The 55,464-nt window shown below is 59.0% G+C and carries 56 protein-coding genes and 1 pseudogene (1 of these 57 only partly in view); 26 read left to right on the top strand and 31 right to left on the bottom strand.

Going from position 1 to position 55,464, the window contains the following annotated elements:
* The 7 genes from SM765_RS19430 to SM765_RS19400 all read right to left on the bottom strand — a co-directional run.
* Positions 1-156, bottom strand: the 5' end (the start) of a protein-coding gene (locus SM765_RS19430; RefSeq protein ID WP_082996065.1) for an LptA/OstA family protein. It extends 288 nt beyond the left edge of the window; 156 of the gene's 444 nt are visible here — the first part of the coding sequence; it begins with the start codon at positions 154-156; its stop codon lies beyond the left edge, outside the window.
* Between the two features lie 69 nt (positions 157-225).
* Positions 226-825: an LPS export ABC transporter periplasmic protein LptC gene (lptC, locus tag SM765_RS19425; protein ID WP_065272105.1), complete on the bottom strand. Its 600-nt coding sequence runs from the start codon at positions 823-825 to the stop codon at positions 226-228.
* A gap of 33 nt (positions 826-858) precedes the next feature.
* Positions 859-1,827 (bottom strand): KpsF/GutQ family sugar-phosphate isomerase, encoded by a 969-nt coding sequence (locus SM765_RS19420; RefSeq protein WP_274837888.1) that lies wholly within the window; start codon positions 1,825-1,827, stop codon positions 859-861.
* Positions 1,824-2,438: a ribonuclease D gene (locus SM765_RS19415; RefSeq protein ID WP_274836079.1), complete on the bottom strand. Its 615-nt coding sequence runs from the start codon at positions 2,436-2,438 to the stop codon at positions 1,824-1,826. Before SM765_RS19415 ends, SM765_RS19420 begins: the two co-directional genes overlap by 4 nt.
* 193 nt (positions 2,439-2,631) lie before the next feature.
* The gene (locus tag SM765_RS19410) at positions 2,632-3,327 is read right to left on the bottom strand and encodes a GntR family transcriptional regulator (protein ID WP_274837889.1); all 696 of its coding nucleotides are present in this window, start codon (positions 3,325-3,327) and stop codon (positions 2,632-2,634) included.
* A 62-nt stretch (positions 3,328-3,389) separates the two neighbouring features.
* Positions 3,390-4,547 carry an acetylornithine deacetylase gene (gene argE, locus SM765_RS19405; protein WP_274836080.1) on the bottom strand — a complete coding sequence of 386 codons (1,158 nt, stop codon included), beginning with the start codon at positions 4,545-4,547 and terminating at the stop codon, positions 3,390-3,392.
* A complete protein-coding gene (locus tag SM765_RS19400; RefSeq protein ID WP_368981697.1) occupies positions 4,435-5,739 on the bottom strand; it encodes a M24 family metallopeptidase in 1,305 nt (434 codons plus the stop codon). Before SM765_RS19400 ends, argE begins: the two co-directional genes overlap by 113 nt.
* 321 nt (positions 5,740-6,060) lie before the next feature.
* Here SM765_RS19400 and SM765_RS19395 point away from each other — a divergent pair, with 321 nt between their 5' ends.
* The 14 genes from SM765_RS19395 (at position 6,061) to SM765_RS19330 (ending at position 23,082) form a co-directional block, all read left to right on the top strand.
* Positions 6,061-6,549 (top strand): Lrp/AsnC family transcriptional regulator, encoded by a 489-nt coding sequence (locus SM765_RS19395; protein WP_065273657.1) that lies wholly within the window; start codon positions 6,061-6,063, stop codon positions 6,547-6,549.
* 83 nt (positions 6,550-6,632) lie between these two features.
* Entirely contained in the window at positions 6,633-8,108 is a 1,476-nt protein-coding gene (locus SM765_RS19390) for an NAD-dependent succinate-semialdehyde dehydrogenase (protein ID WP_274829366.1), read from the top strand.
* 80 nt (positions 8,109-8,188) lie between these two features.
* Positions 8,189-9,562, top strand: a complete 1,374-nt coding sequence (locus tag SM765_RS19385; RefSeq protein WP_065272111.1) for an aspartate aminotransferase family protein — start codon at positions 8,189-8,191, stop codon at positions 9,560-9,562.
* 340 nt (positions 9,563-9,902) lie between these two features.
* A complete protein-coding gene (locus SM765_RS19380) occupies positions 9,903-10,892 on the top strand; it encodes a TRAP transporter substrate-binding protein (protein ID WP_274836083.1) in 990 nt (329 codons plus the stop codon).
* Between the two features lie 63 nt (positions 10,893-10,955).
* On the top strand, positions 10,956-11,450 hold the full coding sequence (locus tag SM765_RS19375; RefSeq protein WP_274831695.1) for a TRAP transporter small permease: 495 nt from the start codon (positions 10,956-10,958) through the stop codon (positions 11,448-11,450).
* Entirely contained in the window at positions 11,450-12,721 is a 1,272-nt protein-coding gene (locus SM765_RS19370) for a TRAP transporter large permease (protein WP_274837891.1), read from the top strand. The genes SM765_RS19375 and SM765_RS19370 overlap by 1 nt, the downstream gene beginning before the upstream one ends.
* 5 nt (positions 12,722-12,726) lie before the next feature.
* Entirely contained in the window at positions 12,727-13,620 is an 894-nt protein-coding gene (locus SM765_RS19365; protein ID WP_065272114.1) for an isocitrate lyase/PEP mutase family protein, read from the top strand.
* A 100-nt stretch (positions 13,621-13,720) separates the two neighbouring features.
* Positions 13,721-15,343 carry a GMC family oxidoreductase gene (locus tag SM765_RS19360; protein WP_274837892.1) on the top strand — a complete coding sequence of 541 codons (1,623 nt, stop codon included), beginning with the start codon at positions 13,721-13,723 and terminating at the stop codon, positions 15,341-15,343.
* Positions 15,344-15,364: 21 nt separating this feature from the next.
* Positions 15,365-16,984, top strand: a complete 1,620-nt coding sequence (locus SM765_RS19355; RefSeq protein ID WP_274836088.1) for a long-chain-fatty-acid--CoA ligase — start codon at positions 15,365-15,367, stop codon at positions 16,982-16,984.
* Positions 16,985-17,216: 232 nt separating this feature from the next.
* Positions 17,217-18,053: an OmpA/MotB family protein gene (locus SM765_RS19350; protein WP_274837893.1), complete on the top strand. Its 837-nt coding sequence runs from the start codon at positions 17,217-17,219 to the stop codon at positions 18,051-18,053.
* Between the two features lie 122 nt (positions 18,054-18,175).
* Positions 18,176-19,480, top strand: coding sequence for a flagellar hook protein FlgE (locus SM765_RS19345; RefSeq protein WP_065272118.1), 1,305 nt, complete (start codon positions 18,176-18,178; stop codon positions 19,478-19,480).
* A 45-nt stretch (positions 19,481-19,525) separates the two neighbouring features.
* Positions 19,526-20,971 carry a flagellar hook-associated protein FlgK gene (flgK, locus tag SM765_RS19340; RefSeq protein WP_065272119.1) on the top strand — a complete coding sequence of 482 codons (1,446 nt, stop codon included), beginning with the start codon at positions 19,526-19,528 and terminating at the stop codon, positions 20,969-20,971.
* Between the two features lie 27 nt (positions 20,972-20,998).
* A complete protein-coding gene (locus SM765_RS19335; RefSeq protein ID WP_237028361.1) occupies positions 20,999-21,979 on the top strand; it encodes a flagellin in 981 nt (326 codons plus the stop codon).
* On the top strand, positions 21,979-23,082 hold the full coding sequence (locus SM765_RS19330) for a flagellar basal body P-ring protein FlgI (protein ID WP_274837894.1): 1,104 nt from the start codon (positions 21,979-21,981) through the stop codon (positions 23,080-23,082). Before SM765_RS19335 ends, SM765_RS19330 begins: the two co-directional genes overlap by 1 nt.
* A 138-nt stretch (positions 23,083-23,220) precedes the next feature.
* Here the strand turns inward: SM765_RS19330 and SM765_RS19325 are convergent, their stop codons facing one another.
* Entirely contained in the window at positions 23,221-23,955 is a 735-nt protein-coding gene (locus SM765_RS19325) for a helix-turn-helix transcriptional regulator (RefSeq protein ID WP_274837895.1), read from the bottom strand.
* Between the two features lie 106 nt (positions 23,956-24,061).
* On the opposite strand from SM765_RS19325, the gene SM765_RS19320 reads away from it, so the two are divergent.
* Positions 24,062-24,454, top strand: a complete 393-nt coding sequence (locus SM765_RS19320; RefSeq protein WP_274837896.1) for a GFA family protein — start codon at positions 24,062-24,064, stop codon at positions 24,452-24,454.
* Between the two features lie 274 nt (positions 24,455-24,728).
* On the opposite strand, the gene fliP is transcribed toward SM765_RS19320, so the two are convergent.
* Genes fliP through fliF form a run of 4 tightly spaced genes read right to left on the bottom strand, consistent with a single transcriptional unit; the run spans position 24,729 to position 28,030 of the window.
* Positions 24,729-25,475: a flagellar type III secretion system pore protein FliP gene (gene fliP / locus SM765_RS19315; RefSeq protein ID WP_274837897.1), complete on the bottom strand. Its 747-nt coding sequence runs from the start codon at positions 25,473-25,475 to the stop codon at positions 24,729-24,731.
* Positions 25,472-25,768 carry a FliM/FliN family flagellar motor switch protein gene (locus SM765_RS19310; protein ID WP_065272123.1) on the bottom strand — a complete coding sequence of 99 codons (297 nt, stop codon included), beginning with the start codon at positions 25,766-25,768 and terminating at the stop codon, positions 25,472-25,474. Before SM765_RS19310 ends, fliP begins: the two co-directional genes overlap by 4 nt.
* The gene (locus SM765_RS19305; protein WP_065272124.1) at positions 25,761-26,360 is read right to left on the bottom strand and encodes an ABC transporter ATP-binding protein; all 600 of its coding nucleotides are present in this window, start codon (positions 26,358-26,360) and stop codon (positions 25,761-25,763) included. Before SM765_RS19305 ends, SM765_RS19310 begins: the two co-directional genes overlap by 8 nt.
* The gene (fliF, locus tag SM765_RS19300) at positions 26,360-28,030 is read right to left on the bottom strand and encodes a flagellar basal-body MS-ring/collar protein FliF (protein WP_065273660.1); all 1,671 of its coding nucleotides are present in this window, start codon (positions 28,028-28,030) and stop codon (positions 26,360-26,362) included. Before fliF ends, SM765_RS19305 begins: the two co-directional genes overlap by 1 nt.
* Before the next feature lie 118 nt (positions 28,031-28,148).
* Between fliF and SM765_RS19295 the strand changes: the two genes are divergently transcribed.
* From SM765_RS19295 to SM765_RS19255, 9 genes are all read left to right on the top strand, one after another.
* A complete protein-coding gene (locus tag SM765_RS19295) occupies positions 28,149-28,667 on the top strand; it encodes a flagellar basal body-associated FliL family protein (RefSeq protein WP_065272125.1) in 519 nt (172 codons plus the stop codon).
* A 9-nt stretch (positions 28,668-28,676) separates the two neighbouring features.
* Complete coding sequence (locus SM765_RS19290; protein ID WP_274829376.1) at positions 28,677-29,132, top strand: hypothetical protein; 456 nt, start codon at positions 28,677-28,679, stop codon at positions 29,130-29,132.
* Positions 29,132-29,752, top strand: a complete 621-nt coding sequence (locus tag SM765_RS19285; RefSeq protein WP_065272127.1) for a MotE family protein — start codon at positions 29,132-29,134, stop codon at positions 29,750-29,752. Before SM765_RS19290 ends, SM765_RS19285 begins: the two co-directional genes overlap by 1 nt.
* 91 nt (positions 29,753-29,843) lie before the next feature.
* Entirely contained in the window at positions 29,844-30,713 is an 870-nt protein-coding gene (motA, locus tag SM765_RS19280; RefSeq protein WP_065272128.1) for a flagellar motor stator protein MotA, read from the top strand.
* Positions 30,710-33,241: a tetratricopeptide repeat protein gene (locus SM765_RS19275; RefSeq protein WP_274837898.1), complete on the top strand. Its 2,532-nt coding sequence runs from the start codon at positions 30,710-30,712 to the stop codon at positions 33,239-33,241. Before motA ends, SM765_RS19275 begins: the two co-directional genes overlap by 4 nt.
* A 531-nt stretch (positions 33,242-33,772) precedes the next feature.
* The gene (gene flhA, locus SM765_RS19270; protein ID WP_420480638.1) at positions 33,773-35,806 is read left to right on the top strand and encodes a flagellar biosynthesis protein FlhA; all 2,034 of its coding nucleotides are present in this window, start codon (positions 33,773-33,775) and stop codon (positions 35,804-35,806) included.
* Positions 35,803-36,582: a flagellar biosynthetic protein FliR gene (locus SM765_RS19265; RefSeq protein ID WP_065272130.1), complete on the top strand. Its 780-nt coding sequence runs from the start codon at positions 35,803-35,805 to the stop codon at positions 36,580-36,582. The genes flhA and SM765_RS19265 overlap by 4 nt, the downstream gene beginning before the upstream one ends.
* Entirely contained in the window at positions 36,579-37,664 is a 1,086-nt protein-coding gene (flhB, locus tag SM765_RS19260) for a flagellar type III secretion system protein FlhB (protein ID WP_065272131.1), read from the top strand. Before SM765_RS19265 ends, flhB begins: the two co-directional genes overlap by 4 nt.
* Entirely contained in the window at positions 37,664-38,059 is a 396-nt protein-coding gene (locus SM765_RS19255) for a hypothetical protein (RefSeq protein ID WP_065272132.1), read from the top strand. The genes flhB and SM765_RS19255 overlap by 1 nt, the downstream gene beginning before the upstream one ends.
* A gap of 183 nt (positions 38,060-38,242) precedes the next feature.
* Here the strand turns inward: SM765_RS19255 and SM765_RS19250 are convergent, their stop codons facing one another.
* From SM765_RS19250 to SM765_RS19210, 9 genes are read right to left on the bottom strand one after another with little or no spacing between them, the layout of a single operon-like run.
* Complete coding sequence (locus SM765_RS19250; RefSeq protein WP_065272133.1) at positions 38,243-38,755, bottom strand: flagellar basal body-associated FliL family protein; 513 nt, start codon at positions 38,753-38,755, stop codon at positions 38,243-38,245.
* Positions 38,756-38,763: 8 nt separating this feature from the next.
* On the bottom strand, positions 38,764-39,504 hold the full coding sequence (flgH, locus tag SM765_RS19245; protein ID WP_065272134.1) for a flagellar basal body L-ring protein FlgH: 741 nt from the start codon (positions 39,502-39,504) through the stop codon (positions 38,764-38,766).
* Positions 39,501-39,920: a flagellar basal body P-ring formation chaperone FlgA gene (flgA, locus tag SM765_RS19240; protein ID WP_065272135.1), complete on the bottom strand. Its 420-nt coding sequence runs from the start codon at positions 39,918-39,920 to the stop codon at positions 39,501-39,503. Before flgA ends, flgH begins: the two co-directional genes overlap by 4 nt.
* On the bottom strand, positions 39,920-40,705 hold the full coding sequence (flgG, locus tag SM765_RS19235; protein ID WP_065272136.1) for a flagellar basal-body rod protein FlgG: 786 nt from the start codon (positions 40,703-40,705) through the stop codon (positions 39,920-39,922). Before flgG ends, flgA begins: the two co-directional genes overlap by 1 nt.
* A gap of 10 nt (positions 40,706-40,715) precedes the next feature.
* On the bottom strand, positions 40,716-41,429 hold the full coding sequence (locus tag SM765_RS19230; RefSeq protein ID WP_065272137.1) for a flagellar hook-basal body complex protein: 714 nt from the start codon (positions 41,427-41,429) through the stop codon (positions 40,716-40,718).
* Positions 41,429-41,701: a flagellar biosynthesis protein FliQ gene (gene fliQ / locus SM765_RS19225; protein ID WP_065272138.1), complete on the bottom strand. Its 273-nt coding sequence runs from the start codon at positions 41,699-41,701 to the stop codon at positions 41,429-41,431. Before fliQ ends, SM765_RS19230 begins: the two co-directional genes overlap by 1 nt.
* Before the next feature lie 3 nt (positions 41,702-41,704).
* Positions 41,705-42,001: a flagellar hook-basal body complex protein FliE gene (gene fliE, locus SM765_RS19220; RefSeq protein ID WP_065272139.1), complete on the bottom strand. Its 297-nt coding sequence runs from the start codon at positions 41,999-42,001 to the stop codon at positions 41,705-41,707.
* A 26-nt stretch (positions 42,002-42,027) separates the two neighbouring features.
* On the bottom strand, positions 42,028-42,420 hold the full coding sequence (flgC, locus tag SM765_RS19215; protein WP_065272140.1) for a flagellar basal body rod protein FlgC: 393 nt from the start codon (positions 42,418-42,420) through the stop codon (positions 42,028-42,030).
* 15 nt (positions 42,421-42,435) lie between these two features.
* On the bottom strand, positions 42,436-42,825 hold the full coding sequence (locus tag SM765_RS19210) for a FlgB family protein (protein ID WP_274831686.1): 390 nt from the start codon (positions 42,823-42,825) through the stop codon (positions 42,436-42,438).
* A gap of 87 nt (positions 42,826-42,912) precedes the next feature.
* Between SM765_RS19210 and SM765_RS19205 the strand changes: the two genes are divergently transcribed.
* On the top strand, positions 42,913-44,244 hold the full coding sequence (locus SM765_RS19205) for a FliI/YscN family ATPase (protein ID WP_274829379.1): 1,332 nt from the start codon (positions 42,913-42,915) through the stop codon (positions 44,242-44,244).
* Positions 44,245-44,366: 122 nt separating this feature from the next.
* Here the strand turns inward: SM765_RS19205 and SM765_RS19200 are convergent, their stop codons facing one another.
* The 6 genes from SM765_RS19200 to SM765_RS19175 all read right to left on the bottom strand — a co-directional run bounded on the left by SM765_RS19200 (position 44,367) and on the right by SM765_RS19175 (position 49,403).
* A complete protein-coding gene (locus tag SM765_RS19200) occupies positions 44,367-45,182 on the bottom strand; it encodes a DUF1217 domain-containing protein (RefSeq protein WP_237028363.1) in 816 nt (271 codons plus the stop codon).
* Entirely contained in the window at positions 45,179-45,583 is a 405-nt protein-coding gene (gene flbT, locus SM765_RS19195; protein WP_065272142.1) for a flagellar biosynthesis repressor FlbT, read from the bottom strand. The genes SM765_RS19200 and flbT overlap by 4 nt, the downstream gene beginning before the upstream one ends.
* 3 nt (positions 45,584-45,586) lie before the next feature.
* Entirely contained in the window at positions 45,587-45,958 is a 372-nt protein-coding gene (gene flaF / locus SM765_RS19190; protein WP_274829380.1) for a flagellar biosynthesis regulator FlaF, read from the bottom strand.
* A gap of 82 nt (positions 45,959-46,040) precedes the next feature.
* Complete coding sequence (locus tag SM765_RS19185) at positions 46,041-46,865, bottom strand: flagellin N-terminal helical domain-containing protein (RefSeq protein WP_065272143.1); 825 nt, start codon at positions 46,863-46,865, stop codon at positions 46,041-46,043.
* A 352-nt stretch (positions 46,866-47,217) separates the two neighbouring features.
* The gene (locus tag SM765_RS19180) at positions 47,218-48,042 is read right to left on the bottom strand and encodes a flagellin N-terminal helical domain-containing protein (RefSeq protein ID WP_274837899.1); all 825 of its coding nucleotides are present in this window, start codon (positions 48,040-48,042) and stop codon (positions 47,218-47,220) included.
* Between the two features lie 536 nt (positions 48,043-48,578).
* The gene (locus SM765_RS19175; RefSeq protein ID WP_274829382.1) at positions 48,579-49,403 is read right to left on the bottom strand and encodes a flagellin N-terminal helical domain-containing protein; all 825 of its coding nucleotides are present in this window, start codon (positions 49,401-49,403) and stop codon (positions 48,579-48,581) included.
* Positions 49,404-49,904: 501 nt separating this feature from the next.
* Between SM765_RS19175 and SM765_RS19170 the strand changes: the two are divergent.
* Positions 49,905-50,073: pseudogene (locus SM765_RS19170) on the top strand (integrase core domain-containing protein); the annotation flags it as partial.
* 293 nt (positions 50,074-50,366) lie between these two features.
* Here SM765_RS19170 and SM765_RS19165 read toward each other — a convergent pair.
* From SM765_RS19165 to SM765_RS19150, 4 genes are all read right to left on the bottom strand, one after another.
* The gene (locus tag SM765_RS19165; protein WP_274835472.1) at positions 50,367-51,191 is read right to left on the bottom strand and encodes a flagellin N-terminal helical domain-containing protein; all 825 of its coding nucleotides are present in this window, start codon (positions 51,189-51,191) and stop codon (positions 50,367-50,369) included.
* A gap of 442 nt (positions 51,192-51,633) precedes the next feature.
* A complete protein-coding gene (locus SM765_RS19160) occupies positions 51,634-52,458 on the bottom strand; it encodes a flagellin N-terminal helical domain-containing protein (protein ID WP_274831684.1) in 825 nt (274 codons plus the stop codon).
* A gap of 496 nt (positions 52,459-52,954) precedes the next feature.
* Entirely contained in the window at positions 52,955-53,779 is an 825-nt protein-coding gene (locus SM765_RS19155; RefSeq protein ID WP_274831683.1) for a flagellin N-terminal helical domain-containing protein, read from the bottom strand.
* A 742-nt stretch (positions 53,780-54,521) separates the two neighbouring features.
* Entirely contained in the window at positions 54,522-55,355 is an 834-nt protein-coding gene (locus tag SM765_RS19150; protein ID WP_274831682.1) for a flagellin N-terminal helical domain-containing protein, read from the bottom strand.
* Between the last annotated feature and the right edge of the window lie 109 nt (positions 55,356-55,464).

Below are 55,464 nucleotides of genomic sequence, written 5' to 3'. Positions count from 1 at the left end.
AGACAGTCGCATCACCCCCTGGATGATCAGCACATTGCCAGTGAATTCGGCCGAGCCATCGGCCTGGTTGACCGCCAGCGCATCGGCTGTCACCTCGACAGGCTCCTTGGGGTCGGCCTTAACCTCGCCAAAGGCAATCACGTCCGTCTGGGCCATCGCAACCGGTGCAACCGATGCAAGGGTGCAAGACAGGCAAATCAGCAAGGTGGGCAATCTGAACACGGGCTATCTTTCTTTAGTATTGGGATCGTATACCAGCTTGACTCTGTTTTTGAATACCATTTGCACCGGTCCGCCTTCGGTTTTTGCCGTCACCAGCATCTGCCCCGCAGTCAGAACGCCAAGGGCGCCCGTGGCATGAACCGGTCCGGGACTTTCTGCGCGCACTCCGTCCAGGGCGGTTTCCAGTAGTTCGGTCTCAACCGTCATACCATCCGCAGATGTCAGTTTGACGTTGCCGCTGAACCGCGCGAGACCTTGATCGGGATGCACCGCGCCGCTGTCAGAGACCAACGTCATGCGGCCGCCCTCGGCCATGCGGATTTCGGCCTGCAGATTGGTGGCCGTGGCGCCGCCGCTGTCACTGTTGGGCTGAGCAACCGAGGCCATCACCATGATCTCATCGCCCTGCGCGGTGGTGCCGGAAAAGAAGGGGCGGGTAACCTGCTGCCCGCGCATGCGTTCCTCGATCTCCTTTTGCGCAAAGGGGATGACCGCCTCGGTGTCGACGCCGCGCGAAATCAGGAACAGCGTCGACAGCAGCGCCAGCGCGGCCAGTGGCAGCAGCACCTTGAGATAGGCGACTGTGCGCGAATAGCGGTCCATCCGGTGTCCCCTTTCTCTTTTTGGCGTTGCGGTTCAGCCGAGGCCCGCGCGCAGGCAATCGTGGATGTGGATCAGGCCCAGTGCCTGCGGGCCCTGTGCAGCATCCACCACAAACAGGCAGGTGATCTTGCGGGCATTCATCACCGCAAGCGCCTCTTCGGCGAGGGCGTCGGGGCCGATGGTTGTCGGCGAGGAGGTCATGACATCGGCAGCGGTCTGGCTCAGCAGCCCGTCCATGTGGCGGCGCAGGTCGCCGTCGGTGATGATGCCGGTCAGGGCGTTCTCAGCACCGGTGACACCGGCCACGCCAAATCCCTTCTGGCTGATTTCCAGCAGCGCCTCGGACATCGGGCTGGTTTCAGCGACCAGTGGCAGGGCGTCTCCGCCGTGCATCAGGTCGCGGACCTTGGACAGGCGCGCACCGAGTTTGCCGCCGGGGTGGAAATCGCGGAAGTTCTCGGGGCGGAAATCGCGGTGCTTCATAATGGCAATGGCGAGCGCATCGCCCATGGCCAGCGTCAGCGTGGTCGAAATCGACGGCACGATCCCGTATCCGCAGGCCTCGCCCAGGGCCGGGATTTCCAGCTGCACGTCGGCTTGGGTCATCAGGGTGCTTTTCGGCCTGCTGGAGAGGCCGATCAGCGGAATGTCAAAGCGGCGGGTAAAGACCAGAAGATTGGCCAGCTCCGGCGCTTCGCCCGAGTTGGAGATGGCCAGAACCACATCGCCCTTGGACAGCATGCCAAGGTCGCCGTGGCTGGCCTCGGCCGGATGCACAAAATGGGCAGGTGTGCCGGTGCTGGCCAATGTGGCTGCGATCTTGCGACCGATATGGCCGGATTTGCCGATACCGCTGACGATCACACGCCCTTCGGCCTTCAGGATCAGGCGCACCGCATCGGCGAACCGCTCGTCAAAACCGGCAGCCAGCGCATCCAGTGCGCGGGCTTCGTCGGTCACGACCTGACGCGCCGTGGCGAGGAAGTGTTCCGACCCGCTCATGAGTGCGCAAAGATATCGGTTTCGGGCCAGCCCGCCAGATCAAGGCGCGCGCGCATCGGCAGGAAGTCGAAACAGGCCTGCGCCATGTCGGTGCGGCCTTCACGGGCAAGACGTTTGTCCAGCTCTTCACGCAGGCGGTGCAGGTGCAAAACGTCCGAGGCGGCATAGTCCAGCTGCGCTTCGGTCAGGGTTTCGGCACCCCAGTCGCTCATCTGCTGTTGTTTCGAGATATCGACACCGATCAGCTCCTGACACAGGTTCCGCAATCCGTGGCGGTCGGTATAGGTGCGGATCAGGCGGCTTGCGATCTTGGTGCAGTAGACCGGCGCTGCCAGCGCGCCAAAGGCGTGGTACATGGCGGCGATGTCAAAACGCCCGAAGTGGAACAGCTTCAGCACATTGGGATCTTCCAGCATCCGGCAGAGGTTCGGTGCTTCGCTCTGGCCTTTTTCGACCTGAACGATATGGGCGTTGCCGTCACCGCCGGACATCTGGATCACGCAAAGCCGGTCGCGGTGGGGGTTGAGCCCCATGGTTTCACAATCGATTGCAACAACCGGGCCAAGGTCAAGCCCGTCCGGCAGGTCGTTTTTGTAAAGATGATTGGCCAATGGAGCGGTCCTTTGTCTGGGCAGGGCGCGCGGCCCGCCTTTCTGCCGAAATAGGGGCTAAAGCCTCTGAACTCAACTGTAGCCCAGCCCCGCCCTTGGTGTCGGGCAGCACTGGACGATATTTCTGCTAACATGGGGTTTAAGGCAGGTCAGCCAAATAGGAAACCTGCCAAAGCATTCGGCCCGGCAGTCTTTATCCAGCTCTCATGCGGCTGAAACTCATCGAGATATGAGCCTGTTGCAGCATCGCGGCAGCCTGAAGGTCGCCAGCCTCCAGCGCCGCGGTGACAGTGCTGATCTCGCCATCGAAGATGCGCATTTCATCGCACAGGTCGATGACGGAATCGATCACCGAGGTCAGCCAGATCCGCGAGGTCTGGTAATAGAGCCGCTCGGCCGTGGTGCGCAGCGGCATATTGCCGGTCAGTTTCAGCGTGGCGAGGAAGAAATCGGTGATCAGCCGGGCAAATTCGCGCGGGGCCGGGTCCTGCAACAGGGATTGTGAGCGATCCGACAGGGCGCGAAACTCGGCAAGCAGCGCGTCGCAGGGCGGCAGGGGCATGATGTGGCCCATCATGCCGGCCAGTTCCATCCTGAGCTGGTAGGTTTGCGCTAGTTCCTCAAGGTTGACATCGGTGACGAAGGTGCCTACGCCGTGTACCGATTGCACCAGCCCTTCGTCTTCGAGCCGGGCAAGAACCCGGCGCAGCGGGGTGCGACTGACGCCGAATTCCTCTGCCAGTTCGGTTTCCGACAGGCGGGTTCCGGGCGCATAATCCAGCAGACAGATGCGATCCCGGATTTCCCGGTGCATCAGTTCGAACCGGTCACGGGCACTATAGTCGGCATTGTCGAGATCCAGCGCCATGTTGGGCGAGGATGAGGTCATTGGAGGCCTCCCTTGGTTGGGTGCCTGTGTACCTGTCCCCGCCCGTCGGCGCAAATATCTGTTCAGACCAGTTTGGCAGAGAGCCCTTCGAGCAGCCCGAGGCATTGCGACAGCTGGTCGAGCGAGACGTATTCGTCGGGTTTATGCGCCTGTTCGATCGATCCCGGTCCGCAGACGGCGACATTCATACCAAGCCCTTGAAAGATTCCGGCCTCGGTGCCGAATGCCACCAGATCGGCGCCATTTGCCCCGGTCAGCTCCTGCAGGATCTCGCGGGCCTCGTTGTCGGTCACTGGCTCCAAGCCGTCGACCTCTCCGATGACCTCGGTGACGATGCCTGCCTCGGGGAACACCGCCTGCATCTGCGGGATCAGGGAGTGAGTACATAGCCGGTGCAGGTCTTCTTTGACGAAGTCGGCATCGGATTTCTGCACCGGGCGCATTTCCCAGTCGACCCGCGCCTTGCCGGGGATCACGTTATGCGCGTGGCCGCTGACCAGCGCGCCGGTGTTGATGGTGGTCCAGGGCGGTTCGAACCGGCTGCCTTCGGGCGCGCGGGCGCGCAGGGCGTCCTTCAGCTCCAGCAGGCGGGCGACATAGCGCGCCGCGTATTCCGCAGCATTGACCCCCAGATCCGGCCCGGATCCGTGTCCTTCGAGCCCGGTGAAGTGGGTCGAATATTCATAGCAGCCTTTGTGGCCTTCGATGATGCGCATCATCGTAGGCTCTCCGACGATGCAGACCGAGGGGCGTATCTCCCGTTCTTTCAGCGACTTGGCCAGAGCCTGCGCGCCAAAGCAGCCGACCTCTTCGTCATAGGTGAAGGCGAAGTGGATCGGCCGGGATGGGTTCAGCGCCGCGTAATGCGGCGCCATCGCGGTTGCTGCGGCGATGAAACCCTTCATGTCGCAGGTGCCACGGCCGAACAGTTTGCCGTCGCGCTCCACCATCTGGAAGGGGTCGCTGGACCAGTCCTGATCGGTCACAGGCACCACGTCTGAATGGCCCGAGAGAACGATGCCACCATCGGTATCAGGACCGATGGTGGCGAAAAGATTGGCCTTGCTGCCGGTGTCGTCGGTCCACAGATGAACCTGTGCGCCTGCGCTATCCAGCCGGTCCGCCAATAGCGACATCAATGTCAGGTTGCTGCTCGCGGACACGGTCGGTTGCGCGATGAGTTCTCCCAACAAATCCGTCGTTCGGGGCAGGAAGGTCATTCAGAACCTCGTCTTTCACAAAGATTTTGCGCTCCACATCGCAGAGGGCTTCGGCTGGTCCGTTCTCGCGTATCAGGATCGTCTCGGTGGTCTCAAGCCCCCAGCTGTCCATCCAGAGCGCGGGCATGAAGTGGAAGGTCATCCCCGGCATCAGCACAGTTTCATCGGTGTCCCTCAGCGAAATGGTCCGCTCCCCCCAGTCCGGCGGGTAGCTGAGTCCGATCGGGTAGCCGCAGCGTCCGTTGCGGTCGATTCCGGCCTTTTTCAGGGCGCCATTCAGGGCATTGGCAATGTCGCAGGCGCGGTTGCCGGCCTTTGCAGCCTCGATCCCGGCCTCGATCCCTTCGTTCAGCGCGGAAGAAGCGTCCAGCATCTCCTGCGGCGGTTGGCCCAGGTGCACGGTACGGCACAGCGGCGCGTGGTAACGGCGGTAGCAGCCAGAGAGTTCAAAGAAAGTTGCCTCGCCGGTCTGCATCTCGCGCCCGTCCCAGGTCATATGCGCGGCGGTGGCATCCAGGCCCGAGGGCGTCAGCGGCACGATGGCCGGGTAATCACCCCAGTCTTCGCCAACCCCGTAGGTGCCGGCTTGCAGCAGGTCGCCGACCAGCTCGTTCTTGCGCAGACCGGGGCGCGCGCGTTCGATGGCCAGATTGACGATGTTTTCGGTGATGCGGGCGGCCCGGCGGATGAACATCAGCTCTTCGTCGGACTTCACCGCACGCTGCCAGTTCACCAGCGCGGTGGCGTCATGCAGGCTGGCGTTGGGCAGGTTCTTTTGCAGGACAGCGTGGGCCTTGGCAGAGTAATAGTAGTTTTCCATTTCCACGCCGACGCGGGCCTTGCCATATCCGAGCCGGGTCAGATGCGCGGCCAGATCTTCCATGGGGTGGCAGGTGGTCGATTGGATATAGCGGTCGTCGTAGCCGATGACGCTGCGCTCTTCCATCCAGACGGTGCGCAGGGCGCCAAAGGCGTCCATCGTGCGGCCCCACCAGATTGGATCACCATTCAGCCCCAGGATGACACCCTGATGCACATAGAAGGACCAGCCGTCATAGCCGGTCAGCCAGGCCTGATTGGACGGATCCGTGACGAACAGAACGTCGATCCCGGCAGCCTCCATGGCTTTGCGGGTCTTGGCGATGCGGCGGGCGTATTCGCCCTCAGTAAACGGAGCATGTTCCAGTGGCATGGGGACCTCTGATCAAAGAAGGGGTGTCGGAAATAGGGACTTTAATCTTTGTAGATGAGTACATCATCCGATTCCGATCTATTCGCGGCAAAGGATTTGCTCAAAACGACACGCATAATCGGCAATTGCGACGTCGTGAGCGGCAGGTTGCGTGATTGTTGTGCACAACCGGCGAATCTTTGGACAGTTTTGGTCCAGAGTAGAACCTACGCCGGTATCGCGGTCACCTGTGTTCTCTCCGGCACGGCAGGTGGCGCAGTGTTCACAGATTCGCGGGGCGCTTTTCCAGTGATCACACCCGTGATACAGCCCTGACGCATGATACGTCTTGATGACCGAGATATCGCCATTCTCCGCGTGCTGACGCAGGAGGGGCGCATTACCAAAGCGGCCCTGGCCGAACGCATCGGCCTGTCTCCGACACCGTGCTGGGACCGGCTGCGCAAGCTGGAAAAGGCCGGGCTGATCGAAGGTTACGGCGCCCGCATCAACCTGCGCAAACTGGCACCGCATATAACGGTGTTTGTGGCGGTGGAAATTGCGGATCACACCGCGGCCCGGTTTCAGGCGTTTGAGCTTGCGATCCAGCGCTATGATGAGGTCACGGCCTGCTGGGCGCTGGGCGGCGGCTTCGATTATCTGATGCAGATCGTCACCCATGACATCGATGCTTATCAGCGGCTGATCGATTCGATGCTGGATGCCCGCATCGGCCTGTCGCGCTATTTCACCTATATTGTGACCAAACCGGTCAAAGGTCCGGGCGGTCCGCCGCTGGATATTTTGCTGGGACGGGGGGCTGGCAGCTGAATCTTCTCCTTCATGGGGGAACTTTGGCTACTGTTTCTGGGTCTGGCAGAGGAATGTCCTCCTGAACTTCAGGAGGATTTGCCATGGCCGACACCGCCCTTTCTGCCCGCAGCGATATCGCGGACAAAACGCTAGTCCGTTCATTTTCTTATGTGAATGGCCGGTGGCAGACGGCCGAAGATGGCAATACCTTTGCCGTGAAGGACCCCGGAACCGGAAATGTGGTTGGCCATGTCGCGAGCCTTTCGGCAGAAGAATCCTCTGCTGCGGTCGATGCCGCGCAGAATGCTTTCGCCGCTTGGGCGGGGCTTTTGCCGCAGGAACGTTCGGCCATCCTGCGCCGGTGGTATCAGCTGCAACTCGATCATAAGGAGGATCTGGCCCGGATCATGGTGCTGGAACAGGGTAAACCCCTGTCCGAGGCGATGGGCGAAATCGACTACGGCGCGGGCTTTGTGGAGTTCTACGCCGAAGAGGCCAAGCGTCCGAACATCGAAGGCGTCACCAGCCACCTGCCCGATGCCGAGGTCGAGCTGTGGCGCGAGCCGGTTGGCGTGGTGGCGCTGATCACGCCGTGGAACTTCCCCTCCGCAATGCTGACGCGCAAGGCGGCGGCGGCGCTGGCGGCGGGCTGCACCGTTGTGGCGCACCCTTCGGCGGAAACCCCGTTCAGCGCTCTGGCCCTGGCCGAATTGGCCGAACGCGCGGGCGTGCCTGCCGGGGTGTTCAACGTCGTCACCGGCGATGCGCCCACTGTGGTCAAACCCTGGACCGAAGATACTCGTGTGCGGGCGCTGTCCTTCACCGGCTCTACCGAAGTGGGCAAGCTGTTGTACCGGCAAAGCGCCGATACGGTGAAGCGGCTGGTGATGGAGCTGGGCGGCCACGCACCGGTGATCGTCTTTGAAGATGCCGATCTTGATCAGGCGGTCGAAGAGACCATGAAGGCGAAGTTCGCGACCTCGGGTCAGGATTGCCTCGGCGCTAACCGGATCTTCGTGCAGCGCAGCGTCTACCCGGAGTTTTGCAAACGGCTGACGGCGGCGACCAAGAAACTGACCGTTGGTCTAGGCATGGACGACCCGGACATCGGGCCGCTGATGCACGACCGGGTCGTGGCGAAGCAGGAAGAACACGTGCGCGACGCGATTGAGAAGGGCGCCAAACTGGCCTGCGGCGGCGAACGCCATGCCATGGGGCCGCTGTTCTATCAGCCGACCGTGCTGACCAATGTGCCGCAGGATGCCAAGATCATGCACGAGGAAACCTTTGGTCCGGTGGCGCCGGTGGCCCCCTTTGACAGCGAAGAGGAAATCACCCAGCGTGCCAATGACACCGAATACGGGCTGGTGGCCTATGTGCATACGCAGGATCCGCGCCGTATCTACCGGCTGTCGCGGGCGCTGCAATTCGGCATGGTGGCCGTGAACCGGACCAAGGTGACCGGTGCGCCGATCCCCTTTGGCGGCGCCAAGCAATCCGGTCTGGGTCGCGAAGGTGCGCGTCTGGGCATGGAAGAATTCACCGAGGTCAAATACGTCTGCCGCGACTGGGCATGACGGGCCCCGTGCCGGGCAATTGAATATCAAACGATCACACCCGGGCCGTGCGGGCACCGGGAAACGCAGAAGGACTAGATATGCTGAAAAACGATCAACTGGACCAATGGGACCGCGACAACTTCTTTCACCCCTCGACCCATCTGGCGCAGCACGCGCGCGGTGAAAGCCCGAACCGGGTGATCAAGACCGCCAGCGGCGTGCATATCGAAGACCGCGACGGCACCAAGCTGCTGGACGCCTTTGCCGGGCTGTACTGCGTGAACGTGGGCTATGGCCGTCAGGAAATCGCCGAAGCCATCGCAGATCAGGCGCGCGAACTGGCCTATTACCATTCCTACGTGGGCCATGGCACCGAGGCCTCGATCACCCTGTCGAAGATGATCCTGGACCGGGCGCCTTCGAATATGTCCAAGGTCTATTTTGGCCTCGGCGGCTCGGACGCCAATGAAACCAACGTCAAGCTGATCTGGTATTACAACAACATTCTGGGTCGCCCCGAGAAGAAGAAGATCATCTCGCGCTGGCGCGGCTATCACGGCTCTGGGCTGGTCACCGGCTCGCTGACGGGGCTTGAGCTGTTCCACAAGAAATTCGACCTGCCGCTGGCGCAGGTGGTGCACACCGATGCGCCCTATTATTTCCGCCGCGAGGATCAGAACCAGACCGAAGAACAGTTCGTTGCCCATTGCGTGGCCGAGCTGGAGGCGTTGATCGAGCGCGAAGGTGCCGACACCATCGCCGCCTTCATCGGTGAGCCGGTTCTGGGCACCGGTGGCATCGTGCCGCCCCCCGCCGGTTACTGGGAAGCGATCCAAGCCGTGCTGAAAAAGCACGACATCCTGCTGGTCGTGGATGAGGTCGTCACCGGGTTTGGCCGTCTCGGCACCATGTTCGGCAGCGATCACTACGGGCTGGAAGCGGATATCATCACCATCGCCAAGGGCCTAACCTCGGCCTATGCGCCGCTGTCCGGTTCGATCGTATCCGACAAGGTCTGGAAGGTGCTGGAGCAGGGCACCGATGAGAACGGCCCCATCGGCCACGGCTGGACCTATTCGGCGCACCCCATCGGTGCTGCGGCGGGCGTTGCCAACCTCAAGCTGATCGATGAACTGAATCTGGTTGAAAACGCAGGCAGCGTTGGCGCCTACCTGAACCAGTCGATGAAGGACGCGCTGGGCGATCATGCCCATGTCGGCGACATCCGCGGCGAAGGCATGCTCTGTGCGGTAGAATTCGTGAAGGATCGGGATAGCCGCACCTTCTTTGACGCGGCGGACAAGATCGGTCCGCAGATTTCGGCCAAGCTCCTGGAGCAGGACCGGGTGATTGCCCGCGCCATGCCGCAGGGTGATATCCTGGGCTTTGCGCCGCCCTTCTGCCTGACCCGTGAAGAGGCCGACACCGTGGTTGCGGCAACCGCGCGGGCCGTGAAAGCGGTTCTGGGCTAATACCTTGGGCTGAGGTCCGGATACGCCTCGAGCGGGGCGCTCCCGCCCGGATCGGATCCCCTGCGGGAGGATCCTCTCCCGTTGGGCCCGGCAAAAAGAAAGGCGTCGCGCAATTTGCGCGGCGCCTTTCTTTTTGCTGCAGCCGCTGCGCGTTATCGCCCGGCTGAGGGCGCTTTGGATGCGGCCTTTCCAAAAAAATTTGAGCTGCAAAACCAGTCAAATAATTGAATTGTATTAATTTTTCAAAGTTCGACTATCGCACCCGGCAGGCCCCCGGCATTTTCCTTGACCAAAGGTAAGTCCTTGATGGAACATTCTTTTATTAACGGGAGGAAAATTCATGAAACTGACTTCGACGCTGACCGGCGCCGCGCTGGCGCTGTGCACTGCACTGCCCGCATTTGCTGCGGATGTGACCGCACGTATCTCTTTGCAGCTGCCGCTCAAAAGCCACCTTGGCCAGAACCTCTTGATGTTCAAGGAAGAGGTCGAAAAGACCTCGAACGGTGACATCGCGGTGGAGATTTACGACTCCGCGCAGCTTTACAAGGACAAGGAAGTGCCTGCCGCTGTTGGCTCTGGCGCCATCGAGATGGGCGTGGCCTCCTTGACGCGCTATGTCGGGGATATTCCCGCGGTGGATGTCTTCTATATGCCGTTCCTGTTCAACTCAGAGGAAAAGGTGCGCAAGGCCGTTGCGCCGGACAGCCCGGTGCGCGGACCCATCGATGCGGCCATCGCTGATACCGGGGCCACGGTTCTGTGGTGGCAGGCCTATGGCGGCGCGATCATGCTGTCCCAGGACGGTCCGGTGAAAACGCCTGCTGATATGGAAGGCAAAAAGGCCCGCGTCTTCGGCAAGACGCTGGGTGATTTCGTCACTGCGACCGGCGGCGCGCCGACGCTGATTTCCGGCTCCGAGCAGTATCTGGCCTATCAGCGCGGCACCGTTGATATCGGCATGACCGGTGTTTCGGGCGTGAAATCCCGCAAACTGTGGGAGGTCATGGACACTATCACCGTCACCAACCACGCCGATATCGAATTCATCGTCGTGGCCAACACCGACTGGTGGAATGGTCTGTCGGCTGAGCATCAGAAAATCATGGCCGATGCCGCCCGCAAGGCTGAAATCGCGGTACGGGACGAGATGTCCGCGATCGAGGCTGCCGCCTATGCCGAGGCAGAAAAGGCCGGAATGACGGTGTACCAACCGACCGACGCAGAGATCGCCGCCTGGAAAGAGGCTGCCGCGCCCGTCTATGACGGTTTCCGCGCCAAGGCCGGTGATCTGGGCGCAGAAATCCTGTCTGCTGCCGAGAAGTTCTGAGCCTGACAGTCACGGACCGGCGCCGCATCCGGGGCCGGTCCATCTTATTCTTCGGGAAATTCCATGCACGTTTTTGCCAGGTTCGTGACCGCGCTGGCCCTTGTGGCGGCGGTCCTCTTTGTTCTTGCGGGGGTCATGCTGACCTATGAGGTCATGGCCCGCTATTTCTTTGTCCGCCCCACCATCTGGGCGGCGGAGCTGAGCCAGTTCTGCCTGATCTGGGGATCGCTGATCGCGGCGCCCTGGTGCCTGCGCGAACGGCGCCATATCCGCATCACGGCGGTGATCTCCGGATTGCCGCGTGGTCCCAGGATCGGTGCGGATGTTTTTGCCATGGCGGTGGTGGCGGTGTTCTCCGCTGTCGTGCTGGTCTACGGATATGAGATTTTCCACGACAGTTTCATGCGCGGGCGCACCACCGGCACCATGCTGGACATGCCCATGTGGTACGTCGAACTGTCGCTGCCCTTCGGCTTTGCGGTGCTGCTGCTGCAATCCGTGATCGAGGTCTGGCGCGCGGCGCAGGGGCATATCGCGGCTGAAGGAGAGCATGAATAATGACGGTTTTCCTGATCCTTTTCGCCCTGTTCGCGCTGCTGCTTGTTGGTGTGCCGGTTGCCTTTGCGCTTGGTGGGCTCGGGCTGTCGATGCTGATCCTTGGCGGGTTTTCTCCGCTGATGGCGCCGCAGGCGATCCTCTCCACTCTGGATGGCTTCATTCTGCTGGCGGTGCCGCTGTTCCTGTTGATGTCCAATGTGCTGCTGAAAGGCGGCGTTGGGCGTGATCTATATGCCGCCGTGCAGGCCTGGGTCGGCCACTGGCCTGGTGGGCTGGCCGTGGCGACGGTGATTTCCTGCGGGTTGTTCGCCGCGATCTCCGGCTCTTCGGTGGCGACGGCCGCTACCATTGGCACCGTTGCCATCCCGGAAATGATCAACCGCGGCTACGAGCGGCGCTTTGTCTACGGGTTGTTGGCCGCTGGCGGCACACTGGGGATCCTGATCCCGCCGTCGATCCCGATGATCATCTACGGTTTCGTCACCGAGGAATCGGTGATTGCCCTGTTCCTGGCCGGTGTCGGCCCCGGTCTGGCGCTGCTGGTGCTGTTTGCGGGCTATTCGATGATCTATGCCTCGATGAAGGGCATGGGCCGCAGTGAAAAGGCGACCGGCACCGAACGCCGCCGCGCCACCCTGCGGGCGCTGCCGTCGATTGCGTTGGCCACCGTGGTTGTGGCGGGCATCTATTCCGGTGCCTTTACCCCGACCGAGGCTGCGGCCATCGGATTTGCCTTTGCCGTGGTCATCACCGCTCTGGTCCTGCGTACGCTGACCTGGAAAGCCTTCTGGGAGGCGGCGGTGGACAGCATGGCGACCACGGTCGCGATCCTATTGATCATCGCGGGTGCCAAGGTGTTCGGAAAGGCGATCACCCTGTATCGCATCCCGCAGGAAATCAGCGCCTTCATCTCGGACGCGGTGTCCAGCCCGGTGATGTTCGTGCTACTGGTGGCCGGTATCCTCGTGGTGATGGGGCTGGTACTGGAGGCGCTGTCGATGGTGCTGATCATGACCCCGGTGCTGCTGCCTGCTGCCATGGGGCTGGGCTTTGATCCGATCTGGTTCGGCGTCTTCATGGTGGTCATGGTCGAGGCGGCCCTGATCACGCCGCCGGTGGGACTGAACCTTTACGTGATCCAGGCCGTGGCACGCGCCACACTTGGCGATGTGGCGCGTGGGGCGATCCCCTTCCTGCTCCTGATGTTCTTCTGTGTGGTGCTGCTCTATCTGGTGCCCGACCTTGCCCTTTATATTCCCTTCAAATTGTGAGTGACATGACGACACCTGCTGACCGCCTGCGCGCCCTTCTTGCGCAGCCCCGCCTTCACACCATGCCCTGCGCCTATGATGCGCTGTCTGCCAAGCTGATCGAACAGGCCGGGTTCGACCTGACCTTCATGACTGGCTTTGGCGCCTCTGCCTCGCGGATCGGGGCGCCGGATCTGGGCCTGATGAGCTATGGCGAAGTGCTGGATCAGGCCCGCAATATCGCCGGGGCGATCTCCATGCCGCTGATTGCCGACGGGGACACCGGTTATGGTAATGCGATGAACGTGCGCCGCACGGTACAGGGGATGGCGAATGCGGGCTGCGCCGCCGTGATGATCGAGGATCAGCTGGCACCTAAACGCTGCGGTCACACACCGGGCAAGGCCGTGGTGGGCCGCGAAGAGGCCTATGACCGCATCCGCGCCGCCGTGGATGCACGTGAGGAAGGTCAGGATATCCTGATCCTTGCGCGCACCGATGCCCGTCATGATCACGGGCTGAATGAGGCGCTGACCCGCGCGCAGAAGTTCCGCGAGCTGGGCGCCGATATCATCTTTGTCGAGGCGCCCCGGTCCGAGGCGGAGATGCGCGAGGTCTGCGCGGCAACGGACGCACCCAATATGGCCAATATCGTCGAAGGCGGTGAAACCCCCGACCTGCCGCCCGAGGCGCTGGAGGAGATCGGGTATCGTATCGCAGCCTATCCGCTGTCGCTGATGGCCTCGGCGATGCAGGCAATGATGCAGACGCTGGCCGAGATGAAAGTGGGTCAGCCACGTAGCAACCTGATGGATTTCATGGAGCTGCGCCGCCGGATCGGATTTGACGACTATTACGAAGCCTCGGAGCGCTATGCGACATCGGCCCGCCCGGTGACCGGCGCGCGCGAAGGTAGTTAAGCCAGGATCCGCGCAATCATGGTTTACGCACAGTAAACGTGGACAGGATGCCCCTTCCTGCGCTCACCTTGGAACAGGATGCAGCCTTGGGAGGGGAGCGATGCAGTTCGACTATGTGATTGTGGGGGGCGGTTCAGCAGGGTCAACTCTGGCCTCGAGGCTCAGCGAGGATCCGAACACCAGCGTCTGCCTGCTGGAGGCAGGCGGGCGCGGTGACAGCATTCTGGTACGCGCACCGGCGGCGGTGGTTGCCATGCTGCCGGGTCGTCCCAAGATCAACAACTGGGCGTTTGAGACTGTGCCGCAGCCGGGCCTGAACGGGCGCAAGGGATACCAGCCGCGCGGCAAGGCGCTGGGCGGCTCCAGTGCGATCAACGCCATGCTATATGTGCGCGGTCATGCGGGTGACTATGATGAATGGGCAGCGCTGGGCTGTGATGGTTGGGGCTGGAGTGACGTGCTGCCCTATTTCCAGCGCGCCGAAAACAACGAAGCTGGCAGCGATGCGGTGCATGGCGGTGATGGCCCCCTGCAGGTCAGTCACCAGAAATCCCCGCGCCCCATCACCCGCGCCTTTGTCGAGGCGGGCAAGGCGCTGCAGATCCGCGAGACGGCGGATTTCAATACTGGAGATAATGAAGGCATCGGCCTTTATCAGGTGACGCAGTTCCACGCGGCGGAGAAGAATGGCGAGCGCTGCTCGGCCGCGGCCGCCTATCTGCACCCGGTAATGGATCGCGCGAACCTGACGGTGATCACCGGCGCTCACGCCACCAAGGTGCTGTTTCAGGGCAAGCGTGCCACCGGCGTTGCGTACCGGAAGGGCGGGCAGGATCTTACGGTCAACGCCGGGCGCGAGGTGATCCTCTGCGGTGGCGCCTTCAATTCACCGCAGCTTTTGCAGCTGTCGGGGGTGGGGCGCCCGGAGGATATCACGCCGCATGGGATTGGTATGGTGCACGAGTTGCCCGGCGTCGGGCAGAACCTGCAGGATCATCTCGATTTCACCCTCGCCTACAAAAGCAAGGACCGGGACAATTTCGGGATCTCTTTGCCGGGCAGTGTCAACCTGCTGAAACACATCAACGACTGGCGCAAGACTGGCAAGGGGATGCTGGCGACGCCCTTTGCCGAAGGGGCGGCGTTTCTGAAAACCGATCCGACGCTGGAGCGCGCCGATGTGCAGCTGCATTTCGTCATTTCCATCGTCGATGACCACGCCCGCAAGCTGCATCTGGGGCATGGCTTCAGCTGCCATATCTGCGTGCTGCGGCCTAAATCGCGTGGCTCGGTCGGGCTGACCTCGGGCGATCCGATGGCGCCGCCGCGGATCGATCCGCAGTTCCTGTCCGATCCCGAGGATCTGACCACCCTTATCAGGGGCGTGCGCAAGACCCGGCAGATCATGCAGACGCCGCCCTTGCAGGGCTACATCCATAAGGAGCTGTTCATCGAAGGTGAGCCGGATGACGCAGCGTTGGAGCAGCACATCCGCGCGCGGTCGGATACGATTTATCATCCGGTGGGTACCTGCAGGATGGGGCAGGACGAAATGGCGGTCGTCGATCCGGAATTGAAAGTGCGCGGCATGGAGGGCCTGCGCGTTGTGGATGCATCGGTCATGCCGCGGCTGATCGGGGGCAACACCAACGCACCGACCATCATGATCGCAGAAAAAGCCGCGGATCTGATCCGCAACCGGGCGGCTCTGGCCGCCGAGTGAATTTTGGAGGAGCAAGGCAAAATGCTTGGCAAGATGATGCACAAACCGCTGACGATCAGCTCGTTGATCGAACACGCGGGCCGGTACCACGGCAACACCACCGTGACTTCGGTCGAAACCTCGGGCGAGGTCGTGCATTCCAACTGGGGTGAGATCGAGGCGAATGCCCGCAAACTGTCCGCCGCGCTGAAGCGTCTTGGCATCAAGGCAGGAGAGCGCTGCGGCACCATCGCCTGGAACAACCGCCGCCATCTGGAAATCTATTTCGGTGTCTCCGGTGGCGGGATGATCTGTCACACGATCAACCCGCGCCTGAAGCCGGAACAGCTGATTTACATCATCAACCACGCAGAGGATCAGGTGCTGTTCATCGACGCCACCTTTGTGCCTGCGGTGGGCAAGCTGAAAGAGCACCTGAAAACGCTGAAACACATCGTGCTGATGGGGCCGCGGGATGAGGCGGCCGCCGAGGCCGTGCCAGGCATCCTGTTCTACGACGAACTGCTGGCCGCCGAAGGCGATGACAACAGTTGGCCCGACCTTGATGAAAACACGCCGTCGAGCCTGTGCTATACCTCGGGTACCACGGGCAACCCCAAGGGCGTGCAATATTCCCACCGCACCACAGTGCTGCACTCCATGGGCGGCAACCAGCCGGACGGGCTGGCGATCTCGGCGCGCGACACGGTGATGGCGGTGGTGCCGATGTTCCACGTCAACGCCTGGGGTGTTCCCTATATTGCAGCGGCTGTAGGCGCCAAGCTGGTTCTGCCGGGGCCGCATCTTGATGGGGAAAGCCTGGTCAAGTTGATCGATGGCGAGCGGGTCACCCTTGCGCTGGGCGTGCCGACCATCTGGATGGGGCTGTTGCAGGCGCTGGAGAAGACCGGCAGCAAGGCCGAAAGCCTGAAGCGTACCGTTGTGGGTGGCTCAGCCCTGCCGACGGTTATGATCCCGACCTTCCGCGACAAATACGGGGTGGAGTTGATCCATGCCTGGGGCATGACCGAAACCAGCCCGCTGGGTACGCTCAACAACCTTCTGCAGAAACACGACGACCTGAGCGTCGAGGAAAAGGGCAAGATCCGCGAAGGGCAGGGGCGTCCGCCCTATGGTGTCGAACTGCGCATCGTGGACGAGGCGGGCAAACGCCTGCCCGAGGATGGCGAGACCCAGGGCGAGTTGCAGATCCGCGGTCACTGGATCATCGATACCTACTTTGGCCATGACACCAGCGCGCTGACCATGGATGGCTGGTTCGATACCGGCGATGTCGCCACCATCGATGCCGATGGCTATATGATCATCCGCGACCGGTCCAAGGACATCATCAAGTCGGGTGGTGAGTGGATCTCGACGGTGGAACTGGAAGACATCGCCATGTCCCACCCCAAGATCGCTCAGGCGGCTGCCATCGCGGCTCGGCACCCCAAGTGGGATGAACGTCCGGTGGTCATCGCGGTGCGTTCCGACGAAAGTCTGACCGAAGAAGAGCTGTTGGCGCATTACGAAGGCAAGGTTGCGAGCTGGCAGATTCCGGACCGCGTGGTCTTTACCGATGATCTGCCGCTGGGCGGCACCGGCAAAGTGCTCAAGAACAAGCTGCGCGAATCATTCGGCGACATCCTTTTGGGCGCTTGAAACACCCTTCTGATCCCGCCCTTTTTGTGGCGGGGTCAGACCTCCGCCACACCTTCGCCACAAAGCTGCCACATCGTTGACTTGGGGTCGTCTCGGTTCACCCCTGAAAACCACATTTATGCCCTTAAATCATTTGTTTAGATGTCTTAATAGCAGCCAATTTTAGCTGTTAAGATCTGATTAACACACTGCCTGATACCCCGATTGTGGGTGAAAAAAAGTGGTGGTTGAAATGAGCGCTCAAAGCAATGTAGCTCCGATAATTATCAAGAAGAAAAAGTCAGGTGGTGGCGATGGTCATCACGGCGGTGCATGGAAGGTGGCCTACGCCGACTTCGTGACCGCGATGATGGCATTCTTCCTTCTGATGTGGCTCCTGAATGCGACCACTGAAAAGCAGCGCAAAGGTCTGGCTGACTATTTCTCGCCGTCCATTCCGCTCAGCCGGGTCTCCGGTGGCGGCAACGGCGCGTTCAGCGGGGACAGCATGTTCACCGAGGACGTCAAACCGCAAAGCGGCATTGGCGCGACGGACGAACACCCGACAAATGCGCGGCAGGCTCAAGGCGCGACCGGGCTAATGGATGCAAGCGAGCAGTCCGCCCAAGAGGAGGTTTTCCGGGTCGTCGAAGAGGAGCTGAAAGGGCTTGGCGGTGAAAGCATGGTCTCGACCGACCTGGCGCGCCATATCGTGACACGGGTCACCGACGAAGGTCTGATCATCGAATTGTTCGAAACCGAAGACGCAGCGCTGTTCGAAGATGGTACAGCAGAACCGACGCCCTTGTTCCGCGATCTGGTGCGCATGGTGGCCCGGGTTAGCGGTACGGTGGCCAACGGTATCGCCATTGGGGGGCACATCCGGTCCCAGCCTGTGGTGCTTGCCAAGAACCCGGTGTGGGAGTTGTCGCACGCCCGGGCTGATGCCGCCCGCCAGCTACTCGAATCGGGTGGTCTGAAATCCAACCGAATCCATCGGATCACAGGCTATGCCGATCGTACTCTGGCCGTTGAAAACCCCATGCGGGTTCGCAACAACCGCGTCGAAATCACCCTTTTGCGCAAGTAAAACATGACAATTAACCACCACCGGGCGGCGACAGATAGATTGGATTTTATCTGTTAGCCGCCCGTTAAGTGCTCGTGCGCTAGCTATTGCATCAAGAATTTGAAGCAGCAGAAAGGCGTGCTATGACCATTTCTTCGTCGCTATATGCGGGTGTATCCGGGCTCGGCGCGAATGCCAGCCGACTGGCCTCCATCTCCGATAACATCGCGAACTCCTCTACCGCTGGCTACAAGCGCGTCCAGACGGATTTCCATTCGATCGTGGCGGGGTCCTCTGGCGGTGCCTATAGTGCGGGCGGTGTGCGAACCACCAATGTGCGTCTGATTGATCAGCGCGGCCCCCTGGTGACGACAGATAATCCGACAGACCTGGCAGTGCGCGACGGCGGTGGCTTCCTGCCTGTGACGACCCTTTCGGAAATTGCAGCAGGTAATGGCGCGCCGTCGATGCGGCTGACCACTGCGGGATCCTTCAGCATGAATTCCGATGGCTATCTCGCAACGGAATCGGGGCTGGCACTGCTTGGATGGCCGACAGATGCTGCCGGGAACACCTTGGCCGGCGCTGTGGACTCGAGCGATGGTCTGGAGCCGATATATCTGAATAAGAACCAGCTGGTCGGCGAGCCGACAACCAAAATGCAGATTGGTGCCAACCTGCCTGCGACAGCGACGGAGGCTGGCGCAACCTCAGGGGTTGAATCCCTGTCGATCGAGTATTTCGACAACCTTGGATCCTCGGAAAATCTGGATATCGAGTTCACTCCGACGGTGCCCGCGACCGGTAAATCCAACCAATGGACGATGACCATCAAAGATACCGCCAGCGGCGGCGCGGTTGTGGGTGAATATACTCTGGAATTTGACGACAGTCGCACCGATGGCGGCAATCTGGCTTCGGTAACTGATGTGAGCGGTGGTGCGTATGATGCTGCGACCGGTAGTGTTATCGTTACTGTCGATGGCGGCCCGATCGAAATCAATATCGGCCTGATCGGTGAAAATGATGGTTTCACCCAGGTTTCCGATACCTTTGCCCCCGCGACCATCACCAAGGATGGTGCGACTGCGGGTAACTTGCTTGGGGTTGATGTAGACACGTCTGGCTTTGTGCGGGCCAACTATAGCACTGGCGCAAGCCGCATCCTCTACAAGATCCCGCTGGTCGATATGCCTAACCCCAATGGGATGGTGTCGCTGGACTATCAGACCTTCCTCCCGTCAGCAGATAGCGGTGCGTTCTTCCTGTGGAATGCGGGCGATGGACCCACCGGTGAAATTGCTGGCTTCACGCGTGAGGAATCTTCGACCGATGTGGCGGGTGAGCTGACCAATATGATCCAGACGCAGCGGGCCTATTCCTCGAACGCGAAGGTTATCCAGACCGTCGACGAGATGCTTCAGGAAACCACCAACATCAAGCGTTAACGCGCTGATGCGCAAGGACCCCGGCTTAGAAAGAGCAGGCTGATCATGTCTATCACAAGTGCAATTAACTCCGCGATGAGCGGATTGAATGCTGCGTCGCGATCTTCACAGATCGTGTCCGAGAACCTCGCCAACGCGCTGACCCCGGGTTACACGCGGCGGACACTGGATCTGAATGCGAATGCCTACTCTCCGGGGGTGAGAATCGGTGCGGTCCAGCGCATGGTCGATCCGGGGGTGGTCTCTGCGCGCCGCGATTCTGAGGCTGAATATGCCGTGGCTGAAGTCAACGCGACTTTTTACGCGCGGATGAGTAGCCTTGTCGGCAGCGTTGACGATGAATCTTCGATCGCATCGCAGATGGCCAACTTCGACGGCAGTCTGGTCGAGACGTTGTCTCGGCCCGACTCCACGCCGCGTTTGAATGATCTGGCGGTGAAGGCGGACCTTCTGGTCCGCTCGATCACCGACGCGGCTGACGGGCTCCGCGATATGCGGGTTCAGGCCGATACCTCGATCGGTATTCAGGTCGACAAGGTGAATTCCACCCTGAAGGAGCTTGAAAAGCTGAATGCCCGCGTTGTCGTGGCCAAAGCTGCGGGGGCCGACACCACGACATTGCTTGACCAACGCAGCATGCTGGTTGATGAAATCAACGCGATCATCCCGGTTAATGTTATCAACCGGGATGGTGGCAGGATCGCGCTCTATTCCTCCGGTGGCACTGCGCTCTTGGAGGGTAAAGCTTCTGAGCTCAGCTTCTCTCCCAAAAGTGACATGCTGCCTCATATGACCCAGGACAACGGGCTGTTGTCAGGGCTTGAGGTGAATGGCAAACCGATCAGCACAAGCGCAAACGGCCCCATCCGAGGCGGTACACTGGTTGCTCAGTTCCAGGTCCGTGACGTGCTGGCCGTGAAGGCGCAGGACGATCTTGATGCCTATGCCCGCGATCTGATCGAACGGTTCCAGGATCCGGCACTCGATTCCACGATCGGCGCCACGGATGCGGGTATCTTCACTGATGGTGGCAACTTCTTCGATAGCGCCGACACGGTTGGGATTTCCGGCCGACTGGAGCTGAATGATCTGGTTGCCATGGATGGTCAGGCGGAAACCTGGCGTTTCAGGGACGGGCTTTATGCAGCCACGCAGGGTGATCCCGGTGACGGTAGTCTGATCAATGGCTACGCAGAGGCCCTGAAGGAAAACCGTTCTCTGAGTTCGACAGGTCTTGGCAGTGTCAGTGGCGATGCCTCGACGCTGAGTTCCGTCTTGCTGTCCCGGTTTGCCCGCGACGACAACAGCGCGTCGAACACGCTGACCTTTGCGGCAGCCAGCTATACCGAAATGGCCCAGACCGAGGCGAGCTTTGGTGTCGATACCGATGCCGAGCTGCAGAACCTGATGCTGTATGAAAAAGCCTATGGTGCAAATGCCAAGGTGTTGTCCGTCGTGGATGGCCTGCTGGAAACTATTCTGGGGATCTGATCAATGATTATTAAGTCCTATGGCGACATGGCGCAGCATATGTTCTTGCGTAACCGCAACGCCGAGCTGAAGCAGGATATCGAAAGGCTGGGGCAAGAGCTTGCCAGCGGGAAACTCTCCGATATTACCGCCAGACTGGGTGGTGATTTCACGTATCTTTCCGATATCGAAACCAACCTGACCCGCCTGGAAAGCCATGTGATTGCCACCAACGAGGCAAAGCTTTTTGCAACGGGCATGCAGGGCAGCCTGGAACTCATTCAATCTTCGGCTCAGACCATGCGTGACAATTTGCTGGGCCTGACGCCAACGCTCAAGCCTGACGATGCAGAACGTTTCGGTGCGGAAGGACGGATCCAGCTGGATAATGCCATCAGCAAGCTGAATTCTTGGGCTGGTGGCCGCAGCCTGTTTGCCGGCACCGCCACCTCTACCTCGCCGCTGAATGATGCAGGTACGCTGATGACCGAACTGGTGTCCGAGGTTTCGGGGCTGACAAGCGCAACGGACATCGTGCAGGCGGTAAAGGATTGGTTCGCCGATCCGATGGGGTTTGACGATGCCATGTATGTGGGCTCCACCAAGGATCTGTCACCGGTCGAGGTCGCCGATGGGGAAACCGTATCGCTTGCGTTGCGTGCCGATGATCCTGCTTTGAAGCACCCGCTGCAAAGCTTTGCCATCGCGGCTCTGGTCAACGAAAGCGCGCTGGGGTTGAGCGACACCACCAAGGTTGAGCTTGCCAAGATGACTGGGACTGAACTGCTCAACAGCACCGAACAGCTCATCGATAAACAGGCTAGCATCGGCTTTATTGAAGGGCAGTTGGAGCGCGTGAGTACACGCAACACCGCGACCGAAACCAGTCTGAGCATCGCCAAAAACAACCTGATCAACGCGGACCCCTATGAAACGCATACACGCCTAGAAGAAGCTCAGCTGCAGCTGGAAAGCCTATACTCGGTGACCTCGCGTAGTTCCCAACTGTCGCTGCTGAGGTACATGTAATGTTGAAATTTCTACGTCTCCTCATCGCCTGTCTGCTTCTGCCTGCGATGGCTCAGGCCAGCGCGATCCGGTTGAAGGATCTGGTGGAATTTGATGGGGTGCGCGGCAATGATCTGGTTGGTTACGGCCTGGTTGTGGGGCTGGATGGCACCGGTGATGGTCTGCGCAATTCGCCTTTCACCGAAGAAATCATGTCGAACATTCTGGAGCGCCTGGGCGTTAACGTGACGGGCGAACAATTCCGTCCGAAGAACGTGGCCGCAGTGTTTGTGACGGCAACTTTGCCACCGTTTGCGCGGGTTGGCGGCAACGTCGATGTGACGGTTTCGGCCATTGGCGACTCAAAAAGCCTGATGGGCGGCACCCTGATCATGACGCCGCTAAATGCGGCCGACGGTCAGATCTATGCCGTGGCTCAGGGGACCATCCTGGCCGGTGGCACCGTCGCCGAGGGGGAGGCCGCCAGTGTGACGCAGGGCGTGCCGACCGCTGGTGTGATCCCGGCAGGTGGCCGGGTTGAGCGGGAGATCGATTTCGATCTGTCCTCTCTTTCGTCGATGCGTCTGGCGCTACGTGAACCGGATTTCACCACCGCAGGACGGATCGAACGGGCCATTAACGCTGAATTCGGCCGTAGCGTTGCCCTGATGCGGGACTCTGGCACGGTTGAGGTGGATATCCAGCGTACCCGTGCGCGCTCCACCGCCCACGCGGTTGGCCGTATCGAAAACATCCTTGTCGAGCCGCAGCGCAAGGCGCGGGTGGTCATTGACCAGGCGTCGGGCACCATCGTGATGGGCAGCGACGTGCGGATCTCGCGGGTGGCCGTTGCTCAGGGTAATCTGACCCTCCGGATCGAAGAAGCACCGCTGGTGGTGCAGCCCAACCCGTTCGGCAATGGGGACTCGGTTGTCGTGCCGCGCACCGGAGCTGCCATCGAAGAGGAAGAGGGCATCCAGCTGGCCGAGGTTCCGGAAAGCACGTCTCTGTCCGAAGTCGTCGCTGGCCTCAATGCGCTGGGCGTCTCGCCTCGTGACATGATCGATATTCTCAAAAGCCTGAAAGCAGCGGGAGCTTTGCACGCGGAATTCGTTGTGCGCTGACGCGAAACAGAAACGGCGTGAAAACCCGGTCCGCAGAAGCAGGCCGGGTTTTTCTTTGGCCATGTCTGCAAAACGCGTTTGTCGGCTTTGAGCCCAACTTGCCAAATGCTGCGCAACGCACGAATGTCGGCTTTTGAGTTACTCGGTTTCAAGGCCGCGCTGAAAACCTTGATCCAAAGCCACAAAATTTTCCCGCTCAAGGTCCATCGCACACCGCCACCGGGTCCGCAGCGCCCGTGCATTTTCCGGTATCCGCTGTTCCAATGGCTCCGCCGAAATCATGCGCTCGGTGCGAAAGTAACGAAACCCGCCGCGAAACTCGCACCACGCGGCCAGAATACGGCCCTCATCCCTATAGCCCAGGAGGACAGGCCAAACCACACGGCTGGTATGCGTGCAGTTTCCGTCACGATAGACCAGTGCCAGCTTTCTATGGGCACGGATGGTATTGCGCAGCAGTGCGGCATCCACTGTCTCTGCAGTCGGGCTTACCGGGGCGATGCTGGTTGCAGGTTCCAATACATGCCCGCGCAACCGTTCAGGCACCACCACCTCGATCTTAGCCAACAGGTTGAGCGCAGCTTTTGCCAAGTCTGGCTCCCCCCGGCTGGCAACCCAATGCGCGCCCAATACAGCGGCATCCAACTCGTCCGAGGTCAGCATCAACGGCGGCATGTCAAAGCCTCTTTCAAGAACATATCCGATACCAGCCTCACCACGGATCGGGACATCTTGCGCCATCAAGGCCGCGATATCGCGATATACCGAGCGCTTCGACGACCCCAGTTCCTGCGCGATCTTTTCAGCAGAGACAGGGCCACCCACGCGCCGCAGCAGTTGAACAATCTCAAACAGGCGCTCTGCCTTGCGCATGATCACACCCCTTCGCCTTATGCTGCCACTATGCTGTCAGCATGCCATATTTATCGCGCTCAGAAAACATGACAGGACGGTGCTTTAAACAGAAAGTGAGACCACCATGATTAAAGGAAGTTGCTGCTGCCAAGCCGTTCAATTTGAGCTGGCAAACCCACCTTCATTTGTCGGAACTTGCCACTGCTCGCGGTGCCGAAAAGTTGGCGCAAGTACGATTGCATTTGTCAAAGGCGAAGACGTGAAATGGATCTCAGGCAAAGACTGCGTGCAGGTGTTCGAGCCGGTTGCGCCCTACATCTACTCGCGCTGCTTCTGCAAAATCTGTGGCACGTCCTTGGGTGAGATTTTATCGGCTGAAGACAGTTTTCCAATTGCCGCGAACACTCTGGATGGCGATCTGGACCTTGTGAATCAATTACACGAATTCGTTGGCGAAAAACCCTCATGGTATGAAATCTGCGATGATGCACCCCAGAATGTCGGGCATCCTGAGTAAGTATTTGCGGACACTCAAACCATTGTGATGAATGCCTGCTCTGTCCGCACAGTGGACCCACATGTTTTGTAGATCGTGTCTCGTTGCTTGTGGCTGATGCATGTGGTGAAGAATGCGCATCGTTTCGCAAGCAGACACGGGGCAGTTTTAAGAGACATGAGAATTAAAGGATCTCTTCCAGAAACAAACTCAGCGCCTCACGGAACATAACATAAAAGCCCCCCGAACCGCTGTTCGGAGGGCTGAGATCTGTCTTGATTGTCTGCCGGTCTGGCTAGGATGGATAGTAACTGCGTACCAGGGCGGTTGCGATCAGGCTCCAGCCATCGGCGACGACGAAGAACGCCAGTTTGAAGGGCAGGGAGACCACTGCGGGTGGCACCATCATCATACCCATGGACATCAGGATCGCAGCGACCACCAGGTCGATAACCAGGAAGGGGAGAAAGACCAGAAAGCCAATCTGAAATGCCCGCGCGATTTCCGACAGAAGAAAGCTGGAGACCAGAACAGACAGCGGCGCATCGGCTGTTGGATCGATCCCTTGGGTAGCTGGGCGCAAATCTGCGATGGCATAAAAGGTGTCCGGATCCAGCCGGTTTGCCATGAAGGCTCTGAAGGGTTCCAGCCCCCGGGTAATGCCGGTTTCGACGTCCACCTGTTCTTCGATCAACGGGCTGATCCCGTTCACCCAGGCTTCGTTGAATACCGGCTCCATCACGAAATAGGTCAGGAACAACGCCAGGCTGATCATCAGCATGTTTGGCGGCGCCTGCTGCAGGCCCATGCCCTGGCGCAGGATCGACAGCACCGTTACGAGGAACGGAAAGCAGGTAACCATGATCAAAAGGCCGGGCGCGAGGCTCAGCACGGTGATCAGCAGAATCAGCTGGATGGACCGCGCCGAAATCGACTGTCCATCCGCCAATGATAGGCTCAATTCTTGAGAAACGGCGGCCTGCGGCAGGGCCAGCGCCAGAAAAAGCGCCAGCGCCGCATAGGCGATAGGTTTGTGTGTCATCCCAGCCCGTTTTGCAGATCGGCAATTTCGGTCAGGCGCACGGCAAGCTGGCCAGCCTGATCGCCTTCCATTTCTTCCAGTTGACCGCGGGCGACCAGGCGGTCCCCGACATAAAGGTCGACCGGATCCTCGACCCGTTTGTCCAGAGTCAGGATCGCGTTTTCGCCAAGGTTGACCAGATCGCGGATCAGTGGCCGGGCCTTGCCGACCGAAACAACCACTTCCACTGGAACCGATACGAAGGGGTTGCTTGCATCGGTGGCTTTCATATTGAGTTCGGCTGCATTATCCATACTGGCTGTCCTCTCTGACATGATAGGTAAAGGCGTCGATCGAACCATGAATAGATTCGAGCAGCGCGGAGCTGTTTAGTTCGCGTTCGGAGGCGCCGACACGCAGATAAGCCTGACCTTCGGCCAGGGTATCGTCTTCCTGAACTTTCACCGGAACCGAGATGTTTTCCGCAACAAGGGCACGGACCGCATGGCTTTCGCTGGGCGACACCACGATCTGCATCGCCTGATCGGTCTGGAACCGGGCCATATCGGTCAGTTGATCAACGATGTGGTGGCCAAAGGTGGCTGACATAGCATCCGGCAGGACCGAACTGGTCAGTACCTTGAACATCGGGTCCAGCGATTCGATGAGCTGGGCCTGGGCCTCGTGGTAGGTAAAGTTCAGGTCTTCAAGCGAACTGGCCAGCGTGGCCGAAATCCGCGTTGATTCCTGATCCTTTGCGCTGATGGCGTCTTCCCAGCCAGCGCTGTATCCCTTTTCAAAGGACACCAGCCTTTGTTCTTCGACGGCCTCCTCGGAAAGCCCGGGGTCGGGGGCTTCGACGGCTGAACCGCCGCCGAAGTCTTCCAGAAGGTGCGTGATACTCATCAGACTCGTTCCTCGTTCTCTTCCAGCCAGCCGCGCAGAATCTGGACGGTTTCTTCCTGACGTTCACCGATCATGGAGCGCAGCCTGTCGACGGGGTTTTCGCCGCCACCACCCAGTGCGGGCAGTCCGCCCAGGTCGTCCAGGCCGCTACCCATGCCGGGCATATCGCCAAGTGGAGCGAAATCGCCGCCCATGTTGTCCTGGATTTCTCCGTCCAGGGCGAGATTCGCACCCATGTCCGGGTTCGACATGAAGTCGCCACCTCCGCCCAAGGCGGGCAGATCAGGCAATGCACCGCCGGTAGGTGCGCTCAGCGCGGCGACAGAGGATCCTTTGTTGGACAGAATCGGGCGGACAACGAACAGGCCAAGGATCAGGGTAACCAGTGCCAGGGCCCCCATCTGGATCAGCGACATGGCGTCGAAATACAGATTGTCCATGAAGGAGCTGGTGGCCACCGTGCCCTGCGGCTCGACAGAGGGAAGATCCATCGACTTCAGGGTAATCACATCACCGCGGTCCGCGTTAAATCCGACAGCGGCCGAAATCAGCTCGCGCAGGGCTTGCAGTTCTTCTTCGGGGCGCGGTTCAAAGACGGTTTCACCGGCTTCGTTGGTCGCCATGCCACCGTTGACCAGAACCGCGACGGTGAGACGCTTGATGGCACCGGGGCCGCGGACGATCTCTTTTTCGGTTTCGGAGATTTCGTAGTTTACCCGTTCCCGCGTTGCGCTGGTGTTCGCCTTGGAACCCTGGCCCGATGCAGCATCCCCATCGGGAATATTCGAGGCGACGGTCACCTCTCCGGCCTGGTTCTGAGACGAATCGGCGCGTTCTTCCACATCGGTGCTGATCGCAACACGGCTTTCCGGGTCGACGCGCTTTTCGCGGATGGATTCGGTGTCGGTTACGGTCTCGACACTGACTTCAACCACTGCGTTGCCATGGCCGACTCGGGCCTCAACAAGGCGCATGACCCGATCGCGGATGGATTGCGACCTGTCATCGGAGCCTGCACCCGCTGCTGCTGCAGCCTCGGTGGATCCGATCAGGGCACCATTGGCATCGATGACGGCGACGTTTTCCACCGCAAGGCCTGTGACGGCCGAGGCAACCAGAAAGCGAATCGCGTTGGCCTGCGCCGGTGTAATGGGCGACCCCATCGGCACCACGGATACCGATGCGGTGGCATCTGCGGTCCGCTGGAAGGGATTCGTTCCAGTATTGGCAATATGGACTCGCGCTTGGGTGATATGCGGGCTGCCGACGATGGTCCGGGCCAACTCGCCTTCTTTTGCACGCCAGTAGGCGGCGTCGAACATCTGCGAAGTCGTTCCGAACCCGCTGAGCGAATCGAGCAGTTCGTAACCGCGCCCGCCGTTGGCCGGAAGGCCCTCGCTTGCCAGGGTCATCCGAAGCTCGTCGCGTTTGTCCGAGGGCACATAAATAGAGCCGCCGCGGACTTCATATTGGATGTTGCGCTGCTCAAGCGAGCTCACCACATCTCCGGCCGTGCCGCTTTCCAGCCCGGCGTATAACAATTGCATTGTTGGCTTGGTTGCCAAATTGGACATCGCCAGGATGCTGAGAATCACGGCCAAAGTCGCGCCAATTGCGATCAGGCGCTTCCGCGTATCCAAACCTGCCCAGACATTCTTGATCTGCTGCACATTAACCTCCGTCGCACCGGCGTTCTGTCCGGCGTGCAACCTTTTTGAACGAACGGCCTTAACATTCGGTTAGTTCCTCACGGGTTATGAAGAGGAGCACGACGTTTTAGGGATAGCCATGACAGACGCTGTAGTAGATACAGAAGAACCAGCCAAAAAAAGCAAAATGCCCCTGATTATTGGGGTTGTGCTTGCGGTAGCTGGTGCGGGCGGCGGATTCTTCGCCGTTCAGTCAGGCCTTCTTCCTTTTGGTCACAAAGCAGCGCCCGAATCGGCGCATATGACCGAAGAGGCGCCAGAAGGCGTGGATAGTGGTGAGACGGCAGAGGATATTGCCAATCTCGCCTTCATCGAAATGGAACCGATTGTAATATCGCTGCAAAGTCCCAGCGGCATTCGGCATTTGCGGTTCCGTGCACAACTAGAGGTCGATCTGGCCCATCAGGCCGAGGTCGAAAAAGTCCTCCCACGAGTTGTCGATGTTCTGAACAGCTATCTACGCGCTTTGGAGGTTAAGGATCTTTCCGATCCGATGGCCCTGCCAAAACTGCGCGCACAGATGCTGCGGCGGATCAATATCGCGACCGGACAGGGTCGCGTGAGGGATCTGCTGATCATGGATTTCGTACTAAACTAGGAGGACAGGATGGACCTTATTGCTGATATCCTGCTTGCAGCCGGAGCTCTTGGAGCTGGTTTCTATTGTCTGGTGCTGTCGCGCCGGTTGAAACGGTTCAACGATCTGGAAAAAGGCGTCGGCGGTGCCGTCGCGGTTCTTTCGGCGCAGGTGGATGACCTGAACAAATCTCTCGTATCGGCCCAGAAGGTGTCGGATGGCTCCAGCAAGGCGTTGGAACAGCTCACCGGACGCGCAGAGACGGTTGCCCAGCGGCTGGAGCTGATGATGGCCTCGATGCATGACATGCCCGAAGCCGCAGTGCCCGAAGCGCCGCAGCCCACAGCCCAGGGTACCGAAGAACACGATGCTCTGGCGGAAGCCTACGGATCGCAGGGTGAGCCGGAAAAACCGGCCGAGGATACGTCCAGCTCCTCCGGTCTGATGTTTGTCCGTCACGCTCGTGGTCAGAATCGGGTGGCGTGATGAGCGAGAAGAAAAAGAAATCAAAGAAGGGCGCTCGCGCAAAAAGCGGCACCCTGATGATGATTGCATTGCTGCTGATGGGGTCAGCGATTCTTCGCCTCGGTCTCGACGCAGGTCCGGCGATTGCTCGTGAAGTTGCCAGCCTTCAAAAGGAAGGCAACGAAGATCACGCGGATAAAGGCGAGATGCGCAGCGAATCGATGCCGTCTTCGGCAGAGCTGCAGGCGATGCTGGCTGCGTTCAAGGAACGCGAAGCGGCTCTTGCAGCCCGCGAGGCTGAAATCGAGGACCGTATGAAGGCGCTGGAGATCGCGGACCAGGCGATCGACACCAAACTCGCAGCGCTTCAGGATGCCGAGGAGAAGCTGAAATCCACTCTGGCCCTGGCCGATGGTGCGACCGAGGCGGATGTGGCCCGGCTGACCACCGTCTACGAACAGATGAAGCCGAAAGAATCCGCGGCACTGTTTGAAGAAATGGATCCGACTTTTGCGGCCGGATTTCTGGCGCGCATGCGTCCCGAGGCAGCGGCTGGCATCATGGCCGGTTTGAGCCCCGAAGCGGCCTATACGATCAGCGTTGTGCTGGCCGGAAGAAATGGCGCCGTACCAACGGAATAACTTGGGCCGGTCGAACTTGGCCCAGTTGATTAGTCTTTTTTAATCAGACTCACCTAAGCTTCTATAAAGCAACACAATTCGGAGTGAACCTGTGATCGGGATTATAGGTATTGTCGTCATCTTTGCCATGGTTTTTGGCGGATATCTGATGGCTGGCGGCAAGATGGGCATCATCCTGAAGTCGCTTCCTTTTGAGCTGATGATGATTGGCGGGGCAGCGGTCGGCGCCTTTCTTATCAGCAATGACATGAGCGGTATCAAACACACGCTCAAAGACGTTGGAAAAGTCTTCAAGGGCCCCAAGTGGAAGCCGGATGATTACCGAGATCTTCTGTGCCTGCTCTTTTCCCTGATCCGGATCGCCCGCGCGAACCCGGTCGAGGTGGAGCAGCATATCGAAGACCCCGAGAATTCGTCGGTGTTCAATAAATATCCGAAAATCGTGGCCGACAAAGAAGTGGTGAATCTGATTTGCGACACCATGCGCTCGGCCTCGATGAACTACGACGACCCGCATCAGGTCGAGGAAGTTCTGGAAAAGCGGATGGAAGCCAACCTGCACCACGCAATGCACGGCAGCCACGCGCTTCAGACCATGGCAGACGGCCTGCCGGCCCTGGGGATTGTTGCGGCGGTTCTGGGTGTGATTAAGACCATGGCCTCGATCGACCAGCCGCCAGAGGTTCTGGGCAAGATGATCGGCGGCGCCCTGGTCGGTACCTTCCTTGGCGTGTTCCTGGCCTATGGCCTGGTTGGCCCCTTCGCCAGCAAGGTCAAATCGGTGACCGAGGAAGACGCGCATTTCTATCAGCTGATCCGCGAAGTACTGGTGGCCAACCTGCATAACCACGCGGCAGCAATTTGCATCGAGGTCGGGCGTCAGAATACCCCGTCTCACATCCGCCCCGGTTTTTCGGAACTGGAAGAAGCTCTCAGATCGGTGAAACAGGACGCAGCATGATTTGGCGCGCACTCGCGATAACTGCCACAGTTTTGGCCAGTCTTCTGGTCTCGGGCGAAGCCCGGGCCCAGACGATCGTGGCCCGCTCAGGTGAACACGACGGATTTTCCCGGCTGGTTATGCGTCTGCCCAATGGGGCGGACTGGTCGCTGACACAAAGTGGCCGGAGTGCGATATTGAACATCGGCGCCCGGGACATTGTTTATGACACGTCCCGCGTTTTCAACCTGATCCCACGGGACCGGTTGCAGGCCATCGGGCAGGCCGCGCCCGGGCAGCCGTTGCGGATGGATCTGGGCTGCAACTGCGAAATCCGGTCTTACGTGCAACGCGATGGCTATCTCGTGATCGATATCCGTGATGGCAACGATGAACCAGTCTATTCCACGGCAGGCAGTGGTGCCGCCGTAGGCAGTGGTCGGCCCTTCGTGCCCTCCCTTCCTTTGCAAACCGCCGAGGAGCCGAAAACCGAGCAACCGACATCCGGTTACCGGTTCAATCTGGGACAAAGCGCCATCGCGGATGCCCGCCTCGCGCTGGACCTCGCTGCTGCGGTGGAACGCAGCGCACCACCCGCGCCAGCAACCAGTACAACTCGTGTAGAGGCGCCCGTCGCCCAGTCTGAAATGCACGCCGCAACGAGCGCCGAACAGTTACGTCTGCCTGCGCTATTGCCGTTGGAGCCGCGTGCCGAAGCAAGCAATGTGCCGACGCCGGATCCCGTCAAGGCCAATATGGGCGAGCCGCAGAATCCGATGACGTTGCCGGAAGTGAATCTGCTTCTCGATATGGAAGAATCGGCCCGCGCTGCGACCGTGAACGCCTCTGAACAGCGCCTGCTGCGTCAGATTGGCCGGGCCGCGAACCAGGGTCTTTTGGACATCGCCATCGCCGGTGGGCAGATCGATGCCGGACAGCGGCAGATCAATCCGCTGGACCGGGATGGGCGTCCACTGGATCCACTGGATAATATCTCCATTACATCCGCAGTCGATCGGGAGGCGGGGCTTCTCGCCCGCGCCCGTGACGAAGAGGATGAATCCGAATTGTGCCTGCCTGATCATGGTATCGCCGTATACAACTGGGGCAATGACAGCTCCTTTGCCGATCAGGTGGGACCGCTGCGCAGTGCGTTAGTTCGCGAGTTTGACGACGTTAATCCGGCAGGTGTGTTGGCCTTGGCGAAACTCTACATTTTTTTCGGCTTTGGCGCCGAAGCCAAGGCGATGATCCAAGCCATGCCCGAGGACCGGCTGACACCGGAAAACAAAAATATCCTGAATGCTTTGGCGGATCTCGTTGAAGGCGAGACATTGCCGATAAACCATCCGTTTTCCGGACAGCAAATCTGTGATGGCGACACTACCCTGTGGTCGGTATTGGCGGATGGTGAAATCAAGAAAGGTGCCAATACCGATGCCATTCAGCAGGCGTTTGGGCGTTTGCCTGTACATCTGCGGGTGCACCTTGGCCCCAAGGTTAGTTCTCTCTTTTCCGAGGCAGAGCAATATCATGTAGCCGGGGCGATCCTGAGGTCGGTGAACCGGACCGGTGTTGATCACGTGCCGGAATTGAACATGGCCGAGGCCGCGATTGCGGATCTGGAAGGGGACACGGAAAAGGCTGCGGAAAAACTGACCGAAGCTGTTGCGGAACGCACAGAGAATACTCCGGTTGCCCTGATTGAGCTGATTGCGCTCAGCTATAAGGAAGGCAAGGCTCTGTCGCCGGACGTGCCGGATGTTGTCGGCTCTTATGAGCACGAGAATCGCGACGGCGAACTGGGGGCGGATCTGCGCAAGGCCGAGATCACAGCCCTGGCGCTCACCGGACGTTTCCACGATGCATTCCAAGAGCTGAAGGAACTCAGCAACCGCGATGGTCCGGCCGCCCGCACGGCCGCTCTGGAACCTTTGATGACTCTTCTGACTGAGCGCGCGGACGACGTAACCTTCCTTCAGTATGCGCTCGTCTTTGCGATGCAATCCACCGCCAGAGAAGCGGCGCCGGTCGCAGATATCATCGCGCGCCGGTTGCTGGATCTCGGATTTGCAGAGCAGGCCATGTCCCTGCTGAAGAAACTGGCGCTGGAGCCCGAAAACGAGAAACGCCGCGAGATGCTGGCCGAAGCAGCTCTGGCGTTGAATAAGCCTCAGCGGGCTCTGGTTGAACTGATGGGGCTGGAGAGTACCGAGGCCAACCGTCTGCGCGCCGAGGCGCTGTGGCGCAATGGTGAATACGGCCGGTCGGGTGAATACATGCAGGTCGCAGAGGACAAGAACGCGGCGGCCCGCGGCTTCTGGCACTCCGAAAACCTGGAAGCGATCCAGTCGTTGGAAGCGGATGAGGGAACTCCGTTCCGGCAAGTTGCCGACATGACTACAGAAATCGGCGAGACAGCGAAGGATCCCGAAGGTCTGACACCGCTGGCCCATGCCCGTGCACTTGTCGAAAGCAGCCAGGGCACCCGCGGCGGGATCGAAGATCTGCTGAAACAGCTGAAAGCCGCACGCGCTGAAACAGAGTAATCGAAGGCTCCTTTAGATCATGGACCGCTCTCTTTTGAGGGCGGTCTTTGCGTTGGGTGATAACGGTTTGTAAACCGTCTTTGCCTAGCTTGAACCGCGGATGAATCCGCAATTGGAACGGGCAGAATGCCGGAAAAACAACATAGAATACGCCTGATTGGGCGGCGGCGCTTTGGGCAACCGTTGCACCTTGAGCAGGTCCCGCCGTCTTTGGGTGATTCTGCTTCACTCGACAGGCTGCGCCCCGGCGACACGGCTGTCGCTTTCTCCGCTTTCTCAACGCTTGAACAGGCCGGGGGTGGTATCCCCCGCGCGAACAGCTGCGCGCTGCGTCCTTCCCGTTCGCTACGCTCTCGGCGCTGGTCCAGGACCGGGCAGCTGCCCTCTGCCGTGCGGTCTTCAACATATTCCCAGCATGCCGTGGCACCTGCCCGGCCTGCACTGACATCTTTGAAATAGGGGACATTACAGGTGCCCAAAATCACACCTCAACAGCTGTTTAGCCCCACCGTGCTGCTGGCGCTGGCATTGATGGCGATCATCGTGATGATGATTCTGCCGATGCCGTCCTGGGTGCTGGACGTTGGTCTTGCTGCCTCCTTTGGTCTGGCGATTCTGATCTTCACCATCACGCTGTTCATTGAAAGGCCACTGGATTTCTCGTCCTTCCCGACGATCCTGCTGGCCTCTCTGATGTTGCGGCTGTCACTGAACGTCTCCTCCACGAAACTCATCATTGGTCAGGGTCACACCGGGACCGATGCGGCTGGTGATGTTATCCAGGGCTTTGCCCAATTCGTGATGGGCGGCAGTGTTTTCCTGGGCCTCGTGGTCTTTGGGGTGCTGCTGATCGTGAACTTCATGGTCATCACGAAGGGCGCGGCCCGGATGGCCGAGGTGGGCGCCCGTTTCGCACTGGACGGTATGCCGGGTAAGCAGCTGGCCATCGACAGCGATATGTCCGCTGGTGCCATTGACCATGCCACCGCCCGGGCTCGCCGTGAAAATGACCAGCGCGAAACCACATTCTTTGGCTCGCTTGATGGTGCATCGAAGTTCGTCAAAGGCGATGCGGTTGCCGGTCTGCTGATCACCCTGCTGAACCTGGTGATGGGTCTGGTGATGGGTGTTCTGGTGCATGGCATGCCGGTGGGCAGCGCCTTTGAAACCTACGCCATCCTGACCGTCGGCGACGGTCTGGTTTCGCAGATCCCGTCGGTAATCATTTCCATTGCCGCGGCCCTGCTGCTGGCGCGCGGCGGTGCTACCGGCGCCACCGATATCGCCCTGTTCGAACAGTTCGGCAAACACCCGGCCGCTTTGACCACCGTTGCGGTTCTGATGGTTCTCTTCGCGCTGGTGCCCGGTTTGCCGTTCCTGCCCTTCATCGTTGGCGGCGCGGCTCTGGGCTTTGCGGCGTATCGCATTCAGATGAAAAAACAGAGCGCCGAAGAGGCCGAGGTTGAAGAACAGCTTGAAGAGGCGGCCAATCCGGCGCCGTCCAAGGCGCTTGGTGATATTCTTGACCTTGACGATCTGCACCTGGAGTTCGCACCGGATCTGGTGAGTATGGTTCTGGATGAGGGCACCGGGCTGGATGCGCGGATTGCCAATATGCGAACCCATATCGCCACCAGTTTCGGTCTGATCCTGCCGGAAATCCGGCTGACGGATCAGGCGGATCTTGAGATGGGAACCTATGTGGTGAAGGTTCAGGGTGTGGAACAGGCCCGTGGCACGCTGCACCCGGATATGGTGCTGGCGTTGATGCCGGACAACCATTCGGCACTGCCGCCCGGAACCGATGTGACAGAACCTGTCTACGGCGCTCCCGCCCGGTGGATCGGAGCCCAGAATCAGGATGCGGCTGCCGTTGCGGGCGCGACCGTGGTAACGCCGCCCGAAATCCTGGCCACTCACCTGCTTGAGGTGATCAAACAGAACTTCTCGCGGCTGTTGACCCTGAAATCGCTGCGCCGTCTGCTGAACGAAATGACCGAGCTGTCGGATGCTTTCCGGGCCGAGGCAAACCGCAAGCTCCTGGATGATCTGGTGCCGGACAAGGTGCCTATGGACACTCTACATTCGGTGCTGCGCCTGCTGCTGGATGAACGCGTGTCGATCCGGAATCTGCCGCTGATCCTTGAAGCCATTGCAGAGGCACGGGTGCACACCACCCAGCCTGAACTGATCTGCGAGCACGTGCGTCAGCGCATGGGGTTCCAACTGGTGGCAGAGATGAAGCGCGAAGATGGTACCATTCCGCTGATCCAACTGGCGCCGGAATGGGAAGACACCTTCTCGACCTATCAGGTGGACATCCAGGGCGGGGGGATGGATATCGCGCTGCCGCCCGACATGTTCAACCGCTTGGCCGAAGGGTTGAGCGAGCGGCTCAACACGATTACCGAGCAGGGGATTTTTGCTGCGGTTGTCACCTCGACCCGCCGCCGCCGTTATCTGCGCACGATCCTGAAGTCGCGCGGCATTACCAACCCGGTGCTGTCCTTCGAGGAAATCGGGCTGGAGGCCCGCCCGGCGCTCGTGGGGATGGTGCAAGCATGAACCTGCTGGATCTTCCCCCAGGGCTGGTTGCGCTTCTGGGGGCGGGCTTCTGGCACGCGGCCATCGTGTTTTTGCGGATCTCGGCGATCGTGTCCGTGCTGCCCGCCTTTGGTGAGCAATATGTGTCGATGCGGGTTAAATTGGCGCTATCCATTGCCTTTACCGCGATTGTGGCCCCTGCGCTGCCCGCAATCCCCGAGCCCACAAGCGCCTTGCAGTTTGCAGGGTACGCCGCCAGCGAGGCTGTTGTCGGGTTGGCGCTTGGCGTCGGGATCCGGTTCTTTGTTCACGGTCTCCAGACCGCCGGCACCATCGCCGCGCAAAGTACCTCGCTGTCGCAGGTGTTGGGCGGTATCGGCGCAGAACCGATGCCGGCCCTTGGCGCTGTTCTTTTAATCTCTGGCCTGGCGCTGGCAGTGATGATGGGCCTGCACGTGCGGGTGGCAGAATTCATGATCTACTCCTACGACGCCTTTCCGGCCGGGGTTTTCCCGGCGGCGGGCGGTCTTTCTGAATGGGGCGTCCACCGGGTTGCCAAAAGCTATTACATGGCATTTACCCTTGCGGCACCTTTCCTGATTACGGCGGTAATCTACAATCTGGCACTTGGCGTCATTAACCGTGCGATGCCACAGCTGATGGTGGCCTTTGTCGGGGCGCCGGTGATCACCTTTGGCGGCTTGTTTATTTTGATGGTCGGCAGCCCGGTGATCTTGGATGTCTGGGTTCGGGCGTTGATGACGTTCCTTGCCAATCCGGGAGGCAACATACCATGAGCGGTGGTGACGACGACTCAGATAAGTCATTCGAGCCGACGGCGCAGAAGCTCCAGAAGGCACGGGAAAAAGGCGAGGTTGCCAAATCCACCGATCTGTCGGTTGCGGCTGCCTATCTGGGGCTGGTCGTGGCTTTATATGTTTCTGGCAGTGGCATGGTCGAGGGCTTCGGAACGGTGCTGATATCCCTGTTGGATCAACCCGACCGGCTGGCCCAGCAAATGTTCACCGGCGCCGCAAGCGCCCCCGTCGGCGGGATCCTGATGGCTTTGGTGATACCTATTTTGCCGATCTTCATTCTGCCCTTTGGTGCGGTGCTGTTGTCGATCTTGGCACAGCGCGCGCTGGTCTTTGCGCCCAGCAAGCTGGAGCCGAAGATGTCAAAGATCTCTATCATTTCGAACGCGAAGAACAAATTCGGCCGTGCTGGATTGTTTGAGTTTCTCAAGAGCTTCGTAAAGCTGGTTCTCTATTCGATTTGTCTTGGTGTCTATCTTAGTTACCGGTTGCCAGAGATGATTGCCTCCTCCGGAACGGGTGCCTTTTCCGTCGTCGCGATGTTGGCGCAGCTGGGAATGGAATTTCTTATTATCGCCCTGTTGCTCGCATTGCCTGTCGGTGTCGTGGATGCGGTGTTTCAGCACGCCGAGCACATACGTAAGAACATGATGTCGCGCCAGGAAATCCAGGATGAGGTGAAGGATTCCGAAGGCGATCCACATGTGAAGGGGCAACGCCGTCAGAAGGGCCAGCAAATCGCCATGGGTCAGATGATGGCTGATGTTCCCAAGGCCGATGTGGTGATCGTCAACCCGACCCACTATGCGGTTGCGCTGCAGTGGAGCCGGGAAAAAGGCTCTGCGCCGAAATGCGTTGCCAAAGGGGTGGATGAAGTTGCCGCCGCAATCCGCCGGGTTGCCAACGAACATGCGGTACCGATCCACAGTGATCCGCCCACTGCCCGGGCGTTGCACGCCACCATCGAAATCGGTGAGGAAATCATGGAAGAGCACTATGCTCCTGTTGCGGCGGCCATCCGGTTTGCCGAGGCCATGCGCCAGCGGGCGAAAGGAGGGGTCTGATGAAACAGAAGATGCTGGATCAAATGGCAGCGGTGACTGCGGCGCAATATCTGCGCGAACATGCGCGGGTGAAGCCGATTCTGGATGAGGAAGCCCGTTTGCGTGGGCAGCTTACCAAGCTGAACGCCCATGTGCAGGCCACACGCAGTGAAGCAGATGAAAACCACATGATGAAAGCGTTGGGCGCTGATCTGCTGTGGGAAGGCTGGCACACCCGGGCAAAGCGGGAACTGAACACCGAACTGGCCCAGGTCACGGCAAAGAAGCTGATGGCTATGGACAAGCTGCGCAAATCCTTTGGCCGCAAGACCGCCATTGCGGACATGGCCAAGGCCGAACGCGATCTGCACAAGGCCGCGCGTATTAAGGCGCTGCAGGAAAAGTTGTTGAATTAAGTCCGGGTGCTGGGCGCGCTCGACCAGCTCTGAAACAGGAGCGGCGCGGAGAGGTCTCCAGGCAAGGTCACACAGTTTTGGTGGCAGGCGAAACGTATTGGCGAAACGAAACAGTGACAGGCGAAACGCAAAAGGCCGGACCAATCAAGGTCCGGCCTTTTTGTTGTATATAGGTAAGTTGTATCAGACGTCTTGGCGGGTCATATCCATGATCAGGACGTCATAGACGTCATGTCCAAGCTGCCGCTGTGCGGCTTCACGCAGCGCCGTGCGTAGGGGGTGCATCACGTCAGAGCGAGTGAACGCGCCTTTGAAGCCGCCCATGTTTGCATGGTCAAACAGTACCTGCAGGAATACATCGCGTAGTTTGGGTTCAAAGGTGCGAATTTTATCCGCCATACCGGGTTTTGTTTCCAGGCTGAGAGTGATCACAACCAAAGAGGTCAGTTCGTCGTGTTCAACAACGGGAACGATGAACTGGTTCGGGATCTTGACGTAATCATGCTCTCCACCCTCCATGGACTCGGCGGCGCCATGCCCGTCGTCCATAGTTTCCGTCGGCGGGGCCATGTGTTCTTCCCCGGTTGAGGCCATTTCATGCTCGGGGGCCGGTTCGGGCGCCATCATGATCCCGGCGCCAATTCCAGCGCCGGTGCCCACAATCAGCAGGATGAGAGGCAGTATCTTTGCAAGCATGGTTTACCTCAGAATGGCAGGATGGCGTCCAGGACCTGTTGGCCGTAACGCGGTTGCTGCATGTCGGTGATCTGGCCGCGACCGCCGTAGGACACGCGGGCCGACGCGATCTTGTCGTATGTGATCTCGTTCTGGCGGCTGATATCCTGCGGCCGTACATAGCCGGACACTAGAAGTTCGCGCATTTCGAAGTTCACTCGCAACTCCTGCGAGCCGCTGATCGCCAAAACTCCGTTTGGCAGTACGTCAACCACGGTGGCTGCCACCCGCAGTTCCAGTTTTTCGCTGCGTTTCACCGATCCCTTGCCCGCAGCCGAGCTGGAGCTGCCAAGTTCCACCGCGTTCGAGGCGCTGGCTCCATCCGGAAGGTGACGATCCAGGCGCTGAGGCAGCCCCAGAAGCTGCGGCAGTGCCATGCTTTCCGAGCCGGAGCGGGAGCGCGCGGTGTCGTTCTTGATCTCGGCCGTTTCATCAATCTCGATGACCACGGTCATGATGTCGCCCTTCTTGATGGCGCGGCGGTCGCCCAGTAGGGACTGTTGCGAACCGCTCCACAAAGAGGCGCTATCGACCGCGCGCCGCGGTTGGCTGTCCTGCGGCAGGCCCTGCCAGAGCATCGCGACATGTTCGGAGGATTCATTGGCCGGCGAAAACGACGGTGGCTTGCCAAGGTGATCAGCCCGCCCACAAGCGCCGAGAATGATCAGCCCTGCCAGGGCGGCTTTGGAAGTGAATGCTGTGTGTTTCATTTTCGTACCTCGACGGATCCGTCGGCTGCTATGCGTCCGGTTACAGTGGTGCGTGATGCCAGATTCATCACGCGGATCAGTTCGCCCTCGGCGCCGCGTCCAAGCGCGCGCCCTTCGGCGGAAATGGAAAGCCCACCCTGAACGAAGGTCAGAATCACCATGTCGTTGCGCTCGACGATGGCCGGGGGGCCAACATCGCCGGGCCGCAACGGGCGACCCGGATAAAGCGCAACGCGGGCTTCCTGACCGATCACCTCTTCGGGGTCGGACAGGGCACCCAGAACCTCGCCGGGTTTGAGCGCCAGATCCGATGCCGTCAGAATTTCCTTGGGGCGTACCGTGCGAACCGGAACCAGGATATCGGCCCAGGCGGTCTGCGCGATCAGCGTCACAAGGAGGGCGAGCTTGAGTTTCATCAGCGGACCTGTGTGGTTGCGCCCATCATCTGGTCGACTGCCGAGATGACCTTGGCGTTCATTTCATAGCCGCGCTGCGCTTCGATCAGTTCGGTGACTTCGCGCACCGCATCGACCGAACTGGCCTCCAGATAACCCTGACGCAGGGTGCCAAGACCGTCTTCGCCCGCAGTGGCAACCAGAGGTGCCCCGGAAGCTTCGGTCTCAGTGAAGAGGTTGCTGCCGATCGCCTCCAGCCCCTTGGGGTTGGAGAAACCCGCGAGGGTCAGCTGGCCCAGGATCTGACCTTCGGCGGTTTCGTCGAAATAGGCGTAAACTTCACCTTCGGCGTTGATCGAAATGCTGCGGGCATCATCCGGAATGGTGATTTCAGGAGAAACGGTATAGCCGTCAGAGGTGACGATCAGCCCTTCTCCAGATTGTTTCAGGGCACCATCGCGGGTGTATGCGGTCTGACCAGAGGGCAGGGTGACTTCCAGATAACCTTTACCGTCGATGGCCACATCCAGGTCATTGTTGGTTTCCTGCAGCGGCCCCTGCGACAGATGAACCGAGATGGCAGCGGGACGCACACCAAGGCCAACCTGAACACCGGTGGGAAGAACGGTCCCATCCGAGGCATTCACCGTGCCCGCCCGCGACACCTGCTGATAGTGCAGGTCGGCGAACTCCGCCCGCCGTGCGTTGTAGGCGGTGGTGTTCATATTCGCGAGGTTGTTCGAAATGGTTTCGACACGCAGCTGCTGTGCGCTCATACCGGTGGCCGCGATTTTAAGGGCACGCATGGTGTTTCTCCTACTTGATCAGGTTCTTGATGGCGGCGCGGATGCGCTCGTCTTCGGTTGTCAGAAAGCTTTGGCCCATTTCATAGGCCCGTTGGATTTCGATCATGCGCGACACCTGTTGAATGGCATTCACGTTCGATCCTTCGAGAAATCCTTGCAGGACCCGGCCTTCAAGTGCGGGTTCGATTTCGCCATCGACGCGGAACATCACCCCGTCTTCGCGGGACATGGTGTGCATCTCGACCGGCTTGAACAGACCGATCTGGCCCAGGGGCTGGCCATCTGCACTGAGCGTGCCGTCAGAGCCGACCTGGAAGGATTCGGCATCCGTCGGCACAAACAGCGGTGCGCCACCGGCATCCATCACCCGGTGGCCATCCATGGTGACCAGATCCCCTTGGGCATTGGATGAAAACGCGCCGGAGCGGGTCAGCCGCTGACCTTGCGGGGTTTCGACCATGAAGAAGGCATCGCCTTCGATCGCAAAATCGAAGGTTCCGTTGGTCTTGGTCAGCTGGCCCTGCTCCATCGAGGTGTTGTGAATATTCGCGCGTGCCATCGACATGGATTGCTGCCCTGGCGCTGATTGCACGTATTCCGAAAAAATCAGCCCTTCGGAGCGATAGCCCGTGGTTGCGGAGTTGGCGATATTGTTCGCCACCACCCGCATTTCACGCATCAGGCCGGTTTGACGGGACAGTGTTGCATACCCTGCGGTTTCCATCACGAACCTCCGGAAATCATTGGAATGACGTGGCCGTTGAAAAACGCCACGAGTGTTTGTGTCATGAAGCCCATCGACATCCAGAAAACGATGAGGATCGCGACCAGTTTGGGCACGAAGGTCAGCGTCATTTCCTGAACCGATGTCAGAGCTTGAAACAGGCCGACGGCCAGGCCGACGACCAGTGCCACGACCAGAATCGGCGTCGACATCACTACGGCTGCCCAAAGGGCCTGCCGCAACGTGTCGTAGAAAACGCCCTCACTCATCATGGCTTAGACCGGCATCCGCAGGATTTCCTGGTAGGCTTCGACCACCTTGTTGCGGACGGTCACTGCGGTTTCTACCGCCAGTTCCGTTTGTGCCAGCGCCTGCACCAGCGCGTGGGGGTCGCCGTTGCCAGTCATGGCCTGCACGGACATCTGTTCACCCTGCTGCAGCGTGTTGGTGAAGTTTTCAAAGCTCGCCTTGGCCCGTTCACCCGGTGTGGCGCCGGTGAATTCCGGATCTGCCTGCGTTGCAGGGCGGGCGGCGGCATAGCCGGTTGCGGCGGAAAGAGTGCGAATATCCATTCTGGATCTCCTGGTTCAGGGGGAGTTTATTTTCTCAACAGGTCCATCAAGGACGACGACATCTGCCGCGTCTGGTCGAACATTTTGAGGTTAGCTTCGTAGCTGCGCTGGGCTTCACGGGCGTCTGCGATTTCGATCATCAGATCTACGTTGGAGCCCTTGTAGTGGCCGCTTTCATCGGCAAGCGGGTGCGAGGGGTCATAGACCTGTTCCAATTCGCTGCGGTCCAGCGATACGCGGCCGACCTTGACACTTTCGACATCGGTGTTGATGTCGCGCACGGCCTGGAACGGCACAGTCTTGCGGCGGTAACCGGGGGTGTCGGCGTTGGAGATGTTCTCAGATACGTGGCGCAGACGTTTGGCTTGGGCCTGAAGGCCGCTGGCGGTTACGCTCAGGGATTTGGCAAATTCGCTCATGGATCAGCCCTCGGTCTAGGTGGTGCGGATGCTGGTGCGCAGGACGTTCATCGACGACTTGTAGATCGCCAGTGCCCGATCGTGCTGGCGCTTCGTTTCGACCCCTTTCAGAATCTCTGTCTCGATCGAGACGGAGTTGTCGTTGGGGTCGCTGCCATCTACCGATTCTGTCACCGCCCAATCCATGCCGACGCCGGAGGCGCCATTCAGATGAGAGCCGCGGCTGGCGATCATGTCGCCGGGCCGTGCCTTTGCAGCGTAGACTTCCTTGAAGGGTTTGATGTCCTTGGCATGATAGCCAGGGGTGTCCGCATTCGCGACGTTCTGCGACACCAGAGCCTGGCGCTTACCCGCATGGGTCGCCATGGCATATGCGATTTTAAAAACATTCAGTTCCGTAAACACCGGGGCTTCTCCCTCGATCAATTTCAATCAAGGCTTAACCCCGATTCCTTTAGAAATTGTTGCAGGAAACAATTGGAGGCCAGGACAATGATTGCTGAGCTGAAAGCCATGACTGAAGAAATCGCCAGCAAACGGCTGTCGACGCCGGTCGGGCGTGTGATTGGTATTGTTGGCGGTGAGATCGAGATTTCAGGCCTGCAGAATATCGCCCGCATCGGGGATCGTCTGGTGTTGCGTCGCGGTCCAAATGACGAACTTCATGGCGAGGTTCTGAAGATTGAAGCAAGCAAAATCAGTATGTTGTCAGACAAAACTCCGGATCGTGTCGCGATCGGGGATGCGGTTCTTCTCTATCCTGCGCCGCAGTTTGCACCAAGTGACAACTGGATCGGGCGCGTTATCGATCCTTTCGGAGAGCCCCTTGATGGGCGGCCATTGCTGCGCGGGTCACAAGCACGTGACCTGATGACACCGCCGCCAAAAGCCGCCGGACGCCGCCATATGGGAGAGCGTCTGGATACGGGGTTGTCGGTGTTCAATACGATTCTCCCGATTGTGCGTGGTCAGCGGATTGGCCTTTTTGCGGGGTCTGGTGTTGGTAAATCGACGCTTTTGGCAAAATTGGCACAGCATATGGAGGCCGATGTGGTCGTCATGGCGCTGATCGGGGAGCGTGGGCGCGAAGTTAATCACTTTGTTGAGCAGGTTCTGGGGCCGGAGGGTATGCGCCGCGCGGTTGTTGTTGCCGCGACATCGGATCAATCACCGCTGGTGCGGCGGCGCTGTGCCTGGGCGGCAATGACGATTGCGGAACATTTCCGCGACCAAGGCAAGAACGTCCTGCTGCTGGCCGACTCGGTCACGCGTTTTGCCGAAGCCCACCGCGAAATCTCGGCGGCTTCGGGCGAAGCGCCGGCCCTGCGTGGCTTCCCACCTTCTGTAACGCCGCTGATCACAGGCATGTGTGAACGGGCAGGTCCCGGCACCGGGGATCAGGGCGATATCACCGCGGTCTTCAGCGTTCTGGTTGCGGGCTCCGATATGGATGAGCCGATCGCCGACATTCTGCGCGGCGTTCTGGACGGGCATATCGTTCTCAACCGCGAAATCGCGGAACGCGGCCGTTTCCCGGCGATCGATGTGTCGCGGTCGGTGTCACGAAGCCTGCCAGCCGCGGCGACCAAGGAAGAGAACGATCTGATTCTCGACGTGCGGAAATACCTCGGCTCTTATGAACAGTCCGAAGTCATGATCCGCGCTGGCCTTTATTCAGAAGGGACGGATCCGGTTCTCGATACGGCAGTGAAACTCTGGCCAGAGCTGGACGGCTTCTTTGGCCGCGACGACCCCAACGGTGTGAAGAGCAGTTTCGACCGCCTGAAACTGCTCTTGCGCCGCGCCGCAGCAGGCGCGCGTTGAAACGGAACCAGGCGCGGCCGGCGCGCCGTGCCTGGATGGTCTCAATAGGATGGTAAAAACAAAGGCGCCTGTCGAACAATACCGACAGGCGCCTTTTGCATGGTTTGGACGTGTCTTGTCGCCTAGGAGCCAAGGAGCAGCCGCAACGCGGTCGAGGCACTTGATTGCGAGGATTGGTAATCGGCAAGCTGCGCCTGAGCCAGGTAGCGTGTTGTCAGTTCTTCCATCTTTTCAGGATCGGCATAGACACTCAGATCGTCGGTCCCAAGAAAGTTCTGCGCGCGATCCTTGTAGATTTCGAGCTGACGGTCCACGTCCAGCTGAATAAAGCTCGGCGGCAGATGGAACGTTGTCTGGAACATCTTCTGAAGGGCGGGCTGACCGATGATATTGTACCATTTGGTATCAATGGAGGTTGGCTCGCCGTCCTCGTTTAGGTCGGTTGCGATATTGACCAGTTCGCGCTCGGCAAACAGCGCAATCCGCATGGATTCGTTCTGTACGCCGACCGCGGCTTCGAAAGACTGGGTTTTGTTGGAGAAGATGATGTTCTCCATGTCCTCTACGGACCCGGTTTTGACTGTGTCACCGGGACCGAAACCGAATGCTTCAGTGAAGGCAACCCAGCGGTCGTCTCCCAATCTGTTCGCCAATGCATCATCCGCCGAAGACCCCTCCTCCAGAACCTTCTGGACGAGGGCCTTCATAGGGAGCTGATCGTCAAGGCCGAAAGCCCCCAGAGCGATGCCCAGCAAGCGGGTGTCTTTCACCAAATCGCCAGCTGTTTTGATATTTCCGATATTCTCGCGGAAATAGTCGCTCTCGCGTTTGAGCAGGGTGTCGTTGGAGAACGTTTCGAACTGCTTGTCGTAGGTCGCCTGCAGAATTCTCCATCCAACAATCCCGTCGGCGGGTATGATTGGCTGGTAGAGGATCATGACGGGCGAATGGCCATCAGGCGTTCTTCGCGCGGCAGCAAGGCCCGCAGCGCTTTCAGGCAGCGATAATGGTTGTCATTCAGCAGAGATTCCGTGGCCTCGGCCAGTGCCGCACGGCTGTCGGAATCGGTGAAAACCTGACTGAGCTCTTCGATGCGGCGCAGCATCGGCAGGCGGTCTTCTTCGGGATTGCTGTCACCTGTCAGGACCAACTGCGCTGCATAGCAGACGCGGCGGACGGGGGTATTTGCCTCTTCGGGACGGATCGCGTCCCGGAGACGCAGGATGTTTGCGTCTGGAGTTACAATCGAAAGGCGGCTACGACGATCCCCGTTTTCAATAACAGCGCCGTTAACAAGAACGCGCTCTTTCGGGGCGAGTTTCAGAACAAGTCCACTCATATTTTAGGTTGCTCCACTGCGAAGGCCACGCATGATGGCTGTGTTGATTTCTACCAAGGGGCCAATTCCCGATTTACGGGAGAGTACTTGGCTGGTGTGTTGGCTTGTGAACGCTGCGAGATATACGATTTGTTCTTTAAGTTCTTCTGGAAGCCCATTGTCCGAGTCGGCAACATCCGAGCGGAAAATCTGCCAAAGTTTTCGGTTATCATGGAGAGCTTCGGCAAGTGAAGTGAAGCCTTTTGACCCTTGTTTGGAAGCACTGATCATACGGTGCGTGATCCGGGCGATTGCCTCGAACTCCAGGTCTTTTGGTGTGCGGGTCGGGGCTTTCGCCGCCGAATAGGCGCGCTTCGCATTCAGAAGGGCATTCACGTGTTATCCTAACGTACTATTTCTTCAGGTTCTCTGAGAATAAAGGACCGGGGCGCGTCTGGCGCGCCCCAGATCAGGCCGTTTAACGGAACAGCTGCTGCAGGGTCTGTGGTGCCGAGTTGGCAATCGACAGAGCCTGTACACCCAGCTGTTGCTGGGTTTGCAATGCTTTCAATCGGGCGGATGCTTCTTCCATATCAGCGTCCACCAGCGCACCGATGCCGCTCTTCATCGCATCAGTCACCTTTGAGACGAATTCGGATTGCTTCTCGATGCGGGCTGCCGAAGCACCCAGGGCGGCGGCGCCGTCGACCGCAGTCTGGATCAGAGCTTCAATATCGTCGATGGAAGCTTCAGCGTTTGCGGGAGTGTCGACCATTACGGTTGTCAGGTCTAGGCTGGCTTCAAAATTAACCGAGCTTACGGTGATGTTCGACGCGGTCACCGTACCGGTGGAATCGCGGTCCAGCGAGGACAGAACGGTCAGGTCGCCACCAGCAGTGTTCAGCAGGTTCGCACCGTTGAACTGCGACGATGCGATGATCGAGGTGATCTGGTTTTTCAGCTCGGTAACTTCGGCTTCGAGTTTCCCGTTTTCCACGTTCTCCCCGGTCGCATTGACCACTTTTTCCTTCATCTCTTTCAGGAGCTCGGTGATCTGTTCAGCACCGGCTGTCGCAACAGCAACAGTGGATTCCCCCAGAGCCAGGGAGTCGCCCACGGCGTTGAAACCTGCAACGTCCGATTCCATGACTTTCGAGATCGCCCAGATGGCCGAGTTGTCCTTGGCAGTTGCGACGTCCTTACCGGTGGAAATCGCGTTCTGGGTATTCTCCAGATTCATGTTGATGGAGTTCAGGGTCTGCAGAGCGACCATTGCGCCGTTGTTCGTCAGAATGCTGGTCATAGCTTTCATTCCTTTAGCGTTTTGAGACGTTTCGTCCCGAGTTTTCCCTGCCCCGAAGGGCATCTCTGACGTCTTTCTGACTGTGCGTTCTGCCGTTCGGCTTGCGCGCCACCCCGTTTTCCAAGGTGCAAGTGGACATTGCCGCGATATTTGCTAAGGGAGTGCTAATTCGGAGAGACCGATTCTGTAGAATTTTCTGTAATTGCCAGCGGCAACATCTCTAAGTTGTGCGCGGTTTTCCTTTGCCTCCCGAAGGGGCTGGCGGTTCTGGTCGGCAATAATTGTTGAGCTCATCCATCAGGGGGGAACGAAAAGGACCGGGGCACGTCTGGCGCGCCCCGGATCAGGCCGTTTAACGGAACAGCTGCTGCAGGGTCTGTGGCGCCGAGTTGGCAATCGATAGCGCCTGTACACCTAGCTGTTGCTGTGTCTGCAACGCCTTTAATCGCGCGGATGCCGCCTCCATATCAGTATCCACCAGCGCGCCGATGCCGCTCTTCATCGCATCAGTCACCTTTGAGACGAATTCGGCCTGCTTCTCGATACGGGCTGCCGAGGCACCCAGGGCGGCGGCGCCGTCTACCGCAAACTGGATCAGATTCTCGATCACCGAGATGGAAGCGTCAGCCTCTGCCGAAGTGCCGACTTTGACGTCGGTCAGGACTAGGCTGGCTTCAAAATTGACCGAGCTTACGGTGATGTTCGACGCGGTGACCGTGCCAGTCGAATCGCGGTCCAGCGAGGACAGAACAGTAAGGTCACCACCAGCGCTGTTCAGCAGGTTCGCACCGTTGAACTGCGACCCTTTATAGATTGCTTTGATCTGGTTTTTCAGCTCGTCGACTTCGGCTTTGAGTTTCCCGCTGTCCACGTTCTCCCCGGTTGCAGTGACCACTTTTTCCTTCATCTCTTTCAGAAGGTCGGTGATCTGTTCGGCGCCAGCAAGTGCAACCGCAACAGTGGATTCCCCCAGAGCCAGCGAGTCGCCCACGGCGTTGAAGCCGGCAACATCCGACTCCATGACTTTCGAGATCGCCCAGATGGCCGAGTTGTCCTTGGCCGTTGCGACGTCCTTACCGGTGGAAATCGCGTTCTGGGTATTCTCCAGGTTCATGTTGATGGAGTTCAGGGTCTGCAGAGCGACCATTGCGCCGTTGTTCGTCAGAATGCTTGTCATAGCTTTTTGTCCTTTAGCATTAGGAGACGTTTCGTCTCGCTTGTTTGATGCCCCGAAGGGCGTCTCTGACGTCGTTCTGACTATGCGTTAAGCCGTGTGACCTGCTCCCCTTTGAGTCCGCGGTTGTTAGTTCGCTCTGTTCAGTGTTTGGTCCTCTATTGACCGTTGGTGATACTCCCACGGAGTGAGCCCGTCGAGGCTCGTGTGGGGGGCACTGATTGCAATCGCCACGCAACTGGCTCAGGTTCGCCATTCGTGCTGCGACTGAGCGGGTGCCCCTCCCCAATGGCACTTTTCGATGGGTTCTGAATGCGCGTGACCTTGCCTCACGCCGTCGAAAAGGGCTGGCGTTTCAGGTCGGAACACTGTTGAGGTTTTTGGTCGTCTGTTCTTTCCGCGCGAGAATGGCTTTTCTCTTTTTCAGAGTGCCATCCACCATGGCAGTACGTCCTTCGCCGAGGCCGACATTTCGTTCATCGATGAGGGGCTAAGGATAAGAAACCGGGGCGCGTCTGGCGCGCCCCGGATCAGGCCGTTTAACGGAACAGCTGCTGCAGGGTCTGTGGCGCCGAGTTTGCAATCGATAGCGCCTGTACGCCTAGCTGTTGCTGCGTCTGCAACGCCTTTAATCGCGCGGATGCCGCTTCCATATCAGTATCCACGAGCGCGCCGATGCCGCTCTTCATCGCGTCAGACACCTTTGAGACGAATTCGGCCTGCTTTTCGATGCGGGCGGCCGAAGCACCCAGGGCGGCGGCGCCGTCAACCGCAGTCTGGATCAGTTTCTCAATGTCGTCGATGGAAGCGTCAGCCTCTGCAGAAGTACCGACTTTGATGGTGGTCAGGTCCAGGCTGGCTTCAAAATTGACCGAGCTTACGGTGATGTTCGACGCGGTGACTGTGCCAGTCGAATCGCGATCAAGCGAGGACAGAACGGTCAGGTTACCGCCGGCGGTGTTCAGCAGGTTTGCACCGTTGAACTGCGACCCTTTGATGATCGAGGTGATCTGGTTTTTCAGCTCGGTAACTTCGGCGTCGAGTTTGCCATTTTCCACGTTCTCCCCGGTTGCATTGATCACTTTTTCCTTCATCTCTCTCAGAAGGTCGGTGATCTGCTCGGCGCCGGCCGTTGCAACCGCAACAGTGGATTCCCCCAGGGCCAGCGAGTCGCCCACGGCGTTGAAACCTGCAACGTCCGATTCCATGACTTTCGAGATCGCCCAGATGGCCGAGTTGTCCTTGGCCGTTGCGACGTCTTTACCGGTGGAAATCGCGTTCTGGGTATTCTCCAGGTTCATGTTGATGGAGTTCAGGGTCTGCAGAGCGACCATTGCTCCGTTGTTCGTCAGAATGCTGGTCATAGCTTTTAGTCCTTTAGCAATATGAGACGTTTCGTCTCGCGTGTTTGATGCCCCGAAGGGCGTCTCTGACGTCGTTCTGACTATGCGTTAAGCCGTGCGGCTTCCGCGCCCTCCCCGTTTCCCGAGGCGCGATTGGACATTGCCGTGACGTTTGCTAAGGGAGTGCTAATCGGGAGATCACGCCTCCGTGAAATCACTTAAGGGTTGTGTCTTCTTGGGCGCGCCGCTCCAGTTTTTGATCCAACCCGGGCGCCAAAGCGGGTCTTGCGGCCTGTGCTGTCGTATAGCACCGGACCTTTGCGTAGCCGACGCCGGCCTGCTATCCGTGATCCGTCTGAGCGGATTGGAGTGGCCCCGGAAAGGGGGCTAAACCCACGTGAATTTTTCCCAAATTTGAGGTATCAGCGATGGCTGGAAACGAAAATTCCTGAAGAGCCTGCATCGAAATTTCGACAGGTTGAAGTGCTGTAGGGGCAGGGGGCAGCGCTTGTCGGGGACGAATACTGCGAGACCTTCAATGTCCGTTGCCGCGGCGAGTTGCTAAATGGAGAAATCTTCTACAGTCTGCGGGAAGCCCAATGCGGATTGAGCAATGGCGCACTCAATACAACCTGGTCGGGGCGCAGAGCGCTATCGGCCGCCAGCGCTCGAATGTATTGTCATGGTGGATCAGATTCAGATGATAAAGTGCCACGCAAATCGGAACACTCAATGCGGGCACCCTAGGATACCCTCAATGGTATTTTTCGATGGGGGTCTGAATGCGGGTGATCTTGCCCTGCACCTGTGAAAGGGACTGGCGTTCTAGATCGGAAAAACTGATGAACTCTTCGATCAGCAGTTTCATTGCGAAAATGACTTTTTCTTTTTCAGTGCGTCCTTCGCCGAGGCCGACACTTCGTTCATCGATGACGGGCTAAAGAAAAGAAACCGGGGCGCTTGGCGCGCCCCGGATCAGGCCGTTTAACGGAACAGCTGCTGCAGGGTCTGCGGTGCCGAGTTGGCAATCGACAGAGCCTGTACACCCAGCTGTTGCTGCGTCTGCAGGGCCTTCAATCGCGCGGACGCTTCTTCCATATCTGCATCCACCAGCGCACCGATGCCGCTCTTCATCGCGTCAGTCACCTTTGAGACGAATGCGGACTGCTTCTCGATGCGGGCTGCCGAAGCACCCAGGGCGGCGGCGCCGTCGACCGCAGTCTGGATCAGAGCTTCAATGTCGTCGATGGAATTTTCAGCGGCTGTCGAAGTACTTACATCGACAGTTCCCAGGGACAGGTTGGCTTCAAAATCAACCGAGGTTACGGTGATGTTCGACGCGGTGACTGTGCCGGTGGAATCGCGGTCAAGCGAGGACAGAACGGTCAGGTCACCACCAGCGGTGTTCAGCAGGTTTGCACCGTTGAACTGCGACGATCCGATGATCGAGGTGATCTGGTTTTTCAGCTCGGTGACTTCAGCGGAGAGTTTCCCGCTGTCCACGTTCTCGCCGGTTGCATTGACCACTTTTTCCTTCATCTCTTTCAGAAGGTCGGTGATCTGTTCGGCGCCAGCAGTTGCAACCGCAACAGTGGATTCACCCAGAGCCAGGGAGTCGCCCACGGCGTTGAAACCTGCAACGTCCGATTCCATGACTTTCGAAATCGCCCAGATTGCCGAGTTGTCCTTGGCAGTTGCGACGTCTTTACCGGTGGAAATCGCGTTCTGGGTGTCCTCCAGATTCATGTTGATGGATTTCAGGGTCTGCAGAGCGACCATTGCGCCGTTGTTCGTCAGAATGCTGGTCATAGCTTTTATTCCTTTAGCAATATGAGACGTTTCGTCCCGAGTTTTCCCTGCCCCGAAGGGCATCTCTGACGTCTTTCTGACTATGCGTTCAGCCGTCCGGCCTCCGCGCCCCCCCGTTTCCCGAGGCGCAGAGACACTTTGCCGTGATGATTGCTAAAGGAATCCTAATGCGTGGAGTTTGGCTTCGTAAATTTTTCCCTAAATTTACCTGGAGTTTTTCTTAAGTTATAAAGGTGCGCAGTGTTCTCCAGCTTCTGATCCAAGGCTTTTGGTTTAGTCGGGCGGCCCCAATGGGGCTTTCCGATGGGTTTTGATTGCGCCTGACCTTCCTTAGCACTTCCCAAAGGGCCGGGTGTTTCAGACCGGAATGCGTGTTGAACTCATCAATGAGTGTTGAGAATAGGAAACCGGGGCGCGTCTGGCGCGCCCCAGATCAGGCCGTTTAACGGAACAGCTGCTGCAGGGTCTGTGGCGCCGAGTTGGCAATCGATAGCGCCTGTACGCCTAGCTGTTGCTGCGTCTGCAACGCCTTTAATCGCGCGGATGCGGCTTCCATATCAGTATCCACCAGCGCACCGATGCCGCTCTTCATCGCGTCAGACACCTTTGAGACGAATTCGGCCTGCTTTTCGATGCGGGCTGCCGAAGCACCCAGGGCGGCGGCGCCGTCAACCGCAGTCTGGATCAGAGCCTCAATCTTCGCGATGGAAAGTTCAGCCTGTGTTGAATTTGAAACATCGATGGTCCCCAGGGACAGGCTGGCTTCAAAATCAACCGAGCTTACGGTGATGTTCGACGCGGTGACTGTACCCGTGGAATCGCGGTCCAGCGAGGACAGAACGGTCAGGTCGCCACCAGCGGTGTTCAGCAGGTTCGCACCGTTAAATTGCGACCCTTTGATGATCGAGGTGATCTGGTTTTTCAGCTCGGTAACTTCAGCTTCGAGTTTCCCGCTGTCCACGTTCTCCCCGGTTGCATTGACCACTTTTTCCTTCATCTCTCTCAGAAGCTCGGTGATCTGTTCGGCGCCGGCCGTTGCAACCGCAACAGTGGATTCCCCCAGAGCCAGCGAGTCGCCCACGGCGTTGAAGCCGGCAACATCCGATTCCATGACCTTCGAGATCGCCCAGATGGCCGAGTTGTCCTTGGCCGTTGCAACGTCCTTACCGGTGGAAATCGCGTTCTGGGTGTTCTCCAGGTTCATGTTGATGGAGTTCAGGGTCTGCAGAGCGACCATTGCGCCGTTGTTCGTCAGAATGCTGGTCATAGCTTTTATTCCTTTAGCAATATGAGACGTTTCGTCTCGCGTGTTTGATGTCCCGAAGGGCATCTCTGACGTCTTTCTGACTATGCGTTAAGCCATCCGGCTCCCGCGCCACCCCGGTTCCTGGGACGCAAGTAGACATTGCCATGAAGATTGCTAAGGGAGTTCTAATGGGGAGAGTGGGTGGTAGTTAAATCGTCGCAAAGTTGTGCGATCTTTCGCAGGATTTTCCAGTTTCTGATCCACCCGGTTGCTATAGCGGATCTTGCGGTCTGCGCTGACTTATACCGCCAGACCTTTGCGCAGCCGACGCAGGTTCGCCATCCGTGCTACGGCTGAGCGAATGCCCCCATGGTGTTTTCGATGGGTCCTGATCGCGCGTGACCTTGCTTAGCGCTCCCGAAAGGGGGGGCTCCAGGTCGGAGACATTGTTGAGCGCTTCGATGAGGGGCCGGGGATAAAGACCGGGGCGCGTCTGGCGCGCCCCGGATCAGGCCGTTTAACGGAACAGCTGCTGTAGGGTCTGTGGCGCCGAGTTGGCAATCGATAGCGCCTGTACGCCTAGCTGTTGCTGTGTCTGCAACGCCTTTAATCGCGCGGATGCGGCTTCCATATCAGTATCCACCAGCGCACCGATGCCGCTCTTCATCGCGTCAGTCACCTTTGAGACGAATTCGGACTGCTTTTCGATGCGAGCTGCCGAAGCACCCAGGGCAGCGGCGCCGTCGACCGCAGTCTGGATCAAAGCCTCAATCTTCGCGATGGAACCGTCAGCGGCTGTCGAAGAACTGACATCGACGTCGCCCAGCGTCAGGCTGGCTTCAAAATTGACCGAGCTTACGGTGATGTTTGACGCGGTGACCGTGCCAGTCGAATCGCGATCAAGCGAGGACAGAACGGTCAGGTTACCGCCGGCGGTGTTCAGCAGGTTCGCACCGTTGAACTGCGACCCTTTATAGATTGCTTTGATCTGGTTTTTCAGCTCGTCGACTTCGGCTTTGAGTTTGCCGCTGTCCACGTTCTCCCCGGTTGCATTGACCACTTTTTCCTTCATCTCTTTCAGAAGGTCGGTGATCTGTTCGGCGCCAGCAAGTGCAACCGCAACAGTGGATTCCCCCAGAGCCAGCGAATCGCCCACGGCGTTGAAGCCGGCAACATCCGATTCCATGACCTTCGAGATCGCCCAGATGGCCGAGTTGTCCTTGGCCGTTGCGACGTCCTTACCGGTGGAAATCGCGTTCTGGGTATTCTCCAGGTTCATGTTGATGGAGTTCAGAGTCTGCAGAGCGACCATTGCGCCGTTGTTCGTCAGAATGCTTGTCATAGCTTTTTGTCCTTTAGCATTAGGAGACGTTTCGTCTCGCGTGTTTGATGCCCCGAAGGGCGTCTCTGACGTCGTTCTGACTATGCGTTAAGCCGTGCGGCTTCCGCGCCCCCCCCGTTTCCCGAGGCGCGATTGTACCTTTCTGCAATAGTTTCTAAGGGAACATTAACGGCGAGAGTTGGGGTCTCTAGAATTCCGCCTAAGTTGTGCATGCTTTTGCATGCCTCTCGAATATTTGATCCAATCCGGTGCCAAGCGGGTCTTGCGGCCTGCGCCTTCGTATAGATCCGGACCTGTCCGAATGACCCGCTCGCCGCAGGACGCGCGGTTTTTCTTCGCTCTTGTCAAGGTTGGGGGCTCAACTGGCCTTTGGTGAGACCTGTACGGGGGAGCTCATCTAGGCTCGTGTGTGGGGTCCACTGATTGCAATCGCCACGCAACTGGCACAGGTTCGCCATTCGTGCTGCGACTGAGCGGATGCCCCTCCCCAATGGCACTTTTCGATGGGTTCTGAATGCGCGTGACCTTGCCTCACGCCGTCGAAAAGGGCTGGCGTTTCAGGTCGGAAAAACTGTTGATCGCTTCGATCGCCTGTTCTTGTCGCACGAGGACGGCTTTTCTCTTTTTCAAAGCGCCATCCATCATGGCAGTACGCCCTTCGCCGAGGCCGACATTTCGTTCATCGATGAGGGGCTAAGGATAAGAAACCGGGGCGCGTCTGGCGCGCCCCGGATCAGGCCGTTTAACGGAACAGCTGCTGTAGGGTCTGTGGCGCCGAGTTTGCAATCGATAGCGCCTGTACCCCTAGCTGTTGCTGTGTCTGCAACGCCTTTAATCGCGCGGATGCGGCTTCCATATCAGTATCCACCAGCGCGCCGATGCCGCTCTTCATCGCGTCAGACACCTTTGAGACGAAGTCGGCCTGCTTCTCAATGCGGGCTGCCGAAGCACCCAGGGCAGCAGCGCCGTTGATTGCAGTCTGGATCAGAGACTCAATCTTCGAGATAGAAAGTTCAGCCTGCGTTGAATTCGAAACATCGATGGTCCCCAGGGACAGGTTATCCTCAAAGTTAACCGAGGCTACGGTGATGTTCGAAGCGGATACTGTAGAGGATGTGCCAGTCCCATTGCGGTCAAGCGAGGACAGAACAGTCAGGTTGCCACCGTTCTTGTTCAGCAGGTTTGCACCGTTGAACTGCGACCCTTTGATGATCGAGGTGATCTGGTTTTTCAGCTCGGTAACTTCGGCGGCAAGTTTCCCGTTTTCCACGTTCTCCCCGGTCGCATTGACCACTTTTTCCTTCATCTCTTTCAGGAGCTCGGTGATCTGTTCGGCGCCGGCCGTTGCAACCGCAACAGTGGATTCCCCCAGAGCCAGCGAGTCGCTTACCGCGTTGAAGCCGGCAACGTCCGATTCCATGACTTTCGAGATCGCCCAGATGGCCGAGTTGTCCTTGGCCGTTGCGACGTCTTTACCGGTGGAAATCGCGTTCTGGGTATTCTCCAGGTTCATGTTGATGGAGTTTAGGGTTTGCAGGGCGACCATTGCGCCGTTGTTCGTCAGAATGCTGGTCATAGCTTTTAGTCCTTTAGCAATATGAGACGTTTCGTCCCCGAGTATTTCCTGTCCCGAAGGACATCTCTGACGTCTTTCTGACTATGCGTTAAGCCATCTGGCTTCCGCG

It is taken from the genome of Pseudophaeobacter sp. 1A09344, assembly GCF_041008745.1.
GTDB lineage: Bacteria > Pseudomonadota > Alphaproteobacteria > Rhodobacterales > Rhodobacteraceae > Phycobacter > Phycobacter gallaeciensis_A.
The sequence above is the reverse complement of the archived record's forward strand: the minus strand, read 5'-3'. Positions and strand labels throughout refer to the sequence as shown.

What these genes read in the sequence shown, in the direction of transcription:
- SM765_RS19370 (WP_274837891.1), top strand. Translation starts at nt 11,450, where the DNA reads ATGACGGTTTTCCTGATCCTTTTCGCCCTGTTCGCGCTGCTGCTTGTT.
- SM765_RS19390 (WP_274829366.1), top strand. Translation starts at nt 6,633, where the DNA reads ATGGCCGACACCGCCCTTTCTGCCCGCAGCGATATCGCGGACAAAACG.
- fliQ (WP_065272138.1), bottom strand. Translation starts at nt 41,701, where the DNA reads ATGATGAGTGAGGGCGTTTTCTACGACACGTTGCGGCAGGCCCTTTGG.
- flgC (WP_065272140.1), bottom strand. Translation starts at nt 42,420, where the DNA reads ATGAGCGAATTTGCCAAATCCCTGAGCGTAACCGCCAGCGGCCTTCAG.
- SM765_RS19355 (WP_274836088.1), top strand. Translation starts at nt 15,365, where the DNA reads ATGCTTGGCAAGATGATGCACAAACCGCTGACGATCAGCTCGTTGATC.
- SM765_RS19375 (WP_274831695.1), top strand. Translation starts at nt 10,956, where the DNA reads ATGCACGTTTTTGCCAGGTTCGTGACCGCGCTGGCCCTTGTGGCGGCG.
- SM765_RS19205 (WP_274829379.1), top strand. Translation starts at nt 42,913, where the DNA reads ATGATTGCTGAGCTGAAAGCCATGACTGAAGAAATCGCCAGCAAACGG.
- SM765_RS19305 (WP_065272124.1), bottom strand. Translation starts at nt 26,360, where the DNA reads ATGAGTATCACGCACCTTCTGGAAGACTTCGGCGGCGGTTCAGCCGTC.
- SM765_RS19310 (WP_065272123.1), bottom strand. Translation starts at nt 25,768, where the DNA reads ATGGATAATGCAGCCGAACTCAATATGAAAGCCACCGATGCAAGCAAC.
- SM765_RS19420 (WP_274837888.1), bottom strand. Translation starts at nt 1,827, where the DNA reads ATGAGCGGGTCGGAACACTTCCTCGCCACGGCGCGTCAGGTCGTGACC.
- flbT (WP_065272142.1), bottom strand. Translation starts at nt 45,583, where the DNA reads ATGAGTGGACTTGTTCTGAAACTCGCCCCGAAAGAGCGCGTTCTTGTT.
- SM765_RS19230 (WP_065272137.1), bottom strand. Translation starts at nt 41,429, where the DNA reads ATGGAAACCGCAGGGTATGCAACACTGTCCCGTCAAACCGGCCTGATG.
- SM765_RS19155 (WP_274831683.1), bottom strand. Translation starts at nt 53,779, where the DNA reads ATGACAAGCATTCTGACGAACAACGGCGCAATGGTCGCTCTGCAGACT.
- SM765_RS19180 (WP_274837899.1), bottom strand. Translation starts at nt 48,042, where the DNA reads ATGACAAGCATTCTGACGAACAACGGCGCAATGGTCGCTCTGCAGACC.
- flgK (WP_065272119.1), top strand. Translation starts at nt 19,526, where the DNA reads ATGTCTATCACAAGTGCAATTAACTCCGCGATGAGCGGATTGAATGCT.
- SM765_RS19175 (WP_274829382.1), bottom strand. Translation starts at nt 49,403, where the DNA reads ATGACCAGCATTCTGACGAACAACGGAGCAATGGTCGCTCTGCAGACC.
- SM765_RS19160 (WP_274831684.1), bottom strand. Translation starts at nt 52,458, where the DNA reads ATGACCAGCATTCTGACGAACAACGGCGCAATGGTCGCTCTGCAGACC.
- SM765_RS19295 (WP_065272125.1), top strand. Translation starts at nt 28,149, where the DNA reads ATGACAGACGCTGTAGTAGATACAGAAGAACCAGCCAAAAAAAGCAAA.
- flgH (WP_065272134.1), bottom strand. Translation starts at nt 39,504, where the DNA reads ATGAAACACACAGCATTCACTTCCAAAGCCGCCCTGGCAGGGCTGATC.
- flhA (WP_420480638.1), top strand. Translation starts at nt 33,773, where the DNA reads ATGGCGATCATCGTGATGATGATTCTGCCGATGCCGTCCTGGGTGCTG.
- flhB (WP_065272131.1), top strand. Translation starts at nt 36,579, where the DNA reads ATGAGCGGTGGTGACGACGACTCAGATAAGTCATTCGAGCCGACGGCG.
- SM765_RS19365 (WP_065272114.1), top strand. Translation starts at nt 12,727, where the DNA reads ATGACGACACCTGCTGACCGCCTGCGCGCCCTTCTTGCGCAGCCCCGC.
- SM765_RS19410 (WP_274837889.1), bottom strand. Translation starts at nt 3,327, where the DNA reads ATGACCTCATCCTCGCCCAACATGGCGCTGGATCTCGACAATGCCGAC.
- fliP (WP_274837897.1), bottom strand. Translation starts at nt 25,475, where the DNA reads ATGACACACAAACCTATCGCCTATGCGGCGCTGGCGCTTTTTCTGGCG.
- SM765_RS19320 (WP_274837896.1), top strand. Translation starts at nt 24,062, where the DNA reads ATGATTAAAGGAAGTTGCTGCTGCCAAGCCGTTCAATTTGAGCTGGCA.
- fliE (WP_065272139.1), bottom strand. Translation starts at nt 42,001, where the DNA reads ATGGATATTCGCACTCTTTCCGCCGCAACCGGCTATGCCGCCGCCCGC.
- SM765_RS19335 (WP_237028361.1), top strand. Translation starts at nt 20,999, where the DNA reads ATGGCGCAGCATATGTTCTTGCGTAACCGCAACGCCGAGCTGAAGCAG.
- SM765_RS19285 (WP_065272127.1), top strand. Translation starts at nt 29,132, where the DNA reads ATGAGCGAGAAGAAAAAGAAATCAAAGAAGGGCGCTCGCGCAAAAAGC.
- SM765_RS19350 (WP_274837893.1), top strand. Translation starts at nt 17,217, where the DNA reads ATGAGCGCTCAAAGCAATGTAGCTCCGATAATTATCAAGAAGAAAAAG.
- SM765_RS19360 (WP_274837892.1), top strand. Translation starts at nt 13,721, where the DNA reads ATGCAGTTCGACTATGTGATTGTGGGGGGCGGTTCAGCAGGGTCAACT.
- SM765_RS19200 (WP_237028363.1), bottom strand. Translation starts at nt 45,182, where the DNA reads ATGATCCTCTACCAGCCAATCATACCCGCCGACGGGATTGTTGGATGG.
- lptC (WP_065272105.1), bottom strand. Translation starts at nt 825, where the DNA reads ATGGACCGCTATTCGCGCACAGTCGCCTATCTCAAGGTGCTGCTGCCA.
- SM765_RS19185 (WP_065272143.1), bottom strand. Translation starts at nt 46,865, where the DNA reads ATGACCAGCATTCTGACGAACAACGGCGCAATGGTCGCTCTGCAGACC.
- SM765_RS19345 (WP_065272118.1), top strand. Translation starts at nt 18,176, where the DNA reads ATGACCATTTCTTCGTCGCTATATGCGGGTGTATCCGGGCTCGGCGCG.
- SM765_RS19330 (WP_274837894.1), top strand. Translation starts at nt 21,979, where the DNA reads ATGTTGAAATTTCTACGTCTCCTCATCGCCTGTCTGCTTCTGCCTGCG.
- SM765_RS19380 (WP_274836083.1), top strand. Translation starts at nt 9,903, where the DNA reads ATGAAACTGACTTCGACGCTGACCGGCGCCGCGCTGGCGCTGTGCACT.
- SM765_RS19275 (WP_274837898.1), top strand. Translation starts at nt 30,710, where the DNA reads ATGATTTGGCGCGCACTCGCGATAACTGCCACAGTTTTGGCCAGTCTT.
- SM765_RS19325 (WP_274837895.1), bottom strand. Translation starts at nt 23,955, where the DNA reads ATGCGCAAGGCAGAGCGCCTGTTTGAGATTGTTCAACTGCTGCGGCGC.
- flgG (WP_065272136.1), bottom strand. Translation starts at nt 40,705, where the DNA reads ATGCGTGCCCTTAAAATCGCGGCCACCGGTATGAGCGCACAGCAGCTG.
- SM765_RS19385 (WP_065272111.1), top strand. Translation starts at nt 8,189, where the DNA reads ATGCTGAAAAACGATCAACTGGACCAATGGGACCGCGACAACTTCTTT.
- SM765_RS19400 (WP_368981697.1), bottom strand. Translation starts at nt 5,739, where the DNA reads ATGCCACTGGAACATGCTCCGTTTACTGAGGGCGAATACGCCCGCCGC.
- SM765_RS19265 (WP_065272130.1), top strand. Translation starts at nt 35,803, where the DNA reads ATGAACCTGCTGGATCTTCCCCCAGGGCTGGTTGCGCTTCTGGGGGCG.
- SM765_RS19165 (WP_274835472.1), bottom strand. Translation starts at nt 51,191, where the DNA reads ATGACCAGCATTCTGACGAACAACGGCGCAATGGTCGCTCTGCAGACC.
- SM765_RS19290 (WP_274829376.1), top strand. Translation starts at nt 28,677, where the DNA reads ATGGACCTTATTGCTGATATCCTGCTTGCAGCCGGAGCTCTTGGAGCT.
- argE (WP_274836080.1), bottom strand. Translation starts at nt 4,547, where the DNA reads ATGACCTTCCTGCCCCGAACGACGGATTTGTTGGGAGAACTCATCGCG.
- SM765_RS19250 (WP_065272133.1), bottom strand. Translation starts at nt 38,755, where the DNA reads ATGCTTGCAAAGATACTGCCTCTCATCCTGCTGATTGTGGGCACCGGC.
- flgA (WP_065272135.1), bottom strand. Translation starts at nt 39,920, where the DNA reads ATGAAACTCAAGCTCGCCCTCCTTGTGACGCTGATCGCGCAGACCGCC.
- SM765_RS19255 (WP_065272132.1), top strand. Translation starts at nt 37,664, where the DNA reads ATGAAACAGAAGATGCTGGATCAAATGGCAGCGGTGACTGCGGCGCAA.
- SM765_RS19150 (WP_274831682.1), bottom strand. Translation starts at nt 55,355, where the DNA reads ATGACCAGCATTCTGACGAACAACGGCGCAATGGTCGCCCTGCAAACC.